The organism is Bradyrhizobium sp. S3.7.6 (assembly GCF_054061875.1).
This window is the reverse complement of sequence record NZ_JBSSEQ010000001.1, coordinates 4,885,713-4,939,357: the sequence shown is the minus strand read 5'-3', so window position 1 is coordinate 4,939,357 and position 53,645 is coordinate 4,885,713. Positions and strand designations below refer to the sequence as shown.

Annotated in this window: 59 protein-coding genes and 4 pseudogenes (2 of these 63 cut by a window edge); 23 read left to right on the top strand and 40 right to left on the bottom strand. The window is 62.9% G+C overall.

Going from position 1 to position 53,645, the window contains the following annotated elements; all coding sequences use genetic code 11:
• Both ACVJ5M_RS23970 and ACVJ5M_RS23965 read left to right on the top strand, forming a co-directional pair.
• Positions 1-649 carry the 3' portion of an AMP-binding enzyme gene (locus ACVJ5M_RS23970; RefSeq protein ID WP_354097599.1) on the top strand. It extends 446 nt beyond the left edge of the window, so 649 of the gene's 1,095 nt are visible here — the last part of the coding sequence; its start codon lies beyond the left edge, outside the window; its stop codon occupies positions 647-649.
• Between the two features lie 91 nt (positions 650-740).
• Positions 741-1,304 (top strand): CAP domain-containing protein, encoded by a 564-nt coding sequence (locus ACVJ5M_RS23965; protein ID WP_085404753.1) that lies wholly within the window; start codon positions 741-743, stop codon positions 1,302-1,304.
• A gap of 12 nt (positions 1,305-1,316) precedes the next feature.
• Here the strand turns inward: ACVJ5M_RS23965 and ACVJ5M_RS23960 are convergent, their stop codons facing one another.
• The 5 genes from ACVJ5M_RS23960 to ACVJ5M_RS23940 all read right to left on the bottom strand — a co-directional run bounded on the left by ACVJ5M_RS23960 (position 1,317) and on the right by ACVJ5M_RS23940 (position 6,488).
• Complete coding sequence (locus ACVJ5M_RS23960) at positions 1,317-1,790, bottom strand: VOC family protein (protein WP_063983137.1); 474 nt, start codon at positions 1,788-1,790, stop codon at positions 1,317-1,319.
• 122 nt (positions 1,791-1,912) lie between these two features.
• Positions 1,913-3,247, bottom strand: a complete 1,335-nt coding sequence (locus ACVJ5M_RS23955; RefSeq protein WP_354099712.1) for an MFS transporter — start codon at positions 3,245-3,247, stop codon at positions 1,913-1,915.
• Between the two features lie 39 nt (positions 3,248-3,286).
• On the bottom strand, positions 3,287-4,228 hold the full coding sequence (locus ACVJ5M_RS23950; RefSeq protein ID WP_354097601.1) for a hydroxymethylglutaryl-CoA lyase: 942 nt from the start codon (positions 4,226-4,228) through the stop codon (positions 3,287-3,289).
• Entirely contained in the window at positions 4,225-5,418 is a 1,194-nt protein-coding gene (locus ACVJ5M_RS23945; RefSeq protein WP_354097602.1) for a CaiB/BaiF CoA transferase family protein, read from the bottom strand. The genes ACVJ5M_RS23950 and ACVJ5M_RS23945 overlap by 4 nt, the downstream gene beginning before the upstream one ends.
• Before the next feature lie 113 nt (positions 5,419-5,531).
• Positions 5,532-6,488: a LysR family transcriptional regulator gene (locus ACVJ5M_RS23940; RefSeq protein WP_224517269.1), complete on the bottom strand. Its 957-nt coding sequence runs from the start codon at positions 6,486-6,488 to the stop codon at positions 5,532-5,534.
• A gap of 201 nt (positions 6,489-6,689) precedes the next feature.
• Here ACVJ5M_RS23940 and ACVJ5M_RS23935 point away from each other — a divergent pair, with 201 nt between their 5' ends.
• Positions 6,690-7,859 (top strand): aminotransferase class V-fold PLP-dependent enzyme, encoded by a 1,170-nt coding sequence (locus tag ACVJ5M_RS23935; RefSeq protein WP_354097604.1) that lies wholly within the window; start codon positions 6,690-6,692, stop codon positions 7,857-7,859.
• Positions 7,860-7,872: 13 nt separating this feature from the next.
• Here the strand turns inward: ACVJ5M_RS23935 and ACVJ5M_RS23930 are convergent, their stop codons facing one another.
• The 6 genes from ACVJ5M_RS23930 to yajC are packed head-to-tail and all read right to left on the bottom strand — an operon-like array spanning position 7,873 to position 13,523.
• Positions 7,873-9,117, bottom strand: a complete 1,245-nt coding sequence (locus ACVJ5M_RS23930) for a threonine ammonia-lyase (RefSeq protein ID WP_354097605.1) — start codon at positions 9,115-9,117, stop codon at positions 7,873-7,875.
• 45 nt (positions 9,118-9,162) lie between these two features.
• Entirely contained in the window at positions 9,163-10,026 is an 864-nt protein-coding gene (locus ACVJ5M_RS23925; RefSeq protein ID WP_135213736.1) for a phytoene/squalene synthase family protein, read from the bottom strand.
• A complete protein-coding gene (locus ACVJ5M_RS23920) occupies positions 10,023-10,406 on the bottom strand; it encodes an Mth938-like domain-containing protein (protein WP_354099713.1) in 384 nt (127 codons plus the stop codon). The genes ACVJ5M_RS23925 and ACVJ5M_RS23920 overlap by 4 nt, the downstream gene beginning before the upstream one ends.
• A 60-nt stretch (positions 10,407-10,466) precedes the next feature.
• Complete coding sequence (gene secF / locus ACVJ5M_RS23915) at positions 10,467-11,486, bottom strand: protein translocase subunit SecF (protein WP_283016594.1); 1,020 nt, start codon at positions 11,484-11,486, stop codon at positions 10,467-10,469.
• Positions 11,487-11,497: 11 nt separating this feature from the next.
• Positions 11,498-13,102, bottom strand: a complete 1,605-nt coding sequence (secD, locus tag ACVJ5M_RS23910) for a protein translocase subunit SecD (RefSeq protein ID WP_283016595.1) — start codon at positions 13,100-13,102, stop codon at positions 11,498-11,500.
• Between the two features lie 46 nt (positions 13,103-13,148).
• The gene (yajC, locus tag ACVJ5M_RS23905) at positions 13,149-13,523 is read right to left on the bottom strand and encodes a preprotein translocase subunit YajC (protein WP_071913636.1); all 375 of its coding nucleotides are present in this window, start codon (positions 13,521-13,523) and stop codon (positions 13,149-13,151) included.
• A 181-nt stretch (positions 13,524-13,704) separates the two neighbouring features.
• On the opposite strand from yajC, the gene ACVJ5M_RS23900 reads away from it, so the two are divergent.
• Positions 13,705-14,706, top strand: coding sequence for an ATP-binding protein (locus tag ACVJ5M_RS23900; RefSeq protein ID WP_283016596.1), 1,002 nt, complete (start codon positions 13,705-13,707; stop codon positions 14,704-14,706).
• A gap of 131 nt (positions 14,707-14,837) precedes the next feature.
• Here ACVJ5M_RS23900 and ACVJ5M_RS23895 read toward each other — a convergent pair whose 3' ends face one another.
• Entirely contained in the window at positions 14,838-15,854 is a 1,017-nt protein-coding gene (locus ACVJ5M_RS23895) for a SphA family protein (protein ID WP_283016597.1), read from the bottom strand.
• Between the two features lie 497 nt (positions 15,855-16,351).
• Here ACVJ5M_RS23895 and ACVJ5M_RS23890 point away from each other — a divergent pair, with 497 nt between their 5' ends.
• The 4 genes and pseudogenes from ACVJ5M_RS23890 to ACVJ5M_RS23875 form a co-directional block, all read left to right on the top strand.
• Entirely contained in the window at positions 16,352-16,534 is a 183-nt protein-coding gene (locus ACVJ5M_RS23890) for a hypothetical protein (RefSeq protein WP_283016598.1), read from the top strand.
• A 389-nt stretch (positions 16,535-16,923) separates the two neighbouring features.
• Positions 16,924-17,076 (top strand): annotated as a pseudogene (locus ACVJ5M_RS23885) (transposase); the annotation flags it as partial.
• Positions 17,043-18,110 (top strand): IS3 family transposase, encoded by a 1,068-nt coding sequence (locus ACVJ5M_RS23880; protein ID WP_231142186.1) that lies wholly within the window; start codon positions 17,043-17,045, stop codon positions 18,108-18,110. The pseudogene ACVJ5M_RS23885 and the gene ACVJ5M_RS23880, both read left to right, overlap by 34 nt.
• A gap of 39 nt (positions 18,111-18,149) precedes the next feature.
• Positions 18,150-19,463 (top strand): annotated as a pseudogene (locus tag ACVJ5M_RS23875) (outer membrane protein); the annotation flags it as partial.
• A gap of 202 nt (positions 19,464-19,665) precedes the next feature.
• On the opposite strand, the gene ACVJ5M_RS23870 reads toward ACVJ5M_RS23875, so the two are convergent.
• The 3 genes and pseudogenes from ACVJ5M_RS23870 to ACVJ5M_RS23860 all read right to left on the bottom strand — a co-directional run bounded on the left by ACVJ5M_RS23870 (position 19,666) and on the right by ACVJ5M_RS23860 (position 21,877).
• Positions 19,666-20,319: a MarC family protein gene (locus tag ACVJ5M_RS23870; RefSeq protein ID WP_283016600.1), complete on the bottom strand. Its 654-nt coding sequence runs from the start codon at positions 20,317-20,319 to the stop codon at positions 19,666-19,668.
• 12 nt (positions 20,320-20,331) lie between these two features.
• Complete coding sequence (locus tag ACVJ5M_RS23865; protein WP_283016601.1) at positions 20,332-21,141, bottom strand: MIP/aquaporin family protein; 810 nt, start codon at positions 21,139-21,141, stop codon at positions 20,332-20,334.
• Positions 21,142-21,255: 114 nt separating this feature from the next.
• A pseudogene (locus ACVJ5M_RS23860) lies at positions 21,256-21,877 on the bottom strand (ParB-like protein).
• Between the two features lie 379 nt (positions 21,878-22,256).
• Between ACVJ5M_RS23860 and ACVJ5M_RS23855 the strand changes: the two are divergent.
• Positions 22,257-22,478, top strand: a pseudogene (locus ACVJ5M_RS23855) (hypothetical protein); the annotation flags it as partial.
• A 175-nt stretch (positions 22,479-22,653) separates the two neighbouring features.
• Here the strand turns inward: ACVJ5M_RS23855 and ACVJ5M_RS23850 are convergent.
• The 6 genes from ACVJ5M_RS23850 to ACVJ5M_RS23825 form a co-directional block, all read right to left on the bottom strand.
• Entirely contained in the window at positions 22,654-23,691 is a 1,038-nt protein-coding gene (locus ACVJ5M_RS23850) for an HAD family hydrolase (protein ID WP_283016604.1), read from the bottom strand.
• 77 nt (positions 23,692-23,768) lie between these two features.
• Entirely contained in the window at positions 23,769-25,478 is a 1,710-nt protein-coding gene (locus ACVJ5M_RS23845) for an arylsulfatase (RefSeq protein WP_428841227.1), read from the bottom strand.
• 161 nt (positions 25,479-25,639) lie between these two features.
• A complete protein-coding gene (locus ACVJ5M_RS23840; RefSeq protein ID WP_283018879.1) occupies positions 25,640-27,316 on the bottom strand; it encodes an arylsulfatase in 1,677 nt (558 codons plus the stop codon).
• Between the two features lie 114 nt (positions 27,317-27,430).
• Positions 27,431-28,426: a formylglycine-generating enzyme family protein gene (locus ACVJ5M_RS23835; RefSeq protein ID WP_283016605.1), complete on the bottom strand. Its 996-nt coding sequence runs from the start codon at positions 28,424-28,426 to the stop codon at positions 27,431-27,433.
• A gap of 401 nt (positions 28,427-28,827) precedes the next feature.
• Positions 28,828-30,207, bottom strand: coding sequence for a LysM peptidoglycan-binding domain-containing M23 family metallopeptidase (locus ACVJ5M_RS23830; RefSeq protein WP_283016606.1), 1,380 nt, complete (start codon positions 30,205-30,207; stop codon positions 28,828-28,830).
• A 109-nt stretch (positions 30,208-30,316) separates the two neighbouring features.
• Positions 30,317-30,967: a protein-L-isoaspartate(D-aspartate) O-methyltransferase gene (locus tag ACVJ5M_RS23825; protein WP_283016607.1), complete on the bottom strand. Its 651-nt coding sequence runs from the start codon at positions 30,965-30,967 to the stop codon at positions 30,317-30,319.
• Positions 30,968-31,204: 237 nt separating this feature from the next.
• Between ACVJ5M_RS23825 and ACVJ5M_RS23820 the strand changes: the two genes are divergently transcribed.
• A complete protein-coding gene (locus tag ACVJ5M_RS23820) occupies positions 31,205-31,576 on the top strand; it encodes a response regulator (RefSeq protein ID WP_028152469.1) in 372 nt (123 codons plus the stop codon).
• A gap of 3 nt (positions 31,577-31,579) precedes the next feature.
• Here the strand turns inward: ACVJ5M_RS23820 and surE are convergent, their stop codons facing one another.
• Positions 31,580-32,353: a 5'/3'-nucleotidase SurE gene (gene surE / locus ACVJ5M_RS23815; protein ID WP_354100141.1), complete on the bottom strand. Its 774-nt coding sequence runs from the start codon at positions 32,351-32,353 to the stop codon at positions 31,580-31,582.
• 139 nt (positions 32,354-32,492) lie between these two features.
• On the opposite strand from surE, the gene ACVJ5M_RS23810 reads away from it, so the two are divergent.
• The 13 genes from ACVJ5M_RS23810 to ACVJ5M_RS23750 all read left to right on the top strand — a co-directional run bounded on the left by ACVJ5M_RS23810 (position 32,493) and on the right by ACVJ5M_RS23750 (position 38,899).
• Positions 32,493-33,863, top strand: coding sequence for a tyrosine-type recombinase/integrase (locus tag ACVJ5M_RS23810; RefSeq protein ID WP_456679400.1), 1,371 nt, complete (start codon positions 32,493-32,495; stop codon positions 33,861-33,863).
• A 313-nt stretch (positions 33,864-34,176) separates the two neighbouring features.
• Positions 34,177-34,581, top strand: coding sequence for a helix-turn-helix domain-containing protein (locus tag ACVJ5M_RS23805; RefSeq protein WP_354100139.1), 405 nt, complete (start codon positions 34,177-34,179; stop codon positions 34,579-34,581).
• A gap of 253 nt (positions 34,582-34,834) precedes the next feature.
• Complete coding sequence (locus ACVJ5M_RS23800; protein ID WP_354100138.1) at positions 34,835-35,461, top strand: hypothetical protein; 627 nt, start codon at positions 34,835-34,837, stop codon at positions 35,459-35,461.
• Positions 35,454-35,807: a hypothetical protein gene (locus tag ACVJ5M_RS23795; protein ID WP_456679399.1), complete on the top strand. Its 354-nt coding sequence runs from the start codon at positions 35,454-35,456 to the stop codon at positions 35,805-35,807. Before ACVJ5M_RS23800 ends, ACVJ5M_RS23795 begins: the two co-directional genes overlap by 8 nt.
• Before the next feature lie 50 nt (positions 35,808-35,857).
• The gene (locus ACVJ5M_RS23790; RefSeq protein ID WP_354100136.1) at positions 35,858-36,160 is read left to right on the top strand and encodes a hypothetical protein; all 303 of its coding nucleotides are present in this window, start codon (positions 35,858-35,860) and stop codon (positions 36,158-36,160) included.
• On the top strand, positions 36,160-36,471 hold the full coding sequence (locus ACVJ5M_RS23785; protein WP_354100135.1) for a hypothetical protein: 312 nt from the start codon (positions 36,160-36,162) through the stop codon (positions 36,469-36,471). The genes ACVJ5M_RS23790 and ACVJ5M_RS23785 overlap by 1 nt, the downstream gene beginning before the upstream one ends.
• A complete protein-coding gene (locus ACVJ5M_RS23780; protein WP_354100134.1) occupies positions 36,468-36,719 on the top strand; it encodes a helix-turn-helix domain-containing protein in 252 nt (83 codons plus the stop codon). The genes ACVJ5M_RS23785 and ACVJ5M_RS23780 overlap by 4 nt, the downstream gene beginning before the upstream one ends.
• Positions 36,719-36,913 (top strand): hypothetical protein, encoded by a 195-nt coding sequence (locus ACVJ5M_RS23775; RefSeq protein ID WP_354100133.1) that lies wholly within the window; start codon positions 36,719-36,721, stop codon positions 36,911-36,913. Before ACVJ5M_RS23780 ends, ACVJ5M_RS23775 begins: the two co-directional genes overlap by 1 nt.
• Positions 36,914-37,010: 97 nt before the next feature.
• On the top strand, positions 37,011-37,295 hold the full coding sequence (locus tag ACVJ5M_RS23770) for a hypothetical protein (protein ID WP_354100132.1): 285 nt from the start codon (positions 37,011-37,013) through the stop codon (positions 37,293-37,295).
• Entirely contained in the window at positions 37,292-37,531 is a 240-nt protein-coding gene (locus ACVJ5M_RS23765; protein ID WP_354100131.1) for a hypothetical protein, read from the top strand. Before ACVJ5M_RS23770 ends, ACVJ5M_RS23765 begins: the two co-directional genes overlap by 4 nt.
• Positions 37,532-37,606: 75 nt before the next feature.
• Positions 37,607-38,368, top strand: coding sequence for a hypothetical protein (locus tag ACVJ5M_RS23760; RefSeq protein WP_354100130.1), 762 nt, complete (start codon positions 37,607-37,609; stop codon positions 38,366-38,368).
• Between the two features lie 67 nt (positions 38,369-38,435).
• Positions 38,436-38,657, top strand: coding sequence for a hypothetical protein (locus tag ACVJ5M_RS23755; protein ID WP_354100129.1), 222 nt, complete (start codon positions 38,436-38,438; stop codon positions 38,655-38,657).
• A gap of 14 nt (positions 38,658-38,671) precedes the next feature.
• Entirely contained in the window at positions 38,672-38,899 is a 228-nt protein-coding gene (locus ACVJ5M_RS23750) for a hypothetical protein (RefSeq protein WP_354100128.1), read from the top strand.
• A gap of 162 nt (positions 38,900-39,061) precedes the next feature.
• Here the strand turns inward: ACVJ5M_RS23750 and ACVJ5M_RS23745 are convergent, their stop codons facing one another.
• From ACVJ5M_RS23745 to ACVJ5M_RS23660, 18 genes are all read right to left on the bottom strand, one after another.
• On the bottom strand, positions 39,062-39,346 hold the full coding sequence (locus ACVJ5M_RS23745; protein ID WP_354100127.1) for a hypothetical protein: 285 nt from the start codon (positions 39,344-39,346) through the stop codon (positions 39,062-39,064).
• An 11-nt stretch (positions 39,347-39,357) separates the two neighbouring features.
• Positions 39,358-39,582, bottom strand: coding sequence for a hypothetical protein (locus ACVJ5M_RS23740; RefSeq protein WP_354100126.1), 225 nt, complete (start codon positions 39,580-39,582; stop codon positions 39,358-39,360).
• Positions 39,579-40,631, bottom strand: a complete 1,053-nt coding sequence (locus ACVJ5M_RS23735) for an SGNH/GDSL hydrolase family protein (protein ID WP_354100125.1) — start codon at positions 40,629-40,631, stop codon at positions 39,579-39,581. The genes ACVJ5M_RS23740 and ACVJ5M_RS23735 overlap by 4 nt, the downstream gene beginning before the upstream one ends.
• Positions 40,606-41,814 (bottom strand): hypothetical protein, encoded by a 1,209-nt coding sequence (locus tag ACVJ5M_RS23730; protein ID WP_354100124.1) that lies wholly within the window; start codon positions 41,812-41,814, stop codon positions 40,606-40,608. Before ACVJ5M_RS23730 ends, ACVJ5M_RS23735 begins: the two co-directional genes overlap by 26 nt.
• Entirely contained in the window at positions 41,814-42,167 is a 354-nt protein-coding gene (locus ACVJ5M_RS23725) for a hypothetical protein (RefSeq protein ID WP_354100123.1), read from the bottom strand. The genes ACVJ5M_RS23730 and ACVJ5M_RS23725 overlap by 1 nt, the downstream gene beginning before the upstream one ends.
• The gene (locus tag ACVJ5M_RS23720) at positions 42,164-43,027 is read right to left on the bottom strand and encodes a hypothetical protein (RefSeq protein ID WP_354100122.1); all 864 of its coding nucleotides are present in this window, start codon (positions 43,025-43,027) and stop codon (positions 42,164-42,166) included. Before ACVJ5M_RS23720 ends, ACVJ5M_RS23725 begins: the two co-directional genes overlap by 4 nt.
• Positions 43,028-43,036: 9 nt before the next feature.
• Entirely contained in the window at positions 43,037-44,515 is a 1,479-nt protein-coding gene (locus tag ACVJ5M_RS23715; RefSeq protein ID WP_354100121.1) for a hypothetical protein, read from the bottom strand.
• Positions 44,512-44,856 (bottom strand): hypothetical protein, encoded by a 345-nt coding sequence (locus ACVJ5M_RS23710; protein WP_354100120.1) that lies wholly within the window; start codon positions 44,854-44,856, stop codon positions 44,512-44,514. The genes ACVJ5M_RS23715 and ACVJ5M_RS23710 overlap by 4 nt, the downstream gene beginning before the upstream one ends.
• A gap of 2 nt (positions 44,857-44,858) precedes the next feature.
• Positions 44,859-45,812, bottom strand: a complete 954-nt coding sequence (locus ACVJ5M_RS23705) for a hypothetical protein (protein WP_354100119.1) — start codon at positions 45,810-45,812, stop codon at positions 44,859-44,861.
• A gap of 47 nt (positions 45,813-45,859) precedes the next feature.
• Positions 45,860-48,037, bottom strand: a complete 2,178-nt coding sequence (locus ACVJ5M_RS23700; protein ID WP_354100118.1) for a hypothetical protein — start codon at positions 48,035-48,037, stop codon at positions 45,860-45,862.
• Between the two features lie 5 nt (positions 48,038-48,042).
• On the bottom strand, positions 48,043-49,125 hold the full coding sequence (locus tag ACVJ5M_RS23695) for a hypothetical protein (RefSeq protein WP_354100117.1): 1,083 nt from the start codon (positions 49,123-49,125) through the stop codon (positions 48,043-48,045).
• A gap of 8 nt (positions 49,126-49,133) precedes the next feature.
• Positions 49,134-49,967: a hypothetical protein gene (locus ACVJ5M_RS23690; RefSeq protein ID WP_456679398.1), complete on the bottom strand. Its 834-nt coding sequence runs from the start codon at positions 49,965-49,967 to the stop codon at positions 49,134-49,136.
• Between the two features lie 9 nt (positions 49,968-49,976).
• Positions 49,977-50,252, bottom strand: a complete 276-nt coding sequence (locus ACVJ5M_RS23685) for a hypothetical protein (protein WP_354100115.1) — start codon at positions 50,250-50,252, stop codon at positions 49,977-49,979.
• On the bottom strand, positions 50,249-52,000 hold the full coding sequence (locus ACVJ5M_RS23680) for a hypothetical protein (protein ID WP_354100114.1): 1,752 nt from the start codon (positions 51,998-52,000) through the stop codon (positions 50,249-50,251). The genes ACVJ5M_RS23685 and ACVJ5M_RS23680 overlap by 4 nt, the downstream gene beginning before the upstream one ends.
• Position 52,001: 1 nt before the next feature.
• Complete coding sequence (locus ACVJ5M_RS23675) at positions 52,002-52,340, bottom strand: hypothetical protein (RefSeq protein WP_354100113.1); 339 nt, start codon at positions 52,338-52,340, stop codon at positions 52,002-52,004.
• 61 nt (positions 52,341-52,401) lie between these two features.
• Complete coding sequence (locus tag ACVJ5M_RS23670; protein ID WP_354100112.1) at positions 52,402-52,635, bottom strand: hypothetical protein; 234 nt, start codon at positions 52,633-52,635, stop codon at positions 52,402-52,404.
• A 35-nt stretch (positions 52,636-52,670) separates the two neighbouring features.
• Positions 52,671-53,084, bottom strand: a complete 414-nt coding sequence (locus ACVJ5M_RS23665; protein WP_354100111.1) for a hypothetical protein — start codon at positions 53,082-53,084, stop codon at positions 52,671-52,673.
• Positions 53,085-53,166: 82 nt separating this feature from the next.
• Positions 53,167-53,645, bottom strand: partial view of a phage capsid family protein gene (locus tag ACVJ5M_RS23660; protein ID WP_456679397.1) — the end only. It continues 733 nt past the right edge of the window; the window shows 479 of its 1,212 coding nt (coding positions 734-1,212); its start codon lies beyond the right edge, outside the window; it ends in the stop codon at positions 53,167-53,169.

Here is a 53,645-nt window from a genome sequence, read left to right as displayed (position 1 = left end):
CGACTTCCAGCTCGCGGCCTGCTTCAACCGACGTGGCCGGCTCTACCGCATCCTCGCCTACGAGGACCTGCGGCATCTGCTCAAGCACAAGCGTTCCTACGCACCCGAGGCGCTGACGCCCCGCGAGCGCAAGATCCTGGCGAAGAAATCATTCGCCGCCAGCCTGTGGCTCGCGACCGGCAAGAAGGTCTATCGCGCGATCACGCGCGGCCTGTTCAACTTCACCGACCGCGAGGGCGGCGGCCGCCGGCTGGTCAACGACGCGCCGGTGCTGGCCGAGCTGATACGCAAGAACCCGGCCGTGCGCGACACCGCCATCGTCGCCTTCGCCGACCGCCGCTCCGGCGTCGGGCTTTATGCCTTCGTCGAGGCCGATCAGGCCACGCTTGAAGGCGAGCTTCGCAGCGAGCTTTCGGCCGCCAAGGGCCCAAAGCCGCCGGAACACATCCAGGTCGTACACGCGCTGCCCCGCGATACCAGCGGCAAGCCGCGAACCGAGATCCTGCAACTGGTCGCCATGAACCAGCTCGACCTGATCGAACCGATGATGAAGAACGACCAGGACCGCGCCTTCCTCAAGGACATCCTGGAACAGCGGAAAAACCTGCGCGACCGCTTCAATTTCGAGGCGGACCTGCCGGCGAGCTGACGGGCTGCTCGCGCCTTGAAGCGTCCACATTGGCGATAGAGAACCGATCGGATCATTCGGGCGGCGGGTCATGGGCATTCGGGGGATGATGATGCATCGTGTGGTTGGCGGCGTGATCGCTGGCCTTCTGCTGCTCGCAGCTGCGCCCGCGATGGCCGAATCCCCGGCCGAGCTGATCTCCGGCTTTCGCCTCAAGAACGGCGAAGTCCGCGTCGTCCGCGATTCAACCCTTGACCGCATCGCCATGGACCAGGCCCGCGCGATGGCGGCGAAGGACGACCTTAGCCACGACGCGCTCGGCCCGTTCAACCGGCGCGTCGCACCGGCCGGCGCGGGCCGCGCGGCCGAGAACATCGCCTACGGCTACGACAATTTCGAGAAGACGCTGGGACAGTGGATCGACTCGTCCGGGCATCGCAAGAACCTGCTGCTGCACAACGCCTCCCGCGTCGGCATCGCAAGCGCCAAAAATGCCAGTGGCAAGCGAACCTATTGGGCCATGGTGATCGCGGGCGACTACGAGCCGAAGGGCAAGGGCAAAGGTAAAGGCAAGAAGGACGAGGAGCCGCTGGTTGCCGTGAAGCGCGAGGCCGCGCCCGCCAGCAAGCCGAAATCCAGCGGCTGCCACGTCAAGCTGCTCGGCCTCTGTATCTGAGGCGAGATGATTTCAGCCGCGGCGCGCGGCCTCGATCGCGGCGACATCGATCTTCGTCATCCCCATCATTGCATCGAAGGCGCGCTTTGCCTCGGCACCGCCGGCCGCCAGTGCCTCGGTCAACACCCGCGGCGTGATCTGCCAGGAGAGGCCCCATCTGTCCTTGCACCAGCCGCAGGCGCTCTCCTGCCCGCCATTGCCGATGATGGCGTTCCAGTAGCGGTCGGTCTCCTCCTGATCGTCGGTCGCGATCTGGAACGAGAAAGCCTCGTTGTGCTTGAAAATCGGACCGCCGTTGAGGCCGAGACAGGCAACGCCGGCAACCGTAAACTCGACGGTCAGCACATCGCCCGCCCTGCCGGAGGGGTAATCGCTGGGCGCGTGATGGACGGCGCTTACGGCGCTATCGGGAAATGTTTCGGCATAGAAGCGGGCGGCCGCCTCGGCGTCCTTGTCGTACCAGAGGCAAATCGTGTTCTTCGCCATTGCGCGTCCCCTTCGGTTCCGGGCCATCACACCGCCATCCATTGAGAATGGACGGCGGTGTGATGTCTTTCGCCTAGATACCCTCTTGAATGCGCCTCACCAAGGCGCGCCAATGCCGCGGCCTATGCGACCCGGGGTTCCGCCACGTCCCTGGCTTTCAGGTCTCGCGGAAGCACCGTCAGCAGCAGCAACGCACAGAGCACGCACAAGCCGCCAATGACATAGAGCGCGGGTGTCGTGCTGCCGGTCACATCCTTGACCGAGCCAACCATGACCGGGCTGACGATGCCGCCGACCTGCCCCAGCGTATTGATGAGTGCGATCCCGCTCGCCGCCCCCGCACCGGTGAGAATTTTCGGAGGCAGCGTCCAGAATGTCGGAATGGCCGCAACCACGCCGGCACCAAGAATGGCAAGCGCGCCAACCAGCGTGACGACATTCCTGTCGAATGCACCGGACGCGAAGAATCCCACGGCCGCGGTCAGAATCAAGGCTGCGACAAATTTCGGGCGCTCGCCCGATGCATCCGACAATCGGCCTACGATAATCATGCAGATGGCGCCGCAGATATAGGGTACGGCGGTCAGGAAGCCGATCGCGGCTGCACTGCCTCCGCCGGCCGCCTTGATCAGGTCGGGCGCCCAGAAATTGAGGCCGTAGGAAGCGATCTGGATCAGGAAGTAGATGAATCCGAGCAGCAGGACGCCGGGCATGAGCAGCGAGCGCCATGCCGAATGCTCGCCGATCTCGGTCTTCTGACGGTCCAGCTGAACCGAGATCAACCGGCGCTCGTCGTCGCTCAACCATTCGGCGTGCTCGATCCCGTCGTCGAAGCGCAGCAGCACGACGAAGCCAAGCGCAACGCAGGGAATGCCGCCAGCCAGAAACAGCCATTGCCAACCGGCCAGACCGTGCAGCCCGTTCAGATAGTTGAGGATGAGACCCGAGATCGGCGAGCCGATGATCCCCGAGAATGCAGTGGCGAGAAAAAACACGGACGTCATGCGGCCGCGATGCGATTTTGGAAACCAGAGTGTCAGGTAATAGAGAATGCCGGGCGCAAATCCCGCCTCCATGGCGCCGATCACAAAGCGCAGCGCATAGAACTGCCACTCGCTATGAACGAAGACCATCGCCGCCGTCGCCAGCCCCCAGGAAATCATGATGCGGGCGATCCAGCGCCGCGCGCCGAAGCGATAGAGCAGCATGTTGCTCGGCACTTCCAGCAGGACGTAACCAACGACGAACAGGCTGGCGCCAAATCCGTAGGCGGTGTTGCTGAGGCCGAGATCGGCCTGGAGCGCAGCCTTGGCGAAGCTGATGTTGACGCGGTCGAAGAACGCAAAGAAGTAGCAGACAATGATCAGCGGCATCAGCCGCCACGCAATCTTCTTGATGACCTGATGCTCTGTGAGTCCAGTATCGAGGTCGGCAGTCGCCGCCGTGGCAATCGTCATGGTTTCCTCCAATGTGTTTTGAATTTTGATAGCGGTCGATCAGCCCGAGCGTCGCAGCCGCTCGGGTATGGGATGCAGATCGAGGGGACGGCCGGCCTTGGCGACCTGCCCCGGCACCTCGTGTCCGATCAGTCCAGGCAACCGGAACGAGAGATCGATCAAGCGCTGCAGGTCGAGACCGGTCCGCAGGCCCGTCTCGTGGCAGAGATTGACGAGGTCTTCGGTACAGACATTGCCGGTGGCACCCGGCGCAAATGGACATCCGCCGAGGCCGCCCAGCGCGGCGTCAAAGCGGCGCGCGCCGGTGTCATAGGCCGCGAGGACGTTAACCAGCCCGAGACCGCGCGTGTTGTGGAAGTGAAGCGTGAGCATATCAGCAGGGACCAGCATCAAGACCTCGGCAACCAGCTGCGAGACCTGATTGGGATTGGCCATGCCCGTGGTATCGGCGAGCGTGACGCCATCGACCCCGAGATCGAGATAGCGCGTGACGATGTCGAGCACCTTCTCGAAAGGCTGCAGGCCTTCGAACGGACAGCCGAACGCCGTCGCAACCGTCGCGTTGACCAACGCGCCGCCTGCATGGGCTGGCTTCACGATCTCGCTGAGCGACGCCAGCGACACCGCATGCGTCATGTTCATGTTGGCACGGTTGTGCGTCTCGCTCGCCGACATCACGAAATTGAGCTCGTCGGCGCGTGCGGCCAGCGCCAGCTCAGAACCCTTCCGGTTCGGGATCAACGCCGTGTAGATCGCGCCGGGCCGCCGCTCGATGCCGGCGAAGACGTCCGCGGCGTCGCGCAGCGACGGCACGGCCGCCGCTGACACGAATGACGAGACCTCAATGCGGCCGAAGCCGATCGCAGAGAGCGAATTGATCAGCCGGATTTTTTCGCTGGTTTCGACCCATTTCGCTTCGATCTGAAGGCCGTCGCGCGGAGCGACCTCCTGGATCAGGACGTCCGGTGGCGTTGCCGTCATTGCACCGCTCCGCTCCGGCGCAGCTGCGCGATATCGCCTGCCTGCAAGCCGAGGCCCGCGAGCACCTCGTCGGTATGCTGTCCCAGCGTCGGGCCAGGCCATTTGACCGCGCCCGGGGTGTCGGAGAGCTTCGGCGCGATGCCCGGCATCTTTACGGTGACGTCGCCCGGCAGCTCGGTCGGCAGGATCATGTCGCGGGCGGCGTAATGGGGATCGTCGACAATATCGGCGACGGAATAGATCCGGCCCGCGGGGACGTCGGCCGCATCGAGGCGTGCGAGGATCTCGTCCATCGTTCGCTCCGAGGTCCATGCAGCGATGGCAGCATCGAGCAAGGCGTTGCCGCGGACGCGCCCGTCATTGCTTGCGAACGCTGGATCGTCTGCAAGGTCCGGCCGCCCGATGACCAGCATCAAGCGCTTGAAGATCGCGTCGCTGTTGCCGGCGATCACGACATGGCGCCCGTCGGAGCTGGGATATGTATTGGATGGACTGATGCCCGGCAGGGCGCCGCCGGTGCGGGTCCTGACATGACCCATGAGGTCATATTCGGGGACGAGACTCTCCATCAGGTTGAACACGCTCTCGTAGAGCGAGACGTCGACCACCTGCCCTCGCCCCTGCCCTGTCTTGACTCGGAGCAGCGACATCAGCGCGCCGATCACGCCATGAAGCGACGCAAGGCTGTCGCCGATACTGATGCCGACCCGGGCCGGCGGGCTGTCGGGATCGCCGGTGGTGAAGCGCAGCCCACCCATAGCTTCGCCGATCGCGCCGAACCCGGAGCGATCGCGGTAAGGGCCGGTCTGCCCGTAGCCGGAGATGCGGACCAGTGTCAGGTCCGGATTGAGCTTTGAGAGCACATCCCAGCCGAGGCCGAGTTTCTCGAGGCTCCCTGGCTTGAAATTCTCGATCACGACGTCGGCTTGCGCGGCCAGCCGCAGCGCGACGTCGCGGCCGTCAGGCGATTTCAGATCGATCGCGATCGACTTCTTGTTGCGGGATTGCAGGTACCACCAGAGCGAGGTGCCCTGATGCAGCTTGCGCCATCTGCGCAGGGGATCGCCACTGCCAGGTTGCTCGATCTTGATGACCTCGGCGCCGAACTCGGCAAAGAGCCGCGCGGCAAATGGTGCCGCGATCAAAGTTCCGAGCTCGACGACTCGTATTCCGGATAATGGTCCGTCCACGTCTGGCGCTCCTCGATCGTCTTTGATCGTGGTGTCGCCGAGCGCAGGGCCTTAAGTCCAATATCCTTTGATGAACACGCGTTCGCGGATGACGAACGACACGAAGGCCGTCATCAGTGAGGTTTGGTTCCGGGCAATCGCAGATGATCGAGCATCAACTGGCTCGTCGCCGACAATCCCGCGGGATCCCTGGCCACCAGCACCAGTTCGCGATCGGCCCAGTCGTCGCTTAACTCGACGGCCGTCAGATTCATGCCGTGACTGAGGACCTCGAACGCTCGGTCGGGAATGAGGCCGATGCCCATGCCGGCCTGCACCATCCGGCACACCGCATCGAATCCCGGGACGTGGACCCGCAACCGGATCGACTTGCCGATCTGCTGCGCGGTGTATTGCGAGCGCAGATAGATCGAGCTGGTCGCAAACAGGCCGACATGGTCGTAGTCGAGCGTGTCGGCGAACGAAACGTCTCTTGCCGACGCAAGCGGATGATCGGATCGCACCACGATGACGAGGCGGTCCCGCCGATAGGAGAACCGCTCCAGCCCGCGGGTCGACACGTCGGCCGAGCAGATGCCGATTTCGGCCACACCCTCCTCGACGCCGCGAACGACATCGGCGCTGGGGCGCTCCTGCAGATCGAGCCGCACCAGCTCGTGGGAGCGAAAGAAGCCGGGCAGATCGTCGGGAAGGAATTCGACGATCGACGACAGATTGGCCAGCATCCGCACATGCCCGCGCACGCCGCGCGCATGCTCGGCCATGTCGACGGCGATCTTCTCGACGTTGAGCAGCGTCACGCGCGCATGATGCAGCAGCGATTCACCGGCCGGCGTCAGCGCCATGCCGTTCGGATGCCGCTCGAACAGCGCGACCTCGAGCACCTCCTCGAGATCATGCATGCGCTTGCTGACAGCAGAGGGCGCGATCGCTTCGCGCTGCGAGGCGCGCGTCAAATTGCCCTCCTCACAGATGGCGATGAACAGCCTGAGGGTCGTGAGGTCGATCCGTCGGGTGATGTTGGTCCTGGGCGTCCCGGTCATTGAGCGGGATTGCGTCTTCTCTTGCATGGTCTGTTTCCCGATCCGGGAAGATATAACGTCCGAAGTCACCGGGTTTCTCAAAATCCGGGGAGAAAGGCCGCCGATTTGGAATCCGATACCAAGACGAGGCAATAATCCGCCATTTTGTTCCAAGCAGCACATAAGCTTGCTCGCGCTCGTCAACGCGCCTAATTCATGGGATCGGGACAGCAGAGGCGGAGACCAGCATTGATCGACATCGACCGGATACGTTCCGACACCCCGGCCGCCTCCCGCCTCGCTTATCTCCACAATGCCGGCGCGGCCCTCATGCCAACTGCCGTCGTCGCGGCAATGAAGGACCACATCGACCTGGAGAGCGAGATCGGAGGTTATGCCGCTGCCGACCGCGAGTCCGATCGGCTCGATGCGGTCTATGGCTCCGTAGCGCACCTGCTGAATGCCGCCCCCGATGAGATCGCCCTCATGGAGAACGCGACAATTGCCTGGCAGATGGCGTTCTACGCGCTTCCGTTCCGCCAGGGCGACCGGATCCTGACCGCCGAAGCGGAATACGCTGCCAACTACGTCGCGTTTCTTCAGGTCGCAAGGCGCACGGGCGCGATCATCGATGTCGTGCCGAGCGATGCCAGCGGCGAGCTCGACGTCCACGCGCTCGAGCGCATGATCGACGAGCGCGTGAAGCTGATCGCGGTTCCGACCAATGGCGGATTGGTCAATCCCGCGGCGGCGATCGGCAAGATCGCGCGGGCGCACGGGATTCCCTATCTGCTCGACGCCTGCCAGGCGGTCGGCCAGATGACGGTCGACGTCGAAGCCATCGGCTGTGACATGCTGTCGGCGACGGGGCGCAAATTCCTCCGCGGCCCGCGCGGCACGGGCTTTCTCTACGTCCGCCGCGAGATGTTGCAACGGCTCGAGCCGCCGATGATCGATCACTTCGCCGCGCCCTGGGTCTCGCGAGGTGAATATCGGCTCCGTGACGATGCCCGCCGTTTCGAGACATGGGAGAACAATTACGCGGCACGTCTCGGTCTCGGCACTGCCATCGATTATGCCCTCGCGATCGGCCTCGGCCCCATCGAGCAGCGCTGCCGTCTGCTTGCGGACCGTCTTCGCGGCGGCCTCGCCTCGGTTCGCGGCGTGACCATTCGCGACCTCGGACGCGCACCGGGCGCCATCGTCAGCTTCACGCTGGATGGGTATGGGGCGGACGCCATCGTCAGCAGCGCCGCTGCGGCGGGCATCACCATCGGCGCTTCAGATCCGGGGAGCACCCGTATCGATGCCGAGATCCGCTCGCTGCCGCCAGTCGTGCGGGCGTCGCCGCACTACTACAACACGGAAGCCGAGATCGACCGGCTGATCGGCCACATCGCGGGTTTGGCGCCGCGATAGCGGCGCGCGCCACTCAGGTGCAGCGCGCGCTCAGTCCGGATGCACCAAGCTTGGCCATGACCTCGTCGAGATGCGCGTTGTCGCGGGTCTCGATGACGAGCTGAAGCAGCGTCGCCTTGGCCGGCAGGTCGGAGAAGGTCCGCTGATGCGAGACCTCGATGATGTTGGCACCGGCCTCGGCCAGCAGTGAGGCGACGGCAGCCAATTGCCCAGGCCGATCGGGGATGTCGAGCGACAGCTGGGTCAGCCGACCCTCGCGCGCCAGCTCACGCGTCAGAACGGAGGCGATCAGCCGCGTGTCGATGTTGCCGCCGCTCAGGACGAGACCGACCTTCTGGCCGGCAAAGCGGGACGTATCCGACATCAGCGCGGCAAGTCCGGCGGCGCCGGCGCCCTCGACGACGGTCTTCTCGATCGAGATTAGGGTCGCGACCGCACGCTCGAGCTCGGCTTCGTTCACCAGCGCGATGTCGTCGACGAGGCGGCGGACGATCTCGGTCGTGATCTTGCCCGGCGATTTCACCGCGATGCCTTCGGCGAGCGTGTCGCCGCGCGCCGGCAGATTGCCGTCATGGATGGCGTTGTACATCGAGGGGTAGAGCCAGGCCTCGACGCCAAGAATCCGCACCGTCGGCTTGATCGATTTCGCGGCAATGCCGATGCCGCTGATCAGGCCGCCGCCGCCGATCGGGACCACCAGCGTATCGAGCTCCGGCACCGCCTTCAGCATCTCGAGCCCGACAGTGCCCTGCCCCGCGATGACGAGCGGGTCGTCGTAGGGGTGGACGAAGATCATGCCGCGGGCCTCGCCATGGCTGCGCGCATAGGCGGCCGCCTCCTCCAGCGTCGCGCCCGTCACCACCACCTCGGCGCCGTGGTGCTTGGTGTTCTCGACCTTCACCATGGGCGTGCCGACCGGCATGACGATGGTGGCGGGAATGCCGAGCCGCTTGGCGTGATAGGCGACGCCCTGCGCGTGGTTGCCCGCCGACATCGCGATGACGCCGCGCGCACGCTCCTCCGGCGTCAGCGCGGTGAGCCGGTTGAGCGCACCCCGCTCCTTGAACGAGGAGGTGAACTGGAGGTTTTCGAATTTCAGCCAGATGTCGCAGCCGCAGATGTTGCTCAGCGTGCGGCTGTAGCTACAGGGCGTCTCGACGACGGCGCCGCGGATGGTGTCGGCGGCGGCAAGAATGTCGCCCAGAGCGACCGGCAAGCCGCTGAGATCGGAGGACGTGTTTTGGGACAACTCAGCCATAGGACAGCATAGAGCATTTGGCCGTTTGAGGCGATAAGCCGGCCGCTATTTGGTAAATTCCCGGGAACGTGAAGCCCGCCACAGCGTCCATAGCGTGCGCAGCCGCGACGGGGGCTGCGGCGCAAACGGATTGCGCCCGGGTTGCGACAGGCGCTTGAGGTCACCCCGCACCTGGCTCAGCAGCAGAAACGCTGGCCGTGCCGGCGCCGGCACCTCCGGCAACAACGACAAGGCCGTCGTCAAATGCTGCTCGGCTTCGCCCACGAGCTGGCCCAGCACCGCATGCAGATTTGGCGTCTCCTTGCCGGCGAACACGTCCTCCATCTGGCAGCCATGGGCCGCCAGCAGCTGCTGCGGCAGAAACAGTTGCCGGTGCGCCGAGTCGCGCGGCAGATTCGCAATCACCTGCGCGATGCCCTGGGCGAGGCCGGCATGCCTTGCGACATGCTCGGCCGCCTCCGAAGGTGGCGCCATGACCCGCGCCGCGAGGGCAAACAATGCCGAACAGGTCGCGTCCAGATAGCCCTCCAGAGCCGCCATGGTCGGCATCGGATCGTTGTAGAGATCGAACTGATGCTCGTCGGCGAGCAGCGACAACGGCTCGACCGGCAGGTCGAAATCGCTGATCGCACGCAATAGCTCCGCCGCCACGGGGTTGCCCTCGGCGCTGCCGTGGACGTGGCCGGACAGCATGTCGGTCCACCATTGCAGGCGGATTTCGCCGGGCAAGGGCTGGCTCACCTGGTCGCGGACGCGGACGATCTCGACATTGAAGGCATAGAGCGCCAGCAGCGCCTGGCGCTCGGCGGCCGGCGCAAACAGCGTTGCGGCATAGCGCGGAAAGTCATGGCTGCGCACGAGGCCGGCGCAGAAGGCGACGGAATCGGCCGGAGGCGCAGCGCTGCTCATGGCACGGCGATCAGCGCGGCCGCGACGCGGCGCCGCTCGCCGATCATGATGTTGTAGGTGCGCACGGCGGGACCGGTCTGCATCGTATCCAGCACCACCCTCACCGCCTTCAGCGCCTGCCGCAGGTCCGGCGGCGGCAACCAGACGCCGGTTCCGGTACCGATCAGAAGCGTGTCGATGCTGTTGGCCGCCGTGAAGACGCGATCCAGCGAATAGCGGTCGATCTTCGTCGGGTCCGTCACGTCCCAGGCCCAGATCGCGTCGGGCAGGCAGAGCAGCGATCCCCGATGCGACATGCTGGCAAAGGCGAAGCCGCCCTTGCCATAGGCTTCGATCGGCGCCGAGCGGGGAAAATGCGGTGCGTTGGGATCGCCGGCCATGTGCTTCGTCCGAATGAGCTTACTGCCCTCGCAAACGCCTGCGAGGGCATGCGGTTCGGATCATGCCTTGTTTTTCTTCGCCGGCGTAGCCGTATCGGGCGCATCTTCGCGATGCTCGCCGACGCCGAGATAGATCAGGATCGGGGCCGCGATGAAGATCGAGGTATAGGTGCCGACCAGCACCACGCCGAACATCATCACCGCGGTGAAGCTGTGGATGGCATGGCCGCCGAACAGCAGCAGAGCCAGCAGCGCCAGCGTCACGGTGAAGTGGGTGATGATCGAACGCGACAGGGTCGAATTGATCGACTCGTTGAGCAGCTGCGGCATCGGCATCTTCTTGTAGCGGCGCAGCATTTCGCGGATACGGTCGTAGATGACGACGGTGTCGTTGAGCGAATAGCCCAGAATGGTCAGAAGGGCCGCGATGCTGGTCAGGTCGAAATCGACCTGGCTGATCGACATGAAGCCGATCGTCAGCACGATGTCGTGCACGTTGGCGATCATGGCACCCAGCGCGAACTGCCATTCGAAGCGGAACCAGAGGTAGATCAGGATCGAGACGATCGCGAGCATCAGGCCGAGCATGCCGTAGGCCAGCAGCTCGCCGGACACGCGCGGTCCCACCACCTCGACGCGGCGATATTCGACGGTATCGCCGAGCGCACCGCGCACCTTCTGCACTGCCTCCTGCTGGGCAGCGTCGCCGCCCGGCTGCTCCGCGACGCGAATCAGGACGTTCTCGGGGCCGCCGAACTGCTGCAGCTGGACTTCGCCGAGATGCAAGGCATCGAGCGTCGTGCGCATCGCGGCGATGTCGGCGGCGCCGGACTTGGCCTGCACCTCCAGCAGCGTGCCGCCGCGGAAGTCGATGCCGAAATTCAGGCCGTGGGTGAAGAACAGTGTGATCGCGACGATCGACAGCGCCGCCGAGATCGGGAAGCTGATCCGGCGGAAGCGCGTGAAGTCGAAATGCGTATCGTCCGGGACGATGCGCAGCGACGGCAGCAGCCCGAGCGCTGCGACCACGGTGAGAACGGCAATGAGAATGCCAAGCCCGATGAGAACGTAGTGAGTCACGGTCTTAGCTCCTAGATCGGCACGCTCTGCGGCCGCTTCCACCGCACCCACCAGGCTACGATCAGCCGGGTCAGCGTGAAGGCGGTGAACACCGTGGTGATGATGCCGATGCCGAGCGTCACGGCAAAGCCGCGCACCGGACCGGTGCCGATGTAGAACAGCACGGCAGCGGCAATGAAGGTGGTGATGTTGGAATCGAGGATGGTCGCAAGCGCCCGCTTGAATCCGGCGTCGATCGCCGAAATCGCATTGCGGCCACCGCGCAGCTCCTCACGGATGCGCTCGTAGATCAGCACGTTGGAGTCGACCGCGATGCCGACGGTGAGCACGATGCCGGCGATACCGGGCAGCGTCAGCGTGGCGTTGAGCAGCGACAACAGGCCGAAGATCATGGCGACGTTGATCGCCACCGCGATGTTGGCGAACACCCCGAACAGCCGGTAGGTCAGCAGCATGAAGACGATGACGAGGATCGAGCCGACATAGGCTGCCAGCTCACCCTTCTCGATCGAGTCCTGGCCGAGGCCCGGACCGACGGTGCGCTCTTCGACCACCGTGAGCGGCGCCGGCAGCGCGCCGGCGCGCAGCAGGATCGCGAGGTCATTGGCCGATTGCACCGTGAAATTGCCGGAGATCTGGCCCTGGCCGCCGGTGATGGGCTCGCGGATGACGGGCGCCGAGATCACCTTGTTGTCGAGCACGATCGCGAAGGGCAGCCCGACGTTTTCCTGCGTGGCCTGCGCGAACTTGCGCGCGCCCGAGGTGTTGAACTTGAAGCTGACGACCGGCTCACCCGTGCGCTGGTCGAAGCTCGCCTGGGCGTCGGTCAGGTCACCACCGGCTACCAGCACCTGCTTCTTGACCACATAGGGCGTGGGCGGCGGCGAGGCGCTCATCAGCAGCTCGGATTCCGGCGGCAACCGTCCCTGCTGCGCCTGATCCGGCGGCACGGACGCATCGACCATGCGGAATTCCATCTTCGCGGTCTTGCCGAGCAATTCCTTCAGGCGGGTTGGATCCTGAAGTCCGGGGACCTGCACCAGGATGCGGTCGTTGCCCTGGCGCTGGATGACGGGCTCGACGGTGCCGAGCTCGTTGACGCGGCGCTCGACGATCTGGATCGACTGCTCGATGGTCTTGCGCATCCGGTCGAGCATCGCAGCCTGCGGGATCGCCAGGCGGATCACGCCGCCGCCGGCATCGGTCACCTCAAGGTCGCGCTGACCGCTGGATCCCATCAGTCCGCCCAGTGGCTGGGACAGCTCGCGAAGCTTGGCGAGCGCCGGCTGCACGTCGGATTCCTTGGTGATGCGAACCTCGGCCGCGTCGTTGCGCACGGTCACGCCGCCGGTGAATCCGATCTTGGCATCGCGCAGCGTCCGGCGGACGTCGTCGCGGACCTGGTCCAGCCTCTCCTTCTTCACATAGCTGGAATCGACCTCGAGCAGCAGATAGGAGCCGCCCTGGAGGTCGAGGCCGAGCACGAGCCGGCGCTGCGCCCAGGCGGGCCAGGTCTTGACCTGCGCTTCGGGGAAGAAGTTCGGCACCGCGCAGAGGCACACGATCAGCGCCGTCAGGATAATCCCGAGCGCCTTCCACCGCGTGAAATACAACATCGACTGGACCTGTCAGATCAGGAGATTGGGATGCTCGCGGAAGCGCTCACTTCGACGCGGCGTCGTCCTTGGCGGCTTCCTTGCTATCCTTGGATTCCTTGGCCGGCTCGCCCTTGGCGCGCACGCCGGAGATCATCTGGCGCATCTGCCGCACGCGCACGCCGTCGGAAATCTCGAACTCGATCTGGTCGTCGTCGACGACCTTGGTGACCTTGCCGACGAGGCCGCCCGAGGTCACCACGGTGTCGCCGCGGCGGATGTTCTTCACGAGGTCGGCGTGGTCGCGGACCTTCTTCTGCTGCGGACGCAGAATCAGGAAGTACATGATCACGAAGATCAGGGCGAACGGCAGCAGCGACATCAACATGCTGTTGGTGTCGCCGGCGCCCGCGGCCTGGGCATACGCAGGGGTAATGAACATTCGGACGATCCTCGTGGAAACGGGGGAAAACCGGTCAGGCCCTCAAAGGCGACCGGTTCGGTCAAATTCGCGCGGACTATAGCGGCCATTGCCCCAATTGCAACGCTGCCAGACCGTCGATTTGGCCACCTTGCGGCGCGGCCTCAGGCCCGATAAGGCTGCATTCTCAGGAACTTCGGACATGCCCAAAAAACCAAGCAAAAGCCCGGCCGGCAAAGGCCCCCGCACCCCTGCCAGGACGCCTGCCCGCGTCGCGGCAAAACGTCCCAAGGCACCCTCCAAGGTCGATAAGGCAGTCGCTAACCCAGCCCCGGACCTCCCCCAGGATCGCATCGTCCGCGCGCTGGAGACGATCGCGGCGCACCTCGCCGCCCAGGGCAAGCCGGCCGTCGAACGCGAATCGTTCGAGCGGACGGACGCCTATGTCTGGCACCCCGACGGCCGCCTCGCTGCGGTGCCGCGGGTCAGCCGCGTCGAGCTGTTCCTGCTGAAGGGCGTCGACCGGATGCGCGACATCCTGATGGAGAACACCGAGCGTTTCGCCAACGGCCTGCCGGCCAACAATGCCCTGCTCTGGGGCGCGCGCGGCATGGGCAAGTCGTCGCTGGTGAAGGCGGCGCATGCCAGCATCAACGCGGAGCGCAAACCGTCCGACAAGTTGAAGCTGATCGAGATCCACCGCGAGGACATCGAGAGCCTGCCCGCGCTGATGGAGCAGCTTCGCGCCTCGTCCTTCTACTTCATCGTGTTCTGCGACGACCTGTCCTTCGACGGCAATGATGCGTCCTACAAGTCGCTCAAGGCAGTGCTCGAAGGCGGCATCGAGGGCCGCCCCGAGAACGTCATCCTCTACGCCACCTCCAACCGCCGTCATCTGCTGGCGCGCGAGATGATCGAGAACGAGCGTTCGACCGCGATCAATCCCGGCGAAGCGGTCGAGGAGAAGGTCTCGTTGTCGGATCGCTTCGGACTGTGGCTCGGCTTCCACCGCTGCAGCCAGGACGAATATCTGGCCATGGTGCGGGGCTATTGCAGCCATTTCGGCATTGAGGTCGACGACGAGGCGCTGGAGCGCGAGGCGCTGGAATGGTCGACGACGCGCGGCTCCCGCTCGGGCCGCGTCGCCTGGCAGTTCGTGCAGGAGCTTGCGGGGCGGCTCGGCGTAAAGCTGACGGTGAATTAGCGGTCGGATCGCAACCCGGCTACGTACCGCCCTTCCCCGAAGGCGGGGGTCAACGCGTGCCTTGCTGCCACCGGTTGCCCGCGCGTTGCAAAGAATGATCAGCAAACTGACAAGCCGCAGCTTGATTGCTGCTAATATTTTCTGACGATGGGTTTTGTCGTCGGAGGTGCTCCGGGCGCGGGCGGCGAGATAGAGAAGGTGACCCAGGTATTCCAGCCTGATGGCCGGTTTTCCGCAGCGAACTCGCCGTAAGCTTTCAAATTGAGATAACCCTGCAGGTCGCCGACCGGAAACAGGAATCCAATCTGGGGGCCGATGCCGACCACCTGGGACTGAAAGCAGCCGACGCGGTCGCCTGAACCACTGTCGCAGCCGAGCTCCTTGTAGACATAACCCACGAGGCCAACCATGACCTGCTTCGACAGGAATTGCGATGCACCCCAGTCGAAGTGCATGTCGACGCCATTCTGATACTGCGTTGCAGTGTTCTTGAAATTGTAGGTGAAGCCGAGCACGCCGGAGAATTCGTGGCCGGTCTGCGGATTGAAATAGGTGTAGCCGCCGCCGACGTCGATCGCGGCGTGTCCGATGCCTATATTCGACAAGCGATCGGATTGGTAAGCGCCAATCGGGATGTCGCCCATGATATAGGTCATGTAATTGTGGACGCCGGCGTTCCAGCGCAATTGGAATACCGGCGCCACATCCCCAAAGCCCCATGTCGTGTCGCTGATCGTGTCAGACCGCGCGAAGGGGACGTTGTTGCCGAGCGGGCCCGTGAGCACGCCTGACAAGGTGCCTGCCAGGCTGGTGCCGACGACGCCATAGGCTGCTAACAGGGACACGGACGCCTGGCCGCCGAGCACCGGCGTTTGGAATACATAGGACGGGATCACAAAGCCAAGATTGCCGGTGGCGTTGACGTTCAAATTCAGTTTTGCGTCGACGGTAACATTGGCCGGGACTCGGTTGAGCGTGAACTCGCGCGCACGCGCGACGTCGGCGCCGGCGGAGACAGAGGTGTGATAGTAGATGTTTGCCAGCGACCAACCCGGCTGCAGCGGCGTAGCCGCCAAGCTTCCAAAAAAACCGGGGACCCAGAAGCTGACGCCGCCTTCATCGGCCGATGCACAATGGGAAAAAAACATGATCGACGGCGCCAAGACGAATGCAGCAACGCCAAGTCTGCGCCGACGTGCTGATTTCGGTCGCTCACTCCCCGCCGCAGCCAGTGCAACTTCCGCTGTCATGTCGTGCCTCGTAAGATGTGTCGCCTCCGAATACAACTCGGCGACAGCGTACCTCCCGAGGCGACCGGGCTCATCATGTAAAATTCAACGGGGATAGATCTGTCGTAAAAAAGATTAACGCTGCGACCAAAGAGCCACATTCGGTAACCCAAGTCCGATCGGGTGCCACGGCAGACCTACTGCAACCCTCTCATAGCTGGAAATGTTGAGTATGCAGTTTGTGCCACTGATTCCATTTTCGGCCCCCCACCACCGGGTGAGAAAAAAGCAAGCTCGCGTTACCGTTCGCCGGCGTCTCTTGCTGCAACGCGATGCCAGCCGATGTTAGGTCGCATATTGAACCTCACGACTGCTTATTGGTAATCGAGTGTGACCAAGAGCAAAGTTGCCAGACGATGAACCTCAAACTCACGCTCGTCGGCGTCGTTCTAGCGTCAGCCTTCGCCGCACCTGTGGCCGCTGGCCCATTCGAGGATGGAGTCGATGCTCACGCCAGAGGCGATTACGCCAAGGCACTGCGCCTTATTCGTCCGCTGGCCAATGATGGTGACGCCGCAGCCAATTCAATCTTGGGTTAATGTATGTGGCGAGCCACGGAGTGCTGAGTTTGCGAGGCATCGCGAACTGAGGCATGCGGCGCGGTTAGGGAGAGGGACTCAACCTCGTTGTTGCCGGAATGTCACCGCATCAGAAATTGCACGAATGGTTTGATCTGCATCAAACAAGTCGGTTGGCCGCAGAGTGCCTCTGGGAATAAGTTTCGGACTTGTGGCCTACCTTGAGGAGGCGACAGTGCAGAAAATTTTCCTTGCAGGTATTGCTGCTGCAGGATTGTTGAGCGGCTCTGCTCTTGCATCCGACTTGCCCACCAAAGCTCCCCTGTACCAAGCGCCGATCGTCGCGCTGACCTGCCCCTGCCGATTTCCTCCAGTTGAAGTTAGAGTCCGGCCTTCTGAAGGACGGACAGATGAAGCGAGCCAGGTTTACGGAAGAGCAGATTATTGGCGTGCTGCGTGAGCATGAGGCGGGTGCGAAGGCTGCCGATTTGGCGCGGAAGCATGGCGTCTCTGAAGCGACGCTGTACAATTGGAAGGCGAAGTTCGGCGGTCTGGACGTCTCCGATGCCAAGCGGTTGCGGCAACTCGAGGACGAGAACGCCAAGCTGAAGAAGCTGCTGGCCGAGCAGATGCTGGATGCTGCAGCGCTACGCGAGCTTTTGTCAAAAAAATGGTAGGGCCCGTCGCCAAGCGCGAAGCCGTCGCGCACCTGCAGGCCGTCATGGGTCTGGCGGAGCGGCGGGCCTGCGGCATCGTCGGCGCTGACCGCAAGATGGTTCGGTACCGATCGTGCCGACCGCCGGACACCGAACTACGCGGCCACTTGCGCGAGCTTGCTAATGCCCGTCGGCGGTTCGGCTACCGCCGGCTGTTCGTGCTGCTTCGCCAGCAGGGCGAGCCGTCCGGGCGGAACCGGATCTACCGTCTGTATCGAGAGGAAGGCCTCAGCGTGCGCAAGCGCCGGGCCCGCCGCCGCGCCGTGGGCACCCGAGCGCCGATACTGGTCGAGGCTCGGCCGAACGCCCGGTGGTCGCTGGATTTTGTCCACGACCAGTTCGCCAGCGGCCGTCGCTTCCGGGTCCTGAATATCGTCGATGACGTGACCCGGGAATGTCTGGCGGCCATCCCCGACACCTCGATCCAGGGGCGGCGGGTGGCACGCGAACTGACGGCGCTGATCAATCAGCGCGGCAAGCCGGGCATGATCGTCTCCGACAACGGCACCGAGTTCACCTGCAATGCCATGCTGGCCTGGTCGGAGGAGAACAAGATCGACTGGCACTTCATTGCGCCGGGCAAGCCGATGCAGAACGGCTTCTGTGAAAGCTTCAACGGCCGGATGCGGGACGAGCTTCTCAACGAAACCTTGTTCTTCGGCCTCGATCACGCCCGCGCCAAGATTGCGGATTGGGTCGGCGACTACAACGGCCAACGCCCGCATTCCTCGCTCGGCTATCTGACCCCTGCGGCCTATGCCGCCTACCTCACCGCAACGTGCGATCGGCTGCGCAACCCCGACCAGCTCCGCCGATCGCACGTTGCTCACACCGCGCCAAACGGCGTAACATCCGCCGAGACTCTAACCGCTACTGGGTGAAACTTCAGGGGCAGGTCAGCGCCACCCTATAATTGGTCAGGGTTCTATGTGGGCGCCAACTTCGGCGGTGCATGGTCCAACGGCGGCCTGAACATTCCCGGCAACAATCTTTATGGCGGGCTCAGCGAATTCGTTGGAGGCATGCAGGCGGGCTATAACTTCCAGGCCGGTCACTTTCTGTTTGGTGTCGAAGGTGAGTTCGATGGAGCCGGCTTCGGACATCCGGTCCTTCCTGCTCCGACATTAGGCTTTGTAGACCAGCACTGGATCGGCACCGTGGCGGGCCGTGTCGGCCTCGTGGATGATCGATGGCTCGTATTCGCCAAGCTTGGCGGCGGCTGGGTCAACAGCAGCGCTACTTTGAACCTCCCCGGCGCCGCTTGGAACGGGACCAGCACGAACACCGGCTGGTTGGCGGGCGCTGGCATCGAATACGGATTCAAGTCGCATTGGACCGTCAAACTCGAATACGATTATCTTGGGCTATCGAACTGGCGTTCTCCCACCGTCCCCTCGGTCGCTTTGAACCGCGACCTTCAAATGGTCAAAGCTGGCATCAATTATAAATTCGAAAGCGGCCTTCCCGCGGAGGCCGAGGCGCCAAAGCATTCCCACGAGCCTTCAGACGACGAAGATCTACAGAAGAAATCACAAAATCCGATCGCGGATTTGGTCAGCGTGCCGTTTCAGAGCAACACCAATTTCAATACCGGACCATTCAATCGCACCCAGGAAGTACTCAACATTCAACCCGTCGTGCCCATGCATCTAAACGACGACTGGAACGTGATCTCACGTACTATCATTCCGTTGGTGAGCCAGCCGAGTCCGTTCTTCGACAGCAACACCAACGGGATTGGAGACATTACTCAGTCGTTGTTTCTTTCCCCGACGAACCCGGGCAAGCTCATCTGGGGCGTTGGTCCAGTCTTCACTGTTCCGTCCGCCAACGATCCTATCCTCGGGACCGGTCGATATCTGTTCGGCCCGACGGCCGTGTTAGTGGTCACGCCCCCGCATTGGGTGATCGGCGTACTGCTCAATAACCAGTGGTCGGTCGGTGGCAATCCACTGCGACCGCCCGTGAACGCCTTCCTCGCCCAGCCCTTCGCCAACTACAACATGCCGCACGGCTGGTACCTGAACACATCACCCATCATCACCGCGGATTGGCTCGCGGCGTCCGGGGAGCGGTGGACAGTGCCGGTCGGCGGCGGTATCGGTCGGGTTTTCAGAGTGGGTGATCAACCGGTCAACGCATCGATTCAAGCCTATTACAACGCGATACGTCCGACTGGCGCTCCGGCCTGGTCACTGCGAACTACCGTCGCGCTTCTGTTCCCGGTGAAATGACGGGGCAACCTGGCGCGCAACGAGACGTGTGTCTCGGTTTCCGAAGTGGATGATCGCGTCCCTTGTACTGTGGGCCGACAACTTCCCGACGCCGCGTAATACGGTCCACCTCGGACTCGGTTCGGTTCAGACCAAATCTCCGATTGGCAGAATGCATCCGCGGTCAAGATCGCCCCGGAATTTGCGTGGCGCCACCAACAGCTCAACGCAGAATCGTCACACCATGCGTCTGCAGTGCCTCGATGACACCGTCGAAGATCAGCGCAACGCCCATCGCAGAGACGAAGAAGCCAACTATTCGGGTGATAGCATCGATCCCCATTGCGCCGAGCTTGTCGAAAAGTTTCCCGGCATATGCCAGACACAGGTAGGTGACGACCATCGTCGCGAAAATAGCCACGACGATCGCTACGAAAGAGGCCAGTTCCGCTGATGATCGCTTAATCGTGGCAGTCATGCCGAGGATGGTGGCGATGGCGCCTGGTCCGCACATGAGCGGCATCGCAAGCGGCACGAAAGCTATGTTGCCGCTTTGATCCGCACCGCTGGCTGGAATCACGCCACCGGAAGCGGATGGTGAAAATAGCTCAAAGCCGATCTTCATCAGGATGATCCCGCCGACGATGCGGACCATGCTCAGCGGCACGCCGAACAAGCGTAGGATCAGCGTTCCGAAGATCAGAAAAAAGAGCGATAGGAGCAGCGCATAGAGGCAGGCTTTCCATGCCACTTGGCGATGCGTGGCGGCGTCCTTGCCTTCCAACATCTTCAGATAGACCGGCAGGACCTCGAACGGATTTATTATCGCGAGCAATGTCGCGAACGTACCCACGAACAGCGAGAGTTCATGACCCATTATGCCTGCGCCTCACCCCTTCCCCGGGTGTTCGACTTCGGTGAAAAGGCTTCCCTGGGCGGCGCCTGAGCCTGCGCGGCCGCCGCCGGCACCGCGGAGCACCCATGCCGCACCCACTGCGAGAACTGCACCCACGAGTGGGCCTGCGACATACACCCAGTAGCTCATGAAGTCGGTTGCGACTAAGTTCGGGCCGAACGTGCGCGCGGGGTTCATCGACGCTCCCGAGATAGGGCTCCCCCACAGCCCGGCGAGCGCAATGTACGCGCCGACGCCGATCGCGCCCAATATCCCGATGTTCTGGGCGCCGGACGCCGTGCCGAGAATGACGCTGACGAGACCGAAGGTCAGCACGGCCTCCATCAGGAACGCATCGGACGCCGAGTATCCCGACGCGGGATAGTTCGACCCGTAGCTGGCCGACACGTTGATCACGGCGTGCAGGAACAGTGCCGCGAGCGTCGCCCCGATCAACTGCACGGCGATGTATCCCGGCACGCGACGCCACGGGAAGTCGCCACGCAGCGAGAACGCGATACTGACCGCGGGATTGAGGTGAGCGCCGGACACCTTGCCCATGAAGAGGATGATCGCCATCACCATCAGACCGGGTGCGACGACCGCAGCGGCACGGCTGATCGTGCCGGGAAAGGCCTGCCCCATCATGCCGCCACCGGCGGCCACGAGGACGAGGAAGAACGTTCCGAGCAGCTCCGAGAAGAGGCGGCGCCACTCTTGGCTCGGATCGTGGAAGTCGTTTAGCGATGCGACAAGCTCGTGATCCAGATGGCTCAGTGCTCTGTCGGCCTCTGCTTGCGCCATGATTGCTCTTTCCTCTGGTCGATGCCGCTGTCCGTTAGCCTCTCGCACCGGGCCAGCACGGCTCCTCGGGTCCTCGGCGGGCTTGCGGATTTTTCGAGCGGGCCAGGCATGCCTTCAATCCTCCAGGACGGGACCACACCAGCCGGGCAGGTAGCTCGCCTCCTCGTTTTTGGACAATTCCAGGGCTTGCTCGAGCGCGGCCTCGAAGTGGGTCTCTACGGTTTTGCGCTTGACCCGTCGACGCTAAAAAGTCCGCCCACAAGAACTCGCTGAACGGCGTCGTGTCTTTGGCGTACCCCCCGGCGCGCCGCAGTTCTCCCGCCAACGAGCGGAACGGATCGTCAACAAGCCCGGCCACGGTCTTCGGTAAATCCTTGTAAGGGCGCAGACGGCCCTCGTCGTCGTACGAATGCATCCAGCTGTGATTGTCCAGGACGAACCAGAACGAATCGGGCTCCAGCGTCCTGAGGTTTTTCACCACGGTAACCAGTACCTCTTCGACCCCTTCTTCATGGAGCGCACGCGCCAGGTGGTGATGATCGATGACGTAGTGGCGGTCCTTCGGGCCAAGCACGACCGGGATCATGTGCTTGCCCAAGAACTCGGCTCCTTTGTTTTTACTCTCGTCACGCCAGCGCTTGCGCTTCTCCTTGACCTCCCGAATGCCGACCGTCATCTGGGTCGGGCGCAGGTCTGCGATCGCAACGGGCTTGAGAATGGGTTCGCGAACCGACATCGTGCAGACTTCTTTGATCACTAGTCCGGAAATGTTCGCTTTTAGAAGAAGACGTCGTCGCCTCGTCAGCAACCCACCGCGGGGCCAGCCGCGTCCGGTCGGTCCCGATCACCAGACATTCTCAGCGCCCGTCGGCAAAGCCCGCCTTTCTAACAACGACCCTTCATTGTGCTCACGGTGGACTATTCCATTGATCTGGATCAACGGTCGGCCAAGACCCTTGACGCGCGCCCGTACCGGGGCGACACGGACATGATGGCGCTTCGTGATTGTGGTCGATGACGATGCGGCCATCCTGAAGCGTATGACGAATGCTGTTCGCAGGTTTAGCTTCGAATAGTCAATTCGAGGGAGTCTGACCATGAACATCACTCCCACCATGCGCGCATTGGTATGGTCGACCTCCGTTCTGGCTCTCAAAATTGGTCCGACCTTCGCCCAGCAGACCTCGGGAGCGCCGGGCTCACCCAGCGCCACGACGACGATAGACGGCAAATATCTCCCAAACCCGCCCGCGCCGTTCGGCGGAACGATCAATATGGATGCCAAGGATTCCAAACCCTATTGGCCACCGACCGTGGTGCCGCCCAAGGGGCGCCCAACGTCCTGCTGATGTCCGCCTTGCGTTAACAGCGGACGTCCGCGCCTCGAACGCGGTGCCGCAGGCGACAAAGATGGTCGGTGTGCAAATCCGGAATGCGTTGCGTGCCTCATGCCGGCAACCATGTCCACTGGCTATAGCCGTCCAGATAGCGCTTATGGGTCCTTAGAGGATGTCAGTCGAAGGCAAAGATGCGCTTCCAGTCCTTCTTCATGTCGACGACGGTCCACTTGTTGACGGCCGCGGCGTCCAGCGCGACGTCGAGTTTCCCGAAATGCGAGTCGCGGTCGTAGGCATATTCGCGTTCCGCATCGGTATGGTGGACGATCAGGCCGAACCGCGCGCCACTGGCGCCGAGCGTCGTCCATTGCAGCATTTCGAGATCGCCGTCGGAATTGCCGAAGGCGGCGATCGGACGCCGGCCGATGTGCTCGTTGATGCCGATCGGCTTTCCCGTCTTGTCATCGATAAAATTGATGTCGGGCAGCCGGAAGAGCGTTGGCGCACCGTCCTTGATCTCAAATCGGGTCTTGATCGACGATCCGACAACCTGTTCCGGCGGTATTCCGTAGATCCGCTCGGTCCAGGGCCGCATGAATTCGATGCCGCCTCCTGACACAATGAAGGTCTTGAAGCCGCTGGCCCGGAGATAAGCGAGCAGTTCGAGCATCGGCTGATAGACCAGTTCGGTATACGGCCGCTTGAAGCGGTGATCGTGCGCGGTCGCCAGCCAATCCGTGACAATCTTCTCAAACTCCGCCGTGGTCATGCCAGCATGCGTCACCGCAATCAGTTCGACCAATCCCTTTTCGCCGGATGCCATCACCGCCTTCAGATCACCGTCCAGCACCCCCGCGAACGGTTGCTTGGTCTTCCATTCCGGATTCATTGGCGCCGTAGCCTTTACGCGGTCGAGTACGAAGGCCAGTTGCACGTACATCGGCTGCTCGATCCAAAGCGTCCCGTCGTTGTCGAAGGTCGCGATGCGTTGGTCGACCGGTACGAAGAAGGGCCCGCCTTGCATCGTGACGCGGGCGACGAAGTCAAGAATCGAAGCCTTGGTCGCTCCCTCGTTCCAGGACGGCAGAGGATCGCTCTGCCCTTGTGCCACCGCGGAGGTGGAACGGAGTGAAACGGACAGTACCGGAAGCATCGCCAGGGACGAGAGAAGGACGCGACGATCGATAGCAGGTAAACGGATGATCGGCTTCATGGTCGACACCTTTCCATTGCCCAGCGGGCGCACGGAAATTCGGCGCGCCGGCCATAAATCAGTCGAAGCCCTGGCGACTACCTACTCACTGCCGCCCGGGCCGCCTCGATTTTCGCCTTCACGGCATCGAGGTTGAAGCTCGCGCCCTTTTGCATCGGCGGAAACTCGATCGCCGTCATCGCCAGCTTTTCCACCTGCTGCTGAACAAACACAAAGCGCCAAAATTCGTATTTGAACCAGTCGAAGTACTGTTGCGCGCCTTCTTTGGTCCCATTGTCGGGCCAGCCCGTGCGCTCGAACGGATCGAGGCGAAGGTTGGTCAGGTACGGCACGTCAGCCTTGGTCTTTTCGCCGAGCCAGCCTCTGGGCTGGTCGATGAAACGATACTTGAAGTCGTCGATGCGAACGGCACCGAGTTCGCTCTCGCCGAAGTAAAAGATTTCGTGCCGGTTCGACGGTCCCTTGCCGGTAATCATGTCCATCTGGTTATAGCCGTCCAGATAGCACTTATAGGTCGTGTCACCGATCTGTTTGCCCTTCTTCAGTTCCTCTGCAATGTTCGGGTTGCCGGCCGCCGCCAGGAAAGTCGGAAACCAGTCCAGACCGGAAATGATGCCGTTTTCGACCTTGCCGGCCGGCACCTTGCCCGGCCAACGGATCATGCAGGGTACGCGGAAGCCACCTTCCATGACGGTGCCTTTGCTCTGCGCGAAGGGCGTCTGTCCGCCATCAGGCCAGGTGAAGACCTCGGTGCCGTTGTCGGTGGTGAAGACCACGATGGTGTTGTCGTCCACGCCCATATCCTTGAGCTTCTGCATCACGAGGCCGACGTCGTCATCGAGCTGCGCCATGCCGGCTTCATGTATCGACCAGCCGTTCTTGGAGTTTCGTAGGGCCTGGTATTTGGGGGCGAGGTGGGTGACGATGTGCATCCGGGTGGGATTGAGCCACAGGAAGAACGGCTTGTTGTCGGCCTTGGCCTTCTCGATGAACTTGATCGCCAGGTCGCGAATTTCGTCATCTACGGTTTCCATCCTCTTGGGATAGAGCGTTCCGGCATCCTCGATCCTCTGTTTACCGACCTTGCCCCAGCGCGGATCGACCGCCGGGTCATCCACGTTGGTCGCATAGGTATGAAGCATGTTGCGCGGACCAACGACGTTCAGCAGGTCCTGCGGGTAATTGGGGTGCGCGGGGTCTTCCATTGCATCGAGGTGATAGAGATAACCGAAGAACTCGTCGAAACCGTGCATCGTCGGCAAGAATTCATTCTTGTCGCCAAGGTGATTCTTGCCAAACTGGCCAGTGGCGTAGCCCATTCCTTTCAACGCCGTGGCGATGGTCACGGCCTGCGCGGGTATCCCGATCGCTGCGCCGGCCTGGCCGACCGTGGTCATGCCGGTGCGGATTGGCAATTCACCGGTGATGAAGTTGGCGCGACCCGCCGTGCAACTTGCCTCGGCATAGTAATCGGTAAACAGCATGCCTTCGGCGGCGAGCTTGTCGAGATTGGGCGTCCGCCCCGCCATCAGGCCGCGGTGATAGGCGCCGATATTCCACATCCCAATATCGTCGCCCATGATGACGACGATGTTCGGCCGCTGCCCCGCTGGCGCGGGTGACGGTGTTGGCTGCTGCGCCTGCGCGGAACTTGTCAGCCCGACCGCGGCGAGTGCCGAGGCGGCGACAAGAGAACTCCCGCTCAGCAAGAGATCGCGGCGTTTCATTCCACTGCCCGATTGCGGAGTAGCGTCGTGGGAATCTCCAGGCGGAAGCTTGTTGCTCATGACGCGCTCCTCTTTGTTGTAATGCAATTGGTTCTGTTCGCTTAACGTGTCGGAAGCGGACGTGGCTCGCGGAGGTGCCGCGGGCCTTTATCGCTTTGCTCGCTATTCCGTTGGCGGGCGCCCCTTCGTGAGGCGCCCGCTTCGTCAGATCACGCTCGCGGCTAGTCGCTGCGACCGGCAGTTTTGGCCTGCTTGATCTGTTGCAGCACCTGATCGAGGTTATAGCTGGCCGGGTCCTGGAGCGGCGGGTACGCCTGATAGGTCTCCAGTTCCTTCAGCCAGAGCGCCTGGCCGATGGGCAGCATGTTCCAGTCATAGACGTAGGCGGTAGAAGGGGAGCCGATTACGCCGCCGAGGCCCATGAGCGTCTTGTATTGTGAACCGATCGAGGTCTCGAACGGGTCTCGCTTGATATTGACGACCTGGGCCCAGTGATAGGGAGCCGCTCCAGAAATAAAGCCCTGCGGGGCGTCGGACACCATCGTGAAGTAGATCTTCCAGTTCTTGTACCGCACCGCCGACGGGTCCTTGCCCGAATAGTAGAAGAAGGTGTCGCGCGCCGACGTTTCCGAACGTCCGGAAAGGTACTCGGTCTGATCGACGCCATCGAGCGTCGTCTTCACGATGCCGGGATATTGGCCGGCCTCGATCCGCTTCTTCAGCGCGTCTCCCTTTGCGCCGCCAGCGATGTTGACAAACGTCGGCAGCCAGTCGAGTGACGCGAAGATGTCGTTCTTGATGGTGCCGGGCTTGATGACGCCCGGCCAGCGAATGAGCGCCGGAGCGCGCATACCGCCTTCCCAGGTGCTCAGCTTGCCGCCCTTGAACGGAGTCGTGCCGCCGTCCGGAAAGGTGATGGTCTCGGCGCCGTTATCGGTCGTGAACACGATGATCGTGTTGTCGAGCTGACCCATGTCCTGGAGCTTCTTCAGCACATAGCCGATATTGTCATCCAACTGCTTCATGCCGGCCTCGTTGAGGCCCCAGTCCTTGCCGCCGGGCTCGCCGACCATGGCCGCGTACTTGTCATTCAGCACGGTCGTGATGTGCATGCGCGCGGGGTTGTACCAGACGAAGAAAGGCTTGCCCGTCGTCTTCGGATCATTGCGATCCATGAAGTCGATGACCTTGGACGAGATTTCCTCGTCGACACCCTTCGATCGCTCAAGCGTTAGCGGGCCCTGGTCGATGCATTGCTGAGTCCTGGATGTTCCATCGGACTTGCAGAACAGGACGTTGCGCGGAGGCGTCAGGCAAACCGTCGTTTTCGGATCGACCGCGCCCGGTACCTCCGGGATGCCGGGGATCGGCGTATTCTTGCAGGGCGGGGCAACCGACTGCTGGCTCGGAGTCTTGTTGATGTCCGGGAAGCTCACGCCCTGCATGGCGTCGAGGTGATACAGATAGCCCCAGTATTCCTGGAAACCATGCGCGGTCGGCAGCGCGTCGGTGTGGTCGCCGAGATGGTTCTTGCCGAACTCGCCGGTGTTGTAGCCGAGATCGAGCAGGAACTTGGCGAGCGCCGGGGTACCGGGCCGCAGATAGGACGGGCTGCCGGGCAGTTGCGGAGGAATCATGCCGGTGCGCAGCGGATGCATTCCGGTGAAGAAGGCGTTGCGACCGGCCGTGCAACTCTGCTCGGCATAGTAATGCGTGAAGATCGCGCCTTCATTGCCGATGCGATCGATGTTGGGCGTCTCGCCGACCATCAACCCGCGATGGTAGATGCTTGGCTGGTAGAGGCCGATGTCGTCACCCATGATAAAGAGGATGTTGGGCTTTTGCGCCGGCTGGGCGGCCACCGGCGTGCTGATCAATCCCGCCGACGGTATCATCATCGTCGCACCGAGCAGCGCCGCGCTGGACCGCTTGAGCCACCCTTGCTTCTTGCGTGGCATTGTGACCGAAAGCTCATCATTGAATACGCAATTCAACATGGCATCGCTCTCCCATTAAGATGCGTCAGAGGCTCCTCGCCTGATGCACCGAAATCCAAGATGACTTGTGGAAGTGTCGACCGGCTCCGCATGCCGCGCAGCCGGCCGGTAGCGTCGGCAGTAATTCGGCGCGCACAAATGCGAGCCGCCTTTGATGACCTTGCGTGGAATCTTGACGTTGGTCGTTCTTGGGTCGTAGCTATCGGCCTCGCGGCCGCCGCGCGGGTTCTCCGGAATGCAGCAGGCTTTTGCGGCGTCGGCTTCATGCTGAGGCGAGTACCAGTCGGACGTCCACTCCCAGACGTTGCCGATCAGATCGTGCAGCCCGTAACCGTTCGGCGGGAATGCCGTGACCGGCGATGTCCGTTCGAAGCCGTCGTCCCGGGTGTTCTGGCGCGGAAATTCACCCTGCCAGGTGTTGGCCATATGACGGCCGTCGGGCGTAAACTCATCTCCCCATGCGAACTCGGCGCCGTCCAGTCCGCCGCGCGCCGCAAATTCCCATTCGGCTTCGGTTGGCAAATCCTTGCCGGCCCATTTTGCGTAGGCGACCGCATCGCTGAAGGCCACATGCACGACGGGATGATCGTCCAGCCCACGGATATCGCTGCCCGGCCCGTAGGGATGCCGCCAGTCCGCGCCCTTGGCGAAGGTCCACCACTGGCTGAAATCCCGGAGACTGACCGGATACGCGGGCGGCGAGAACATCAGGGAGCCCGCATAGACCATGTGCGGAAGCATTCCCGGATAGTCCTTTGGATCGGGCACGATCTCGGCAACGGTGACGTGGCCGGTAGCCTTGGCGAACGCCTTGAATTGCCGGTTGGTCACTGGATGGCGATCCATCCAGAACGCATCCACGGTGACGCGGTGGACCGGCGCTTCCTCCGGATAGTGCCGATCCGAACCCATGCGAAACGTGCCGCCCGGCACATACAGCATCCCCTCGCCTGCAGGATGCTGGAGCGATTGCCCGCGATCAGGCGACGATTTCGTATCAGCCAGCTTCATGCCGATCTCCGGACCCGTGCGTCATTACCCAGCGCTGACACGGAGCCGGAACGGCAGATTTCAGAATTGATCCAAATCAAAGAGTCCTGGTCGCGTCCCTCATGACGGAGCTGGGCCACCAGCAAGCCCTGCCATGTCCGCTGCGCCATCGAAACCGAAGCAGCTTCAGGACATTAGGACATCTCCCCGGCAGCCATCGGCTACTTTGCATGGGGTTGTTTTTCGAAAATTGATTGTCCGGACACAAAAGCCTCAGTACGCCACGGTTCGAGGCAGCTTCTCGGCTTGGCGACCGCCGCCTCTGGAATACTGGATCGCCCGCACCAGTGCGCAATGCGCGCAAGGCGGGCGATGACAGCATACTCGTGGTGATTGCGTGCCCTACTCTGTGGGCCCGCGCGTCACGCCCCGTTCAGGAATTGAAGCGGGTCAACCGGGCTCGATCCCTTACGGATCTCGAAGTGGAGCTGCGGCGACGCCACCTCCCCGGATTGACCCGACTTGGCAATGACCTGACCGCGCTTGATGGTATCGCCGCGCTTCACCATCAGCTCACTCGCATGGGCATATGCGGTGACGTAGCCGTTGGAGTGCCGAACCAGGACCAGATTGCCGTAACCTTTGAGCTCGTTGCCTGAATAGGCGACGACGCCGTCTTCTGCCGCCTTGACCGGCGTACCCTCGGGCACCGCGAGATTGATGCCGTCATTGGACTTGCCATTGGTCTTGGCGCCGTAGCTCGTGACCACCTTGCCGCGCACCGGCCAGCGGAAGGTCGGCAGCGCGCTGGTGGTCTCCGCAGCTTTCGCCGGAGCCTCGGCGGCCTTCTCTTCGACATTGGCCGTGGCCTGGGCCAGACGCGCGCTTTGCACGGGTGCGGCGACAGCGGCCATCTTGGTGGCGGGCGCGGGAGCAACTGCAACGGGCTGCAGCGTGCCCGCGACAGGGGCCGCAGCAACCGGCGCCGCGACGGCGGCGGTCTTGGCACCCGGCACGGTCAGCCTGGTGCCGAGCTTGAGCTTGGCCGACGGAGCGAGACCGTTGGCACGGGCAAGCTCAGCCGACGAGATGTGGTTCTTGCGGGCAATGCTGGCGAGCGTGTCGCCGTGGTTGACGAAGTGCGTGCTCGGCGGCGCGGCGGCTGCAACCGGCTTCGCAGCAGGCGCCATCGCGGGAGCCGCCGCGACAGGAGCCATCGCCGGTGCGGGCGCAGCCGCTGTGGCCGGATGCGGGATGATCAATTGCTGGCCGGGCGAGAGCGCGCGCGGGCCCTTGTAGCCGTTGGCGGCGAGGATCGCCTGCGGCGTGACGCGATAGCGCTTGGCGAGCACGTCGAGCGTGTCGCTGGTGCCGACGATGATTTTGGTCCCGCCGGCCGGCTGGGCGGCCGCGACCGAGCGCGGCGGCACGGTGGCCGTGGTCTCCAGATGCGGCTGCGCCGGGGGCGCGTAGGAACTCACGCCGCGACCACCTCCGGACACCCCGCCACCCGCCGCAACCGGATAGGATTGCGGCGCGGAGACCGCCGGCGGCGGCAAGGGCTGTGACTGATAATAACCGGGCTGCGTCTGCGGCCGCGAATATTGCGGCAGCTCACGCTGCGGCGGCGGTGCCTGCTGCACCGAGCCGGTCTGCTCAGACGCGAAAGGATTGGAGAAATTCGACTGGGACAGCCGCGACTGCATGTCGGCGCTGCACCCTGCGAAGCTGAACGAGATCAGCGCCAAGACCGCAACCTGCGGCACGCGGCGCGAGTAAAGCAACTCGGCGACTACAGACATGGTTACTCACTCGTACGCAACAGAACTGGTCTTTTAAGTAAACACGTCGCGAGTAAATAACGGCTTAACCCTCCCAATAAGATGTTGGCGGCACAACCGATCCGGAAATCTACAGCTCCCGCGCCACCCCGGGCAGCGCCGGCACGAAGCGGACCTCGACGAGTTCCTTGCGCTCGATCCCGGCTTCGGTCCGGCTGAAGCGGACCAGCGTCTGCACACCATGGTGCGGGCCGATGGGTGCGATCAGGATGCCGCCGACCTCCAGCCGCTCGACCAGGTTCTCCGGAAGCTGCTCCATCGCGGCGGTCACGATGATGCGGTCGAACGGGCCGATATTGGCCGGCAGGTTGAGGCCGTCGCCGAGCATCACCTCGACATTGTGACAGTCGAGCTTTTCGAGCCGGGCGCGTGCCGCCTCCGCGAGCTTGCGGTAGCGCTCGACGGTCAGCACCTGGCCTGCGAGCCGCGACAGCACGGCGGCCTGATAGCCTGAGCCGGCGCCGATCTCGAGCACGCGGTGCTTCTTCTGGAGTTGGAGCTGCTCGGTCATGTAGGCGACGACGAAGGGCTGGCTGATGGTCTGCCCGCAGGCGATCGGCAGCGCGCTGTCACGATAGGCGGCGTCGCGATCGGTCTCCTCCACGAACAGATCGCGCGGCACCTCCTCCATGGTCCGCAGCACCGCCTGATCGCTGATGCCCCGGCGCCTCAGCGAGAGCTGAAACATCATCTTTTCCGGCGGGTGCTGATCGGAGGTCATCGCTGCTTATCGTCTCGTCGGGTCCGGGGCCACGTGTCTCGTTAAGACCCGGGGCAGGAATCCTGTTCCTACCCAGGAACCCATGATAGCCGTTCGGGCGCGATATTGGACCATAAATCGGCTTGCAACGGGTTGGCTGCAAAGAGCATTTTCGGGTGTCCGCTCGCCGAAACGCGCATTGCGTCGATTCGCGTTATCTGCGAACGTTTTCCGCAAATGGGCAAGGACTCAACGACTATGACCGCGACCGGACCTTCGGGCCGCTCTGTATTCCTCGTCGAGGACGAGGTGATGATCAGGATGATGGTCGCGGATATGCTCGAAGAGCTCGGCTACAAGGTGGCCGCCGAGGCCGGCGATATCACCGAGGCCCTGCGGCTCGCCCAGGCGACCGAGTTCGACATCGCCATTCTCGACGTCAACGTCAACGGCAAGGTCATCTCTCCGGTCGCCGATGTCATCAGGGCGAAGGGCTGCCCGTTCATCTTCGCCACCGGCTACGGCTCCTCCGGCCTGCCCGAGCAGTACCGCGACCGGCCGGCCCTGCAGAAGCCGTTCCAGCTCGACGCGCTCGGCAAGACCATCGAAGCCGCCCTTCGCGGCGGCTAGCGATTACTTCAGCGTCGCGCTCAGCGCTTCGGAAAACGCCTCATTGGTGCGGTCGAGCCGGAGCGGCGTGACGGAGACATAGCGCTCGCGCAGCGCCGCCAGATCGGTGCCTTCGGCAGGCGTGTCCATCATCGCGGCGCGCTCGAAGCCGATCCAGAAATAGGGATTGTTGCGGCCGTCCCTGCGCTCGTCGATCCTGAGGAAGCCGAGATTGCGCTTGCCCTGGCGGGTGACGCGGATGCCGAGCACCTCCTCCGGCGTACAGGCCGGAAAATTGACGTTGATGACGGTGTCCTTCGGGATGCCGGCGGCGATCACCTTGCGCAGGATGTCGGGTCCGAATTTGAGCGCGGTATCCCAAAGCGGGCGCTCGCGCGCCTCGACGCTGAACTCCTGCGACAGGGCGAAAGACGGCAGCCCCAGGATGGTGCCCTCCAGCGCGCCGGCGATGGTGCCGGAATAGACCACGTCCTCGGCGACGTTGCGGCCCTTGTTGACGCCGGACAGTACGAGGTCCGGTGGCTTGGTGCCGAGGATATGGCGCGCGCCCATGATGACGCAGTCGGTCGGCGTGCCGCGCACCGCGAAGTGGTTTGGTCCGACCTCGCGCAGCCGTAGCGGATCGTTCAGCGAGAGCGAATGCGACACGCCGGACTGGTCGAGCTCGGGCGCAACGACCCAGACGTCATCGGACAATGCGCGCGCGATCTCCTCGACGACCTTGAGGCCGGGGGCGTGAATGCCGTCGTCATTGGTGCAGAGGATACGATAGGTCATTGGGAATGCTCATGAAATCAGGGAAAGCCTACAAAACAAGGGTGTTCGCTTTTATCATCGATTCCCTCGTTTCACGGCCAGCCCGTCGTTTTTTGACACCTGATTAGACCCATCTAACGCATCTAACACTGGGGCGCACATGCCAGTCTTCATCACCGACAAGCACCTTAAGGCCGAGGCCAGCACCAAGACCTACAGCGACGGCGGCCCGAAGGGCCAGAAGGGTTTCGTGCTGCGGGCCACCCCGAAGGGGGCGTTCACGTTCTATTACCAATACCTCAACAAAAAGACCGGCAAGCGCGACTGGGAAAAGATTGGGGATAACCCCGAGTGGTCAACCGCACGGGCCCGCGCGGAGGCTGGCCGCCTCGCCGGGCTGGTCTCGCTGGACAAGGACATCCGCGAGGTGCGCGCTCAGCAATGCACCGAGCAGCGTGCCATGGGCACCAGCTTCCGGCGGGTTCACGACGACTACATCGCCTACTGTTCCGAACTCGTTGACCGCAAATGGGGCCGGGTTCCCCGGAAGGAAACTTGGGCCAACATCCAGTCCGCACTGAAGCGTCCGCTGGAGTGGTGGGGCGACAAGGTCGTCAGCGAGATCACCCCGATGGACGTCAAGAAGCTCTACGACAGCGTCGTCGCGGAGGGCTATCCGGCGCAGGCCAACAATATGCGGGGCCAGATCGGCACCCTGTTCAATTGGGCCATGCACGAGGAGCGCCAGTATGTCGCGAAGAACCCGGTCGTGAAGCAGTTGGAGGACGACAAGGTTCTGGAGAAGGCCGACATCGAGGATGGGCGCGTCATGGACATTGAGGAGCTGCGCCGGTTTTGGTTCGGTCTCGACGACCCGGATTGTCCCGGCTCCCGGCTCAGCAAGCTGGCGCTGAAGCTCTCGCTCGTCACGCTGCTGCGCACAGGTGAATGCGTGAAGATCGAGCGCGAGCTGGTCGGCCCCTCGCACGTCACCATCCCGCTAAAGCACGTCAAGAGCCGCAAGGCCAAGAAGGCTCGCCCCGTCGTGCAGCCGCTCAACAGCCTCGCGCGCGACATCCTTGGCGAGGTCTTCAGCATCGGCAAGGCCGACCGCGACTATGCATTCCCCGGCGCCCGCACACGTCGCGCTAAGCCGATGAGCCAGCAGTCGCTGGGGCAGTTGATGAGCCGCACGACAGAGCATGCCAACGGCTATATGGGCATTAGCGAGTACCTCTGCCTCGAGGATGTCACCCCGCACGATTTGCGCCGCACCGGAGCCACCATCCTCTCGGAGCTGGGCTACACCGACGCGGAGATCGGCCGCGTGATGACGCACAAGACCGCCGACGACGACGCCGCGCCCGTGACCCGCGAACGCTATATCGTTTCCAAGCGGGTGCTGACCATGAAGCCAGTGATCGACCGACGTGTCGATATGCTCAATCACCTCGACATGGTCCTGCGAGAGGAGCTTGGCCTGCCGGTCGCGCAGGCGTTAGCGGTTCCGCTGAAGCGGCTCGCCGCATAGCGAGATGCGTGTCATCGCATAGCTCTATGCAATTCGTGCCAACGCAAGGCCGGTGCCATCCGCACCGGCCTTTGCCGTTGCTCGTACCGGTTTTAGATCACAAGCGCTCTCGCAATTGCGACTGGCCGCCTTGTGTGAAAAAAGCAACCACGATCCCACATCTCGTGAGCGTCAGCCCGCATTTCGTGGGCGTCAGCCCGCATCTCGTGCAACTTTTTCGCATCGCGTAGGTCGCTCTCACGATTGCTACTCGGATTGCCCGCTCAAAATTGCTAGCTGGCCGCGCTGGGTGGGCTGTCAGGGAAAATGAGCAATGGCGCTCCCAATTCCGCTAAAACTGTCCGAGGCCTGCCGCGCGCTGGCCGAGATGTTCATTGATCTCTGCTTCGCCTTCCATGCCAGCACGCACCCGGCTGGGCAGGAGCCAGCCGAGATCGACCTCAACCTGACCCTGGTCGCGGTGGCGGCGATGCTGGGCCACGCCGAGGGCCATGCGATGAACGCCAGCGAGATCGCCGCCCGGCTCAACATGCCGCGCACGTCCGCGCTGCGGCGGCTGGACGCGCTGGAGGATATTGGCCTGCTCAAGCGGGCCAGGGGCCGCTATTACCTTGAGCCCTACCGCGCCGCGCACACACCGAACTTCGATAGGTTCGCGTTGATTCTGTCCAAGGGCTTCGCGGTGATCGGCCCGCTCCTGTCCAAATTGGACACTTAAATTTTTAAAAGGGAAATATTTCTACTGTGCGGTCGCAATGGTTGGTACCTAAACCGCCGGTGTTGATCGCCCTTCACTCACAACCGCGCGCGTCTTCTTCCGGCCTTAATGTGGCATTTCAAATAATTTTCGACTCGACAGGAACGAGTCTTTTGTCACATTCTTTACGACCACAATCACAAGGGGATGGCGAATGCCTAAGAACCAGCCGCTCGTCGAGCGGATCGAAATACGTTCAGTCTGTAGCAAGGAAATGGTCGGCGAGACCATCTCAGCCCTCACCAAGCTGGGACATCAGGAGATTTCGTTTGAGGTCGTCACCGTGGTTCCGACCTTTGCGCAGCGCAGCAGCCCCGCGATCTCAGCCGAAGACTTCCTGACCGAATGGGTCAAGGACAATCCGACGTTTCGCCCCCGTGATGCCGCGTCTGCGTTCAAGGCAGATGGCCGCGCCCCGACCAGCGTCTACGCCGCGCTCACCAATCTCGTCGAGAAAAAGGTGTTGAAAAAGCTCGGCCCCGGCAACTACGCCAGCGTCGATGTCAAACACCTCGAACCGCCGAAAGCGTCACCGGCAACGCGCCACGCGGTCAGTCATAAAGACTTCGCGCTACGCTGTGCGCGACGCAACCACGGTCGCGTCACCGCCTCCGGACTCAAGGACCAGTTTGAAAAGGATGGACGCAACCGCGACAGCGTTTCGACCACCATCAACGAATTGCTCAACGCCAAGCAGATCAAGCGTGTCGGCGAAGGCTCCTATGTTCTGCTCGCCGCGCACGCCAAAACGAAAAAGGACAAGAACCCCGCCAGGGAAGCCAAGCCCGAAGAGCATCGCAGCAATGGCAGCGCCGAGCACGTTGAGGTGACACATGGCTAAGGGTTGGCTGACACGCTCTTATAACTTCATCGATAAAGATCCCGAGATCGATAATTTCAGGACGATCTGGCAGAAAGAGCGCATCAAGGAGACCGACCTCGCAGTGCTCGCCGGGCTCTCGGCCTCCACCGTCAAGAATATGTTTGGCGGCGAGACGCGCCGCCCGCAGCACGCCACTTTCGCCAAGATGGCGGGCGCCATGGGCTACAAATACGGCCTCCAGCGCGACGACAGCCCCGACTACGGCAAGGAGATTCCGCGCGCCCGCGAAGAGTACGCCGCGCACCGGGAGGCACTGCGCAAAAAGCGTGAGAAAGCCAACAAGACCAACGGAAAGAAGAAGTAGCACCACGGCGGACCACGGCGGTGGTCCGAGTGTGTGGAAGGAGCGCAACCATGACGAACGAAGAACGCAAAATTTTCTTCAGCGACGCCGACGAGGCAAAGGCGTGGGGTGAAACATCGAGCAAAACGGAGGCGCTGCTTGAAATCGTTAGTGACCTCCTGCAAGTCGTCGCCGAGGACGCCAACGCCGCAGATCAACGCGACATCATCTCCACCTGCACCAACCACATGGTCGAGGCCATCCACAAGATCGGCCCCACAACCAAGGAAGCAGACGCGCTGATCGCGCAGATCGTGGAGGAAATACAGCAAAGCCTCAGGGACATTCGAGCGAACGACGATACTGGTCAGTAATGGACGGCATGACCGCAACGGACATCGACGAGATGATCGACCGGGTGATGACCGAGAACTGGCAAGCTCACCAGCGCGGCATCCTGCCAACGTGGACGATCTTCCACAGGCCGAGGGACTGGCCCAAGGGTTACGTCGCGCGGCGATTCGAGATCAACGCCGACGGCGGCGAGGCGACCGACACTGCCTTCGTTGGCGACGACACGCCGGAAGCATTGACCATGCTGCGCCACATCTTCAGCTGCGCTGGGCTCGTCTGCCTGAAGCGCAACCACGAAGATCACGGCAGCGTGGTGGAGACATGGGTATGAGACAGCAACACGAGCCGGTCGAACCGATCACCGATGTCGCGCGCGGGATCGCGCAACGCCTGCAAGCGTTCAGAATCGCGCGCGGGCTCAGTCGCGCCGAGCTGGCCGACCTGATCGACACCACCGAGGCCGAGATCATCGCGTGGGAGACCCCGACCGAAGTGATCTATACCGACGAGGCGGTGACGATTTGCAAGGCCCTGCGGATCGATCCGCACGAGCTGCTGGGCTGGCAGACGAAGCAATAATGACCGACGAGACGACGACCATCGAGGTCACCGCCGAGCAGCTCATCACCTTGCAGGCCGCCGTCGCCCGGCTGATCGACAACTACAAGAGCTGGAGCCAACTTACCCAGCTCGATGAGCGCGACAATATCGCGCGGCTGGAGGACGTTCAGAGCGTCATCGGCAAGCCACCGAAAGGAACACCCGGCCTGTGATCACCGAGATCCTGGCCCAGATTCGCGGCCCCAACTTCACCGCAGGCATCGTCCTGTTCGACGACGTCGTGGTCGAGGCCGCGCCGTCCTGCGGCGGATGAAACGCTGGAAGCGCGACGAGGTGCGCGCAGAGTGCCACAGGCTGGGCTGGAAGATCACCGTGGTGCATCAGATCGAGCGCGAGGAGGTCACGGCGCCGCGCTACAAAGTCGGCATCACCCAGCACCCGGAGAGCTTTGAGGTGGTGCTGCCGGACGGGCGCACCGAGTTCATCTATTTCGACGAGAACGCAAGCCGCCGCGCCATCAGCGGCCGACCATCCAAAGCCGTCGCGTTCGCCAGGGCGCAGGCAATGCTGCCGGTGAAGAAGGAAGAGCCATGACGATGGAATTGATCGTGATGCGATTGGCCGACATGAAGCGTGTCCACCCGAAACAGATCGAGGCGACCTGTTCGGCCTGCGGCCACGTCGTCGGCGTCTATCCCTCGGGGCAACGGATCATGGCGCAATACCCTGAGATCAAGCTTGTCTGTCAGGTTTGCAAGCAGCCGGGCACTGACGCACAGCTCGCGCCGGGTGCGAGGCTTGAACCGTTTCAATCGATGAAGAAGCAATGATCGGGGCTCAATGATCGAGGTCGTTGGCGCACAACAGGTCTGGAACAATGGACGAATCACTCAAGGAAGCAGGGCATGACTTTCCGCAACGAGCTGACTGACATCGCGACCAACGAATTGAGGGCGCACGGCATCAAAGGCCATCTGCGCGACACCAACGGTGGCCACATCGAGATCGCGTGGCAGGTGGTGCCAGAGAAGGAGGTGCGGCGCGTCGTCGTCGCGAAAACACCGAGCGACTGGCGTGCACGCATGAACACGCGCGGCGAGATTCGCCGCCTGCTGCGCGCCGACAATGTCGCGCTGAAGATGACGCAGACGAAGCCGAAGAAGGCGGCCGCGCTCAAGGTCGAGCGGGCGATGTCACTGCCGCAGGAGATCCTGCCGATCCCCGATCAGGTCGCAGCACTCCGTTCCGAGGTCGGCGATCTCACCGAGCTGGTGCTGCGGCTCACCAAGATCGTCACGGGTGTGCGCGACACCATCGCGGCCTATGTTCCGGCGCCAGCGGTCGTCGCGCCCGCACCGACGTCGTCGCGCAGCATCAAGCTGATCGAGTACCTGTCGCATGATCGATGGGTGAACGTTGATACCCTGCCCCGCGACACCGGCCTGAAACCCGAACAGATCAAGCTGAAGCTGCAATATCTGAAGAACCATGACGAGGTCGAGATTTTCCGGGGACAGGTTCGACTGAAGCAGACCACGCCGAAGCCGAAGAAGATGCACTGGAAAACCGCGCGCAAAGCCGCAGCGGACGCGGCAAAACTCGCCACCACGAAGCAGCCGAACAAGGTGAACGGACTTCCGCGACTCCGCATTGCGGAATCGAATTAAGTTGGCAGTCGCATTTATTGCGACTATTGTTTTCGGCGTGGCAACGTAGTCAGCGAAGGGTGCTGCAATGAAGATCTTCACCATCGCCGACGTCCCCGACGATTTGGCGCACGCTTGGTTGCAGCACCTGCGCGATTTCGATACTGCGAATCCCGGCTGTCATTTTCAGGTCATGGCCGACGCACCGACCATGACGCTGATCGACATCATCGAGACGATTCAGGTCCACCCGGATCTGGAGCTTCAGGCAATTCTCGAACGCAAGAGCACGGGCTGCGGGGGCAGCTAATCCACGAGGGTGCGATGTCCAGCACCACTGTTCTTTTGTTGCCATACCGCCACCGGCTTCTGATCAACATGGTGGAGATCCTGATGCTGTTCTTCAATCGGGATGAGCGCGTCGCCATGTTGATCGAGGTGATGACCCACGAAGCCAGCGACCTCACCGAGGACGACGAGCAGTACGACGCCTTCGCTGATGCCGTCGCAAATGCCGTGAAGCTCGAACGCAGGATACGGCGCCTTCCATGACGCCGCCTCGCCGCGCACACCCCCCATCGGCCCATGTGCGTGGCTAACTTCAGGGACCGCCCGGTGGGAATCGGCGGTCCCTCTTTTTTTGCGGGCACAAAAAAAACGCCCGCGCCCCAGCCGAAGCCAGAGCGCGGGCTCTCCTACAGAGATCAGCAGCCGTTACAGATCGATGGCGGCCCCGGTGGATACGGCGGCAACGGCTCGACTTGCGAGGCTCCCCCACCGAAAGGGGCCACCGACATGAACGCCTGCCGCGCCGATCAGCACCAGGATCACCCACAGCACGATCAGCACGAGGATCACAATCAGCAGGACATGGATGATTCGGGCGAACGGTTCGGGCAGCGGGATCAGCGGCAACAGTTGCGTGATCGCCCAATAGACCACGCCGAGAATAACCAGCGTGACGATGATTCCGATCAGTGTTCCGATGACGCCGCTCATGGCCGTTCTGCTCACTGTTGCAGAATGTCGCGGGCGCTGTCGCAATCCTCGCGCACGGTGACAAATTTGCCGTCCGTCAGGTTGACGATGCAGGCGACGCCTTTGGTGGTGTGCTTGGTGGTGTCGTCGTCGCTGCGGGCCTCGCGCAGGCTCGTCACCGTCATGGGGTTGATGCTGATTTCGTGTCCATCGGGGCCATGCAGGATGACCAAGACCAGCGCCGTCGCGAGGATCATGTGATCGCGGCTCCCCAACCAGTTGCGATCTGCACCTCCCCGGCATCGGTCGGATGCGTGCCATCCGGGCCGATTTGCGTGCCGGGATCACTGATAAGCGTTGCGCGATCCACCCCAATGAATTGGGAACAGCCGAGCGCAGCGATGACGTTGCCCGCAACGTTGGCATAACTGCTTAACGGGATCGGGAGACTTGCTGCATTGTAGATCGTGCCGCACAGGTAGACTGGCACGGTCGGGTTGACGGCATGCACGGCTGGCAGGAAGGCACTCAAATTTGCCTGATAGTTTGCGACCGGGGTTTGGGCCAAATATTCATTGGTGCCCGTCATCACGATCATTAAATCGGGGGCCAGGTTGACGCAGGCGGTGCCGTCCGATGGGATTACTACTCGCCCGCCATAACCCATATTGATGCAGCGGAAACCCCTGTTCGCGGCGAGCAGATACGGCCATGACCGGCGCAAGTCCGTGGCCTTGAACCCTTGCGTGATACTGTCGCCGTAGCACAGCATCAATCGGCCAGTACGCGCAGCGGCGGCTGTCACCACGGACGGCGGCGCGACTTGGATGCTTCCAAACTCGACCCCATCAGCATAGGGCAACACGATCTCATAGAGCCGATCCGCGCTCGACCCCATGTTGATCGTGATGGTCGATGTCACGACTTGGTTGAGCGTGCCCGGCGTCTGAAAATTGCTGTTGAACACGCCATCGACAAAGACGTGGCCGATCAGGTTGCGGGAATCCGTTCGCGTGACAAGACCATTCCAGCGCAACTGCACCGTGACGGAAGCGGCATTTGAGCGAAACCGTTGCCGTGCCCCCGGCATGCAATATTGAAAGTCGGTGCCCGCGTCGTTGATCGGGCGTTGAAACCGCATGAAGCCGCCGACGTAGGACGGCGCGACGCAATCGGTGTAGGCAATCAGCGGATCGTTGGCGGCATAGAGGCCAGCAATTGGCGGATACTCCGAGCCGCCGCCCGTGCCGATCCGCTGCGCGCCGACACCCCACATCACATCACCATGACGGAACAGATTCCGCATATTCAAACCGCGCTGGGACTTGCGACGCGGCTATAACAGGGGTTGGTCCATTGGCCTGCGCACCCAAGGTCAGGTTTTGACCGAGGGTGACGATTTGCTGGGTGGAACCGTAGATGGTTCCCGCCGTGACAAACCCTGTAAAAGAAAAGACGCCGGAAAGGATGCCGTTTGACAAACTGGCGATCCACATTTGAGCATAGGTCGCGCCGCTTCCTTGCGTCAGGTAAATATAGCCATTGATCAGGAATGTACCGGCCCGAGGCGCGATGAAGGCTTGGTTGACGCTGTCGAAACAGAGATTGAGGCCAGACGGATCAACCGACGTCGTCAGGTTGATCCTTGCCCCCGGTTGTGCCGCCGACGCCTGATCTGTGCTGCGCGACAATAGGCCGGTGAATGGCAATTGCTTCGCTTGCAGCACTTGCCAGTCGGCGCCGTTTGAGCGCAACAGCACACTCTCGTTGGTCCACATAACGATGCTCGCGCCACTGCGGCCGATTGCTCCGGCTGGCGTCGTCAGCGTGAATGTCTTGGTGGCACTCGCCGCATTACCGACGACGAAGCCGATTAGTTTTCCTGCATTGCCGACCGGCGTTGGCAGGGTCGTAGTGAATGCCGCCGCGCCGGTGATGAAATGCAACTTCCCAAACGCCGCACTGGTCAGCGTCGATGCGGCAGTGAGGTTGACGACCGTCGAAACATCGAGGCCGCCAAGATTGCGATATGACGCGGCTGCGTCCTGAACGTCCGCGAGATTGCTGACGGGATCGAGTACCTTGGCCCATGCCGCGCTCTTGCGCCCGTAGCTGAGACCATCGTTCGGCGCTTCGGGAATGCCGCCGCCGCCACCACCGGAGGCCGGATGAACGTGATCCTCACGGGCATACTTCGCCGAGACGCCGACCGCGCCAGTGCCGCTTTCAATCAGGGGATTAGCAGTCGCCGGGGCCGCGCCGCCAGTGAGGATTGCGATGGGGATTTGCGCATATTGGCCGGTCGCAGGATCGAAGATCAGGGCATTGGTCGCGACAGGCGGGAGCGCACTGATGACGGGAAAATCATTGAAGTCGAGATCGAAATAATACTTCCCGTTTTCCTTGCGCACGGCGATGCCAGCGCCGCCGTAGACGGCGGCCGGGAAGCTCAGCAATGCTTTGAGTTTGACCTTGGGGAGCAGCGCCATCAGAGTTTGGTCTTGATGTGAGAGAGCACAGCCGTGACGTTCGGCAGCGAGAGAACCTGCTGATACAGCTCGACCCACAGCGTGAAGTCGGGCTGCTGCGCGATCCGCAGCGCCAGCATGTCGGTGTAGCCATCGAGCACGCCAGCCGGAATCGGGCGAAGCAGGCCGGAAGCCGCCATCACGGCGCCGAGGCTGTGCTCGGTGTCGATCTCGATTGGCGCTGAGCCATCAGCCGCCCAGTCGACATAGGCCGGATCACTCGGCAGGACGTAGTCGTGCAGCTTGGACGAAAACACGCGCGAGGCGTCACCAGCAACGATCCAATACCAATCAAACAAATCGTAAGTTTTCATGTGTACTGACCTCCCGTCGCCGTCGTTCCCGCGACGCTTCCCGGAAACAGATTGATGTTGCCGGTGTCGAGAATGACGCTGTTGGTCACGGCTTGATAGCGCGAGCCGGTCACGGCAAAGGCGCCGAGGGCGAACGTTGTCGTGAAGGCGCTCAGCATGCCAGTCGATCTGGCAATAGCCGTCGCGCTGGAAAAGGTCATATTCGCGCCAATCGTGAACGCCGCACCATTGATGTAGAGGTAGCCGCCGTTTTCAACGAGCATAAGACCAGCGCCGCCCGTCAAGACCTTGTGCGCGCCTTGCAGTTGCAGCCTGCCAAAGCTGCCACAATAGACCCGGAAATTGCTGCTCGTGCCCGCCCACTCGCAACCCGTGAACGTAACAATGGTGTACGAACCAACGTTGGCGTCCTGCCCGCCCGAGGATTGCAGCCGGAAACCATTGAAGCTGAAATTGCCGCCGACGACGGTGGCGGCATATACCGCGACGCTGGCCGAACTGATGATGACATTGCCCGGCGTCGTCGTGTTGCCGTTGAAGGTGACATTGCCCGACCCCAAATAGGACTTCAGGATCAGTTGCGCATAGGTGCCGTTCGCCACCGTGACGACGTTGTTGAAAATACTGTTGTCGGTCGCCGCGATGACATCCATTGCCTTTTGCAGCGTCGCAAGAGCGGTTCCGGACGTCAGGCCGTCGTTGGCATCGCTGCCCGTTGCGGTGTTGACGAATAGATTGCGATCCGCCGTCAAGACAGGGCGACCGCCGCCGCTACCAGCCCTGCCCCACTTCTCGCCGTCCCATGTGTAGCCCTGATAGGTCTGGCCGATTGTGGGGGATGCGGGAAAATCAAAGGCCATTTCGATCCCTCACCCTACCCGATAAATGAACACGGCTTCACTGCCAGCCGTTACGTTGGTGAAGCAGATACGGAATTTTGCCAACGCCCCGGAAGCCACCGCACCGCCAAGGCCGAGACCGCTGAGTGTCACGCCAGAGCCGCCAACCAGCGTCACGGTGAAATTGGTGACGTTGCCAAAACTAATCTCGATGCTGCACGGCAATTCGGCGTTGTGACCGGGGCCATTGAGTACAAGATTGGCCGCCGTGTCGGTCAGGTCGTTGACCGCGCCGGTTATCGCGCCCGAACGGATCGTCAGGCCCTGTAGTAACTGCGCCGCCGTGATCGTCATCGATGCAGTGGATGTGATATCGACGCGCGACCAACCGTCAAAGAGCGCGGCGGCAGTCGTCACGGCCCCGAGGCCATGACCGAGCACCATCACGTTGTCGCGGTTCGGAATGCGCGCCAGGGTGCCGATGGCGTGAGCGTTGGTGCGCGCGCTCGCCGTTGACTTGCCGGTGTTCCTGCCAATGTAGGAGCAACTGACGTCGTTGATCGAGCCGAAATAGGTCAGGCCCGTTCCGCCCCAGTTTGCCGTCCCCGCTGTGTCTGCACCCGCCGCCGTGTCGCCAAGCGCGATCACGCCTTGGCTGTGAAGTCCCATGAAATAGGCGGCGTGACCAATTGCGACATTGTAACCGCCATCAGTGTCATAGGCCATCGATGCGCGGCCGAGCGCGACATTGCTTTGCCCGGTCGTGACAAATCGGCCCGCGACATGCCCGACAAACGTATTCCACGTCGAGCCCGCGCTGTTGAGCGCCTTCCCGGCTTGATAGCCGACAAGCGTGTGTCCGACGTCACTGGTAAACGATGCGCCCGCTTCGGGGCCGACAACGGTGTTTTGCGTGCCGGTCGTCAGCGCCGCGCCCGCGCTTGTCCCGCCAATGACGTTGTTGGTGCCGACAATTCGCACGGTGGTTGACAGATCGACGCTGCCGCCGCTGCCGCCGCTGATCGCAACCCACTGCGCGCTGTTGCCGTCATTGTAGCGAATAAGCAGATTGCCGGTGTCGCTCTCCCACCATAGCGAATTGTCGGCCGCGCCCACTGGCGGCGTGTCGGAAACCAGCACCGACGCGCCACCACCACCACCAAAGGCCGGATGGACGTGATCCTCGCGCGCATATTTGAGCGACACCCCGACCGCGCCCGCGCCGCTTTCGATCAGCGGCGTCGCGGTGGCGGGAGCGCCGCCGCCGATCTGCGTTTGCAGATTGGGCAGGTTGATGCGGCGATAGGTATCCTGCGTGCTCTCCCACAACGCGACGAACGTGGTCGGCACCACAGTGACGGGGACGTTGGTGATTTCGGCGAGTTCGCCGAAGGCCAGATCGAAATAATATTTACCGTTCTCCTGGCGCACGGCCAGCCCGGTGCCGCCGTATACTGCCGCCGGGAAACTCACCAGCGCCTTGATCTTGAGATCGGGAAGATCGGTCATGTCGCAGGCACCACGCCGTCAACGATGGCGAGCGGGCCGACGCTGAGCTGCACGGTTTGCGAGCGGTCGTCGTTCCACAACGTCAGGCCGGTGTCGCACTGGCCGGGGCAGAAGCCCTGCATCTCGGTCAGCGTGAAGAACCAGCGGAAGGTGCCGAGATCGACAATGGTCAGCTTGCCGTTGTCGGTCGAGGCCTCCAGCGTGCGACCGTTCTTGTCGCGCACGACGAACACCAATGAGCACAGCGACAGGTCGATGGGGTTGTCATCGAGGTCAGTGACCATGCCGATGAACACCCACGAGGCGCGGTTGCTCTGGGGCGGGAATGTGACGTGATACATGGCTACAGCTTCATGTAGACGGTGCAGAGTTTGCGGGGGCCGACGGTGCGCATTGGACTGCCGCCCCCTTGGCTGTAAGTCGTATCGAGACCGTTGCTGCTATTGACGCGAACGCCGGTTGCAGCGGCGCCGATGCCAATCGTCTGATTGGGGGCGTAAGTGCAGGGATTGGGGGCGGTGCCGGTCTGGAAGGTGTTTTGAACTACGGCGGCGTTGATAGAGGGATGCCCGTGCGTGGGGTCATAGATGCCCGCAGAATGAAAATGCGACGGCATTTGCGCGAGGGTCTGAGTGATGCTCTCACCACCGCCCGCCGCGCCGAGAACGGTTGCCGTTGCCCCGAAAAAGCTCGCGGTCAAACGACCGGCCGGAGCGTTGCCCATATCGTCAAGGCCGCTGATCGCGTAGCCGCGCCAGTCCGGCGTCACGATCTGCTTGTTGGCAGTCCAGTCGGCGAGCGCGGTCGCGCCCCGGCCGCCGCTGACCGCGAGACTGGAATCGACGCCCCACAGATACAGAAACAGCGCCTGCGCGTCGGCATTGGCGCGCTCGGTCGCGCCCGAGGTGGACGATCCAATGGTGAGACCATTGAGCCGCACATAGCCTTGCAGCGCGCCGACGCCGTAACGCAGGATCATGTTGCCGGTCTGGATCAACTGCGTCGGATCGACGGCCGCGCCGCCGCCGCCACCGGCCGAGGGGCCGATCACCAGCACGCTGTCGGCCGCGAGCTGCACCACGCCTGCCTTGTCCTGCAAGCGGATCTTCACCGTGCCGTCGGCGACGAAGAATTGTGGCACCCGCCCGGCAGCGTCGAGCGTCATCGGGTACGGCTGCTTGATCGTCAGCGCGGTGTCCTGAAACGCATCCTGCGGCGTCGAGACGGTGCCCGCCTGAATGATGTAGAGCTGGCCACCGGACAGCGGTTTGCCGTAGACGTCGAACTGCTGCGTCATCGACAGCGGGATCGTGCCTGCCATGGTGACCTCAATAAAAAACCCGCCTACTGGGCGGGTCGGTTTGGCGAGACGTAGAGACGTTCAGGTGGATCGCTCCTGCCACTGGCCTCCTCGCCCGCGACACGCGCGATGTATTTGTCGGTGCCGCGCAGCATGTTCATCAGCGTCGGGCTCTTGCGGATGATGTCCACGCCGCGCTGAAGATCTCGCGGATCTTTGGAGACCAAGAGATCAGCCATCTTGCGCGCGACGTTGGCCTCGATCTTGACGCCGCCATGTCGCGCACCTGCCGCCAGCAGCCCGACCATGGTCGCGACCGGATGATCGAAAGGATTGGCGCCGCCGCCCGACAGGCCGTAGGCACCGAGCCCGATGCCAGCCGTCGCGCCGCCACTCGCGAGACCCATCTCTGCCAATTGCCGCGCGGTGGTCGGGCCTCCGGTCACTGCACGGTTGGCGTGCTGCATGATGCCCTCGACGCGCAGCATGGCCTCGAGTTGGTTGGCGCGCTCGGGGCCGAGTGCGATCATCAGCTTCTCAGTCGCCTTCGGGCTGTCGGAGATCTGATTGAGCACATCGCGGCGATATTTCACGCCTTGCAGCTCATCGAGATATTTGGAGACAAAGCCGTCCTGAAACAGTTGGCGCTCGTTGGGCGTCATCTTCGCCAGGGCGCGACGCGCCTCGCGCGGCTCCATGCTCTTGCCGACAAAATTTTGTCCGGCCTCCAGCGCGTTGTCGGCATCGAAAAATTTAGCAGCACCCGCGCGTGCGTCCGCGTAGCTGGGCACAGCTTCATCGAGGTGCTCGCGGAGAATCTTCGACCAGTCCTGCGAGTTGCGATCACCCCGGTCGAGGTTGCGCTTGACGATGTCCCAAAACTGAAGGTTCGGCGTCATCGTCGCTTCGCCGTCGGTCTTGAGCTTGAAGCGGCCGGTCGCCTCGTCCATGTAGAACGGATTTTTTGGCGGGGTGAAGCCCATCTTTGCCGCTTCGCTCTTGGCATTCACCATCGCCTTGCGGATCGCGGCCTGCACCTCCGGGGCCTGCGAAATCTGTTCGAGGCCTTCACTCCACGGCAGGTTGGCGCCTTCGGAATAGGCCTTCGCATAAGCGGGCTTGTTGACCTCGCGCGAGGCCTTGATCAGTGCTTCCGCCTGCGCGTCGGCGTCGGGATAGTGGAAGGTCTCGCGCAGCCAGTTGGTGAAGCGATCACCCTGCCCCTCGAAACGACTGCCGACAGCTTCGGTGAGGATGCCGCGCGCTTCTGGCGATTGGTTGGCGGCCGACCGCGCCTGTGCGCGCGTGGTCTCGCCGCCGAGATCCATCACCATCGCCGGGCCGCCAGCGTCCATGCTCTGTCCGGCCTCGGCGTTGGTCAGCCGACCGCGCGCAAGCGGATCGCTTTCGACAGCATGGTCGATGCCGGTGACCACGCGGCGAGCTGCTTCGCCCTCGGGATCGCGGAAGCCCCGCACCGTCGCGGCGAACCGCTCTGCAAGCGGGCTCACGACCCGGCCAGCGCCTTCAAGCAGCGTCGAGCCAGCGCCGCCGACGCCGCCGCCAATCGCACCGCCCAGCAGCGCCTTCCTGAGACGCTCCTCCGCTGTTTCGCCCTCACCCGCACCGGACGCGGCACCCGACAGCAGGCCTGTCAGCGCGCCCTCTGCAATGCGCCGTCCGGCTGCGTTGCCGATCACCTTGGCTGGCAGCGTCACCGCACCACCGGGCATCGCTGCGCCAGCAAGAGCACCAGTGACATTGCCCGCCAGCGAGGTCGCCGGATTTTGTTCAGCCCCCTCCCTCTCGGCCGTGCGAAACTCATCGCGGCCGGTCTCGTAGTCCTTGGTTGCTTGCGGGTCGCGGCCGGTGATGGCGTTTGCCGCAAGCCGGGCGCCGCCTGCCAGTGTGCGCAGCGGCAGCACGCCGAACGGCAGCGGGATCGCATCGGGGATCTTGTCGGAGGCTGCATTGCGCATGCCCGCGAGTTCATCGGCGAGATTGAATGATGCGCCCTGCGCCGCGCCGCGCGCGAACGTCTCGCCATAGCCGCGCGGCGTGCCCTTCGGTGCTTCCGGCTCAGCAGGCGCATTCTTCTTGGCCTGAAACTCCGGCGACGGGATCACAACCTTGGTGACAAACTCCTCCTGTTGCTGCGGGCTCATCTGCAAAAATTCGTCGCCGACATTGACGCGAACGCCGCCGATGTTGAGCTTGGGCATCAGTCCTACTCAATGGTGAAGGATGGAGTTTTGACCACGCCGGGGCCTGCGACAGGCCCGGTGGTCGAGCTGCCACCGCCGGGCTTGTAGTAGGTGCCGCCGCGCAGCTCGTTGGCGCGCTGCTGGGCTGCGTTGAGCTTGATGTTCGCCATGCCGATAGCGCGGTCGTAGATGTCCTGCCGCACAGCATCCGACTTGTTGACCGAACCTTGCAGCTCCAGCAGGATTTTACGCTCGCCCTCGGTCGGTGCTGCGCCGAAGATGCTCTTGAGTTGCGACAGCGCGTTCGCGAGCACCTCGTTGTGCAAATTCTCGGTGGCAATACCACCTTTGCCAAATTCGCTGTCCTTGCCGAGGAAGCTGGTAAAGTAGCCGCGAGCGCCAGCGGTGGGCCCCTCATAAGCTTTCGGCGAGAGCGCCTTGGCCCGGTGAAGACTGGCGACCACGCCATTGAGGTTGACGACCTGTTCGTCGGCGGCCTCGATGAATTTTTTGTCGGTGGCGCTGAGCGGCTGAGCGTCCTCGCGCGGCATCTTGCCGGTGAGCACGTAGGACTGATAGCCGGGCGAGCCTTCCGCGAGACCGTTTGCGATGGCCTGCTGCTTGCGCTGCTCAACAGTCTCCGCAAACGTGGGGTCGCGCGGCGGTGGCATCTTGCCGGTCAGGATAAATTCCTTGGCTGCCGGAAGGTTGGGATCGATCTTTGCCGCGACCACTTTCTTGGCGCGGCCTTCCGGCGTGTCCTCGTCGAACGTCTCCTGCGCGCGACGCTCCTGATTTTCCTGGATGGTGAGCGCACGGTTGGCGCGCTGATCGGTGATGTCATAGCGCCGGTCCTCGCGCGCCTGATCTTGCAGGTGGGTCTGCATGTTCAGACCCATGGTGGCGAGATCCGGATGACCGGAGCCGATCAGCAGATTGGCATTGCGTGCGGCGTCGGGCCCGAGCGCGGCAAGCGTGCTCTGCTTCAAGCGGTCTTGCTGACCCTGCTGGTAGATCTTGCCGAGGTTGCCGAGCGAAGACCACATCGATGGGTCCACGCCCGAGTTCACCTGATAGGTCGGGAACGAGATCGGTGAGATCGTCATGGCGTCGCCTATGCTGCAACCGGGCCGTAATAGCTGCTGGCGAACCGACCGGGATTGTTCGCCTGCCAGTTATTGCCGAGCAGGCTGCCGAGGCCGTTCGAGGCCATGCCCGACACCGCGCCGCCGAGGCCCGACGAGCCCAGCAGGCTGCCGAGGCCGCCACCGATGGGGCCGCCTGCCACCAAGCCCGCGAGCGACAGCCCGGCGCCGAGCAGGTTCTTGGCGCCTGCGGCCTCGCCCTGCGCCTGCAAGGTGTTCGCCGAGGTGTTGGCGTTGAGCACGCTGCCTGCGACGCCGGTCTGGTTCTGCGCGTAGTTGCTGGCGAGATTGGCGAGGTTGCCGTAGCCGGTCGCCTGTCCTGTCGCGACATTGCCCGCGAGGCCGACGCCGGTCTGACCGGCGCCCGCGAGATTTTGCAGCCAAGTGTTGTACTGCTGGTTTTGCAGGTTCTGGCCGAACGTCAGTGCGTCCTCGTCGGCGTTGCCGCTGTCATACATTCCGCTCGAACCGCGACGCCGGTTGATCGCATCGAGCCCGGCGGTGACGGCGCCGGTATAGCCGGGCGCATTCTGGAAGGCGGCAGAGGCCGCCGCGTTGCCGCCTGGTCCGTTGACGCCGAGAGCGTTGAGATAGAGATCGCCAGCCTGATTGTATTTGCCTGCGAGAGACGCGAGCGGATCGTAAGCCGAGATCGCCTTGTTGATGTTGGTGGTGCCGGTGTCGTAGCCGCTCTTGAGATAGCCCATCGCATCGGTGTTGTAGCCCGACGCGAGTGCGCGGTTTTTCTCGGCCGCCTCCGCTTCGGCACCGCCACCGAATAGCGTGTCAAAGAAACCAGCCATTGCGCGCTCCTACGTGAGCACGACGCCCTTCCAAGCGCCGTTGTAAATCCAAAGCTTGTTGTTGGTGATGTCGAACACGAGCGGCACGAAGCCGGACTGCGGCACCGGAATGCCGGTCGGCGCCCCCGCGCATGTCGGGATGTAGCTGAAGCCGGTCGTCGCCGTGTTCAGCAACAGGCCGCGACCAAATCCTTCGGCGATCTGTTGCAGCTTTTCGTACCAGACCGGATCGACGCCCTGATCGGTATCGACGGGCACGGCCTGCGACGGCAGATTGATCTTCATCGCAACGGGTCCACTTGCATGTCGATGCCCATGAACGCGAACGACAGCGGCGCGCTCTCGCGCAGGCGCCAGCGCACGCCTTGGTTCTGCGCCTGCCCCCAGATCGCCGAGCGCACGCGCCCGTCAGTCAGCGACTGGCGGCCGATCTTGACCACGCGCGGATTGCTCCAGTTCTGGCCACCGTCGCGCGAGATCGCGATGGAGATGTCAGGGTCGGTCTCCAGTGGGTCGGTGCCGGTGGCGCGGCCGACGCCCTTGGTCAGATAGAGTTCGATGGCGTTGATGCGGATCGGCGCCGGGAATGCGCCCATCGGGCCGGTCTCGATCACGATCAGCATGGGGTCACCAAGCGTGCCGGTGACGGTATGGGCGACGCCGACAGCGGGCGCGGTGCCGCCGGTCAGCGCGCCGGTCGCGGTCATCAGCGCAATCGGCTTGGCCGCCAGAGCGTCCTTGAACCGGATCGCGACAGCAACCCCCGGCAGCGGGCCGCCCGTGACGTCGATGTTGTTGGCGCCGATGCGCGTCAGCGCCTGCAAGGCCGTCTGCACCTGCGCAGCGGTGGCGTTGAACGCAATCGCTGCCGTGGTCTGTCCGTCGGATGTCAGCGTGAAGGTGCCGCCGGTTGGCGTGCCCGTGATGGTGACAGTCTGGACGTCGTTGCTGCCGAACTCGGTGTTCTTCAGGCCGTCGATGACGGCGAGGTTGCCGCTCTTCTTGTCGCCGCAGATCCACATCCCGAACGCGGCGAGCGGCAGGTAGCCGCGCCAGTAGTCCACCAGATGCGACTTGCGCTCGTGCCACGTCAGCAGCGTGGTGTCGTACTCCCAGCACCACGCGGGCCCCTGCACCACCACGACGCCATGGCCTTGGCTGACATAGACCGAGAGCGAGATCACGGTCTTGTCGGGCTCGGCCTCGATCAACAGATCGAGTTCATTGGTCGAGACCGGCGTCGGCGTATAGGCGTCGAGCCTTGAGACCCGGAAATCATCGCCGACCAGAAAGATGCCCTTGCCGAAGCCGTCGTCATGCCCGGCGATGGCGTAGGGGCCGACGATGCCGCGCGCGATGGTCGAGATGTAGTTGAAGGGGTAGCCGGTGTCGTTGACGGTGCCGCCCCAGACTTCCAGCGTGGTCGAGCCGCACAGCAGGAGCTGGCCGTTGCCGAGCGGAACCGGACGGTACAGCGTGTCGGGCTTGCTCTCGGCGTTGGCGAAGTTGAGTGCGTTGATGTTGGTCGAGTTGGGGTCCGACGACCGGGTCTGGCCGTTGCCGTAGGTGAAGATGAAAAACGAACGGTGGAACACCACCGCGTTGGGGATGCCGACGTCGAGGTCGGGATACGACACCACAGCGGTCGGGGTCGCCGGGTTGATGTAGAAGGCGCCGTCGTCGGGCGAGACGATCACGACGTCGGGCGACGGGGTCTTGTTGTTGCGCGCCATGGTCACCGGGCGGGTGCCGAGCACGGTGCCGGTCAGCGCGGTGCCGGGCCCGCCGGTCGCCGGGTAGGAATAGACGGTGTTGTTGATCACCGCGTAGATCAGGCTCCCAACGAGCAGCGCGCCCCGCCAGTTCGTTCCCGGCGAGGTGCCCCATGGACGGAGTCCCGGCGTGCGCCAGTACGCAAACGGCTTCCCAGCGGTCGCCGGGAGCTTCTCCGGGTAGCAGTTGATCAGGCGGCCCCCAGCGGCCTGCGGAAGCCTGCCAGGCGCGCTGAGTGCCGGGAGCGGGACATCGACCATGTCAGAAATAAACCGTCCGGAGGATCTCGTAGGTGGGCGTCTGGGCCACGAGGTAGCGCAGCCGCATCTCGTGGCTGGCGACGGCGCCGAGATCGAGCGGCTGGTTGGAAAACTCGCTGGCCGCGTAGATCGCGAGGATGCGCGCCGTGGTCTCGAAATAGATGTTGGGGATCTGCTCGCGGTCGATGATGACGATCTTGCCGACCTCGGCGAGCACGTCGTTGATCGCGCGCTCGATGGTGTCGTGCTCGACGGCACCCAAGGCTTCGCCGGGCACAAACTTGCCGAGGATCGCGGCGGCCTTGTTGATCAGCTCTTCCGAGGTGTGCGTCAGCGACATCGGGCTCCCCACGAAAAAAGGGACCGACTAGCGGCCCCTCTTCTTCGGTTTACCGGCCTTCTTAGGCGCGGGTTTTTTCGCTTTTGTCGGTGCCCTTGTGGCCACCGGCCTTGTCTTTGGCAGCGTCTTCGGGTCCGCCAGTGCGAAAGCACGGGTGCCCCTTGATCTTGGCGAGCGTGTCGTCATCGACCTCGATGTCTTCAGGCTTGCCGTCGAAGAAGGTGTGGCCGTAAGCCTCCGTCACCTTGGCGTCGCCGGGCGGCGCCTTGTACGTCACCGACACTTTTTGAGTCATTGTCGTTGTCCTTGGTTTCCCGTGAAACACCACGCTCAGAGAATGAAGCCGGTGAAGTACAGTTCCAGAATGCCTGCGACCGGCGCCGAGGACTGCGTCGCGATCAGCAACTGCACTTCAGTGTCGGCGAAGGTGCGGAAGAACAGACCGGTCGCAGCCATTGCGGGCAGCGCGCCACCGGCCGCGCCGATGGTCGAGCCCGACAGATAGCGCGTCGGTGAGCTGGGATCGCCGATGGACAGCACCAGCGCGGTGCCGAGCGCAGGCACAGCCGGGCCGATCATGCCGGTGATGACGAAGTCGCGCGGGATCATGAACATGCCGACGACGTTGTTGGTGGCGCCGAGATCGGCGACCGAGAGGTTCACCTTGCGGCCATAGGCCTTCTGGGTGCGCGCGAAGCCCTGACCGCCCTGCTGCGGCTGGCCGAAATCCTTACGATAAGCCATGGTCGTTTCCCTTTCCGGGTACGGGCTCGCGGATTGCGATGCCCAAAAAAGAAGGGGTGGCGCTTAACGCCACCCCCGTTGATCAGGCCGCAGGCGGTGCAGCGACGAAGCCCGTCACCATGCCCCAATCGACCAGCGTGCCGAGATCCGACGCAGGCGCCAGCGAGGACGACTGCGGGTTCTTGGCGATCTTGCCGACGCCGTACTGGGTCTCGATGCCGAGGCCAGTGACGAAGTCGTAGTCGCCGTCCTCCAGCGTGGTCGGACGCGGCATCTGGCCCATCGCATAGGCCATTGCCGCCTGACCGCACAGGAAGAACGGCTCGGCATCGACGTTGCCGACGGTGCCCGCACCCTTGAGCAGAAGCCGCTGGGTGATCTCGGGAATGTTCTTGTAGAGGATGCCGTCATACTGCAACGCGCCGCCCGTGAAGATCGGGTTGGTCTTGACCGCGTTGTTCTCGCGCGAGCGAGCATCGCGGTTGGCCTGATACATCACAGGATCGGCTTGCAGCGACTTGAACGCACGGTCACCGAGGAAGCAGACATACATCTCCTCGT

What these genes read in the sequence shown, in the direction of transcription:
- ACVJ5M_RS23965 (WP_085404753.1), top strand. Translation starts at nt 741, where the DNA reads ATGCATCGTGTGGTTGGCGGCGTGATCGCTGGCCTTCTGCTGCTCGCA.
- ACVJ5M_RS23960 (WP_063983137.1), bottom strand. Translation starts at nt 1,790, where the DNA reads ATGGCGAAGAACACGATTTGCCTCTGGTACGACAAGGACGCCGAGGCG.
- ACVJ5M_RS23955 (WP_354099712.1), bottom strand. Translation starts at nt 3,247, where the DNA reads ATGACGATTGCCACGGCGGCGACTGCCGACCTCGATACTGGACTCACA.
- ACVJ5M_RS23950 (WP_354097601.1), bottom strand. Translation starts at nt 4,228, where the DNA reads ATGACGGCAACGCCACCGGACGTCCTGATCCAGGAGGTCGCTCCGCGC.
- ACVJ5M_RS23940 (WP_224517269.1), bottom strand. Translation starts at nt 6,488, where the DNA reads ATGCAAGAGAAGACGCAATCCCGCTCAATGACCGGGACGCCCAGGACC.
- ACVJ5M_RS23930 (WP_354097605.1), bottom strand. Translation starts at nt 9,117, where the DNA reads ATGGCTGAGTTGTCCCAAAACACGTCCTCCGATCTCAGCGGCTTGCCG.
- ACVJ5M_RS23925 (WP_135213736.1), bottom strand. Translation starts at nt 10,026, where the DNA reads ATGAGCAGCGCTGCGCCTCCGGCCGATTCCGTCGCCTTCTGCGCCGGC.
- ACVJ5M_RS23920 (WP_354099713.1), bottom strand. Translation starts at nt 10,406, where the DNA reads ATGGCCGGCGATCCCAACGCACCGCATTTTCCCCGCTCGGCGCCGATC.
- secD (WP_283016595.1), bottom strand. Translation starts at nt 13,102, where the DNA reads ATGTTGTATTTCACGCGGTGGAAGGCGCTCGGGATTATCCTGACGGCG.
- yajC (WP_071913636.1), bottom strand. Translation starts at nt 13,523, where the DNA reads ATGTTCATTACCCCTGCGTATGCCCAGGCCGCGGGCGCCGGCGACACC.
- ACVJ5M_RS23900 (WP_283016596.1), top strand. Translation starts at nt 13,705, where the DNA reads ATGCCCAAAAAACCAAGCAAAAGCCCGGCCGGCAAAGGCCCCCGCACC.
- ACVJ5M_RS23895 (WP_283016597.1), bottom strand. Translation starts at nt 15,854, where the DNA reads ATGTTTTTTTCCCATTGTGCATCGGCCGATGAAGGCGGCGTCAGCTTC.
- ACVJ5M_RS23890 (WP_283016598.1), top strand. Translation starts at nt 16,352, where the DNA reads ATGAACCTCAAACTCACGCTCGTCGGCGTCGTTCTAGCGTCAGCCTTC.
- ACVJ5M_RS23870 (WP_283016600.1), bottom strand. Translation starts at nt 20,319, where the DNA reads ATGGGTCATGAACTCTCGCTGTTCGTGGGTACGTTCGCGACATTGCTC.
- ACVJ5M_RS23865 (WP_283016601.1), bottom strand. Translation starts at nt 21,141, where the DNA reads ATGGCGCAAGCAGAGGCCGACAGAGCACTGAGCCATCTGGATCACGAG.
- ACVJ5M_RS23850 (WP_283016604.1), bottom strand. Translation starts at nt 23,691, where the DNA reads ATGAAGCCGATCATCCGTTTACCTGCTATCGATCGTCGCGTCCTTCTC.
- ACVJ5M_RS23845 (WP_428841227.1), bottom strand. Translation starts at nt 25,478, where the DNA reads ATGAGCAACAAGCTTCCGCCTGGAGATTCCCACGACGCTACTCCGCAA.
- ACVJ5M_RS23840 (WP_283018879.1), bottom strand. Translation starts at nt 27,316, where the DNA reads ATGATGATACCGTCGGCGGGATTGATCAGCACGCCGGTGGCCGCCCAG.
- ACVJ5M_RS23835 (WP_283016605.1), bottom strand. Translation starts at nt 28,426, where the DNA reads ATGAAGCTGGCTGATACGAAATCGTCGCCTGATCGCGGGCAATCGCTC.
- ACVJ5M_RS23830 (WP_283016606.1), bottom strand. Translation starts at nt 30,207, where the DNA reads ATGTCTGTAGTCGCCGAGTTGCTTTACTCGCGCCGCGTGCCGCAGGTT.
- ACVJ5M_RS23825 (WP_283016607.1), bottom strand. Translation starts at nt 30,967, where the DNA reads ATGACCTCCGATCAGCACCCGCCGGAAAAGATGATGTTTCAGCTCTCG.
- ACVJ5M_RS23820 (WP_028152469.1), top strand. Translation starts at nt 31,205, where the DNA reads ATGACCGCGACCGGACCTTCGGGCCGCTCTGTATTCCTCGTCGAGGAC.
- surE (WP_354100141.1), bottom strand. Translation starts at nt 32,353, where the DNA reads ATGACCTATCGTATCCTCTGCACCAATGACGACGGCATTCACGCCCCC.
- ACVJ5M_RS23810 (WP_456679400.1), top strand. Translation starts at nt 32,493, where the DNA reads ATGCCAGTCTTCATCACCGACAAGCACCTTAAGGCCGAGGCCAGCACC.
- ACVJ5M_RS23805 (WP_354100139.1), top strand. Translation starts at nt 34,177, where the DNA reads ATGGCGCTCCCAATTCCGCTAAAACTGTCCGAGGCCTGCCGCGCGCTG.
- ACVJ5M_RS23800 (WP_354100138.1), top strand. Translation starts at nt 34,835, where the DNA reads ATGGTCGGCGAGACCATCTCAGCCCTCACCAAGCTGGGACATCAGGAG.
- ACVJ5M_RS23795 (WP_456679399.1), top strand. Translation starts at nt 35,454, where the DNA reads ATGGCTAAGGGTTGGCTGACACGCTCTTATAACTTCATCGATAAAGAT.
- ACVJ5M_RS23790 (WP_354100136.1), top strand. Translation starts at nt 35,858, where the DNA reads ATGACGAACGAAGAACGCAAAATTTTCTTCAGCGACGCCGACGAGGCA.
- ACVJ5M_RS23785 (WP_354100135.1), top strand. Translation starts at nt 36,160, where the DNA reads ATGGACGGCATGACCGCAACGGACATCGACGAGATGATCGACCGGGTG.
- ACVJ5M_RS23780 (WP_354100134.1), top strand. Translation starts at nt 36,468, where the DNA reads ATGAGACAGCAACACGAGCCGGTCGAACCGATCACCGATGTCGCGCGC.
- ACVJ5M_RS23775 (WP_354100133.1), top strand. Translation starts at nt 36,719, where the DNA reads ATGACCGACGAGACGACGACCATCGAGGTCACCGCCGAGCAGCTCATC.
- ACVJ5M_RS23770 (WP_354100132.1), top strand. Translation starts at nt 37,011, where the DNA reads ATGAAACGCTGGAAGCGCGACGAGGTGCGCGCAGAGTGCCACAGGCTG.
- ACVJ5M_RS23765 (WP_354100131.1), top strand. Translation starts at nt 37,292, where the DNA reads ATGACGATGGAATTGATCGTGATGCGATTGGCCGACATGAAGCGTGTC.
- ACVJ5M_RS23760 (WP_354100130.1), top strand. Translation starts at nt 37,607, where the DNA reads ATGACTTTCCGCAACGAGCTGACTGACATCGCGACCAACGAATTGAGG.
- ACVJ5M_RS23755 (WP_354100129.1), top strand. Translation starts at nt 38,436, where the DNA reads ATGAAGATCTTCACCATCGCCGACGTCCCCGACGATTTGGCGCACGCT.
- ACVJ5M_RS23750 (WP_354100128.1), top strand. Translation starts at nt 38,672, where the DNA reads ATGTCCAGCACCACTGTTCTTTTGTTGCCATACCGCCACCGGCTTCTG.
- ACVJ5M_RS23745 (WP_354100127.1), bottom strand. Translation starts at nt 39,346, where the DNA reads ATGAGCGGCGTCATCGGAACACTGATCGGAATCATCGTCACGCTGGTT.
- ACVJ5M_RS23740 (WP_354100126.1), bottom strand. Translation starts at nt 39,582, where the DNA reads ATGATCCTCGCGACGGCGCTGGTCTTGGTCATCCTGCATGGCCCCGAT.
- ACVJ5M_RS23735 (WP_354100125.1), bottom strand. Translation starts at nt 40,631, where the DNA reads ATGCGGAATCTGTTCCGTCATGGTGATGTGATGTGGGGTGTCGGCGCG.
- ACVJ5M_RS23730 (WP_354100124.1), bottom strand. Translation starts at nt 41,814, where the DNA reads ATGGCGCTGCTCCCCAAGGTCAAACTCAAAGCATTGCTGAGCTTCCCG.
- ACVJ5M_RS23725 (WP_354100123.1), bottom strand. Translation starts at nt 42,167, where the DNA reads ATGAAAACTTACGATTTGTTTGATTGGTATTGGATCGTTGCTGGTGAC.
- ACVJ5M_RS23720 (WP_354100122.1), bottom strand. Translation starts at nt 43,027, where the DNA reads ATGGCCTTTGATTTTCCCGCATCCCCCACAATCGGCCAGACCTATCAG.
- ACVJ5M_RS23715 (WP_354100121.1), bottom strand. Translation starts at nt 44,515, where the DNA reads ATGACCGATCTTCCCGATCTCAAGATCAAGGCGCTGGTGAGTTTCCCG.
- ACVJ5M_RS23710 (WP_354100120.1), bottom strand. Translation starts at nt 44,856, where the DNA reads ATGTATCACGTCACATTCCCGCCCCAGAGCAACCGCGCCTCGTGGGTG.
- ACVJ5M_RS23705 (WP_354100119.1), bottom strand. Translation starts at nt 45,812, where the DNA reads ATGACGCAGCAGTTCGACGTCTACGGCAAACCGCTGTCCGGTGGCCAG.
- ACVJ5M_RS23700 (WP_354100118.1), bottom strand. Translation starts at nt 48,037, where the DNA reads ATGCCCAAGCTCAACATCGGCGGCGTTCGCGTCAATGTCGGCGACGAA.
- ACVJ5M_RS23695 (WP_354100117.1), bottom strand. Translation starts at nt 49,125, where the DNA reads ATGACGATCTCACCGATCTCGTTCCCGACCTATCAGGTGAACTCGGGC.
- ACVJ5M_RS23690 (WP_456679398.1), bottom strand. Translation starts at nt 49,967, where the DNA reads ATGGCTGGTTTCTTTGACACGCTATTCGGTGGCGGTGCCGAAGCGGAG.
- ACVJ5M_RS23685 (WP_354100115.1), bottom strand. Translation starts at nt 50,252, where the DNA reads ATGAAGATCAATCTGCCGTCGCAGGCCGTGCCCGTCGATACCGATCAG.
- ACVJ5M_RS23680 (WP_354100114.1), bottom strand. Translation starts at nt 52,000, where the DNA reads ATGGTCGATGTCCCGCTCCCGGCACTCAGCGCGCCTGGCAGGCTTCCG.
- ACVJ5M_RS23675 (WP_354100113.1), bottom strand. Translation starts at nt 52,340, where the DNA reads ATGTCGCTGACGCACACCTCGGAAGAGCTGATCAACAAGGCCGCCGCG.
- ACVJ5M_RS23670 (WP_354100112.1), bottom strand. Translation starts at nt 52,635, where the DNA reads ATGACTCAAAAAGTGTCGGTGACGTACAAGGCGCCGCCCGGCGACGCC.
- ACVJ5M_RS23665 (WP_354100111.1), bottom strand. Translation starts at nt 53,084, where the DNA reads ATGGCTTATCGTAAGGATTTCGGCCAGCCGCAGCAGGGCGGTCAGGGC.